Here is a 57,671-nt window from a genome sequence, read left to right on the forward strand (position 1 = left end):
CAGTTCGAGCGGGTCGACGAAGCGATCGCGATGTCGGCCATGTACATGGCGAATCACACCAAGATGAAGGGCATTGCCGCGCTGACCGAATCCGGCGCGACGACCTTGTGGATGTCCCGGATCAGTTCCGGCATTCCCATTTTCGCCTTGAGCAGCCAGGAAAAAACTCTGGGTAAAGTGACTTTGTACCGCGGTGTTTTCCCGATCTATTTCGAAATTCAACAGAATTACGATCATTTCGAAGTCAACCGCGACGTCGTCAAGGAGCTCAGAAAATGGTACAAAGCCAAAGACGGCGACAAATTCATCATCACCAAAGGCGATCTCAACGGCGTTGAAGGCGGCACCAACGCATTGAAAGTGATCATTGTCGGACAAGGCATGACGCCTTAACGAAAACAATCCATTCAACACAAGCGGACATCCATCAAGCCCGCTTAAAACCTTGTCTTTCATTCGTACGGATTGGGACCGGCGGTTTATGCCGCCCAACCCGTGCGAATCCTTCCGTCTACGCCGGCCGGCAGAGCCTGCGAACCGAAACGGTCCTAGCGGCCAATGGCGTAATAATCGAGACCGAAACGCCTGACCAGGGCCGGCTCGTACATGTTTCGGCCGTCAAAAATCACCCTGTCTTTCAGTTGTTGAGCCAGCTCGTTAAAGTCGGGGCTGCGGAACTGTTTCCACTCGGTCACGATGACCAGGGCGTCGGCCTGATGCAACGCTGCTTCCGGCGATTCGCAGTAAATCAGGCCGGTCTTGTCTCCGTAAATCCGCCGGGCTTCGGCCAGCGCTTCGGGATCGTAAACCCGAACCGCAGCGCCGGCGGCACACAGGCTTTCCAGGACAACCCGGCTCGGCGCTTCCCGCATGTCGTCGGTGTTGGGTTTGAATGCCAGGCCCCACAAGGCGAAGGTTTTCCCGGCCAAATTGCCCTGGTAATAGGCGCTCATTTTTTCGAACAGCCGGTTTTTTTGCCGGGTATTGACGCTTTCGACCGCATTCAGCAATTCGGCGCGAAAGCCCTGCTCCGCCGCCGTTCTTGCCAATGCCTTGACGTCTTTGGGAAAGCAGGAGCCGCCGTAGCCGCAGCCCGGATAAATGAAGCTGTAACCGATGCGGCGGTCGGAACCGATGCCCTGCCTGACCTGTTCGATGTCCGCTTCCAGAAACTCGGCCAGATTCGCCATTTCGTTCATGAAGCTGATCTTGGTGGCCAGCATCGCATTGGCGGCATACTTGGTCAATTCCGCCGAACGGACATCCATGACGAGAATGCGGTCATGGTTGCGATTAAAAGGCGCATACAAGGCTTTCAGCAATTCCGCCGTGCGCGGATTGTCGGTGCCGACGATGATGCGGTCCGGCTTCATGAAATCGTTGATCGCCGCGCCCTCCTTCAAAAATTCGGGGTTGGAGACGACGTCGAATTCCATGGGTTTGCCGCGGTCTTTCAATATCATTTCGATGTGGGCCTTGACCTTGTCGGCCGTTCCCACCGGAACGGTCGATTTATTGACCACAATCCGATAGTCCTCCATGTGTTCGCCGATGCTGCGGGCTGCCGCCAATACGTACTGCAAATCGGCCGAGCCGTCTTCATCCGGCGGCGTGCCGACCGCGATGAATTGAAACAAGCCGTGGCTCACGGCTTGTTTGACGTCGGTGGTGAATTTCAAGCGCCCTGCCGCCTGGTTCTCCTTGATCATCGCTTCCAGCCCGGGCTCGAAGATCGGAACCATGCCCTGCTGCAAACGCGCAATTCTGGCTTCGTCGATGTCCATGCAGACGACGTGATTGCCGACTTCGGCCAGACAGGCTCCGGTCACCAGACCGACATAACCGCTGCCATACACTGAAATTTTCATAATAAAACGATCCTCTTGATTTTGGTATGCCAAATGCTCGACGTTATCTGGGGGCGAGCTTAATTATAGTTGAGGTGTTTTCGGCTTGAACACAATGGGATGCCCTGGGTATACCGATATAAGCTGCGTTTACCGGACGCAGAAAGCCTGCCCGGGAGAAGGCCGGATTCTTCGCCTCGGCGAGCAAGACCGGGCGCGCCTGCGTGTTCTATTTTACCGTGCCGGTGTTACCGTTCTTGCATCGAGGCCGGCGTTACATCAGTTCCTTCATCCGGTAGAGAAGCTCCAGGGCGTCTCTCGGACTGAGCTCGTCGGGCCTGACGTCTTCCAGCAGGCGGACGGCCGGATGAGGTTCATTGAACGAGAACAAATCCAGTTGGTTGGCTCCCGATTCGGCTTGCTGTTCGATATAGGCCTTGGTTTCCAGGCTTTGCAGTTTGGCCTTGGCCTTTTCGATCACCGAACGCGGAACGCCCGCCAGGGACGCCACCTGCAGGCCGTAGCTCTGATTGGCCGGACCGTCCTTGACGGCATGCAGAAAAATGATTTTATCCCCGTGCTCCATGGCGTCGAGGTGGACGTTGTGGATGGTTTTTTGCTCGTCGGCCAGCGTGGTCAGTTCGAAATAATGGGTGGCGAACAGCGTAAACGCTTTGGTGACTTTCGCCAGGTGATCGGCGCAGGCCCAGGCCAGCGAAAGTCCGTCGAAGGTGCTGGTGCCGCGCCCGATTTCGTCCATCAGGATCAGGCTTTGCGAAGTGGCGTTATGAAGGATGTTGGCCGTTTCCGACATCTCGACCATGAACGTGGACCGCCCCGAGGCCAGGTCGTCCGAAGCGCCGATGCGGGTGAAAATCTTGTCGATCGGGCCGATGACCGCCGATTGGGCCGGCACATAGCAGCCGATATGGGCGATCAGGACGATCAGCGCATTCTGGCGCATGAAGGTCGATTTCCCGCCCATGTTGGGACCGGTGATGACCAGCATCCGGCGCCGGCTGGAGAGGGATAAGTCGTTGGCGACGAAGGGAATGTCCGACACCTGTTCGACGACCGGATGGCGCCCGCCTTCGATCGTGAGGCCGGGACTGGCGGACAATACCGGCTTCGATAGATTCAGCGTATCCGAGCGTTCGGCAAAATTGACCAGCACGTCCAGTTCAGCCAGCGCGCCGGCGCACTGCTGAAGGATCGCCAGGGATTGGCCGATAAGGCCCAAGAGTTCGTCGTACAGCGCTTTCTCAAAAGCCAGCGATTTTTCGCGGGCGCTCAGCACCTTGTCTTCGAAAGCTTTCAACTCGGGCGTGATGTAGCGCTCCGCGCCTTTTAACGTTTGCTTCCGCAGATAATGGGCCGGGACCTTTTCCGCGTGCGAGTGGGAGATTTCGATGTAATAGCCGTGCACCCGGTTGTAGTTCACCTTGAGATTGCCGATGCCCGTCGCCGAGCGTTCGCGGTTTTCCAGATCGAGCAGGAACTGATCGGCGTTCTGGCTCAAATTGCGCAGCTCGTCGAGCTCCGGATGATAGCCCGGCGCAATGACCCCGCCGTCCCGGATCAGGACCGGCGGATTGTCGACAACGGCGGTTTGCAGAAGATGCAGGACTTCCGGATGCTCGCCGATGTTTCGGCTTAATTCGGCGAGTTGCAGGTTTTCGCTCGCAGCCAGCAGCGATTGCAGCTCGGGCAAGGCGGCGAGGGTATCGCGCAACACCACCAGATCCCGGGGCCGCGCCGACTTCAGCGCAATGCGGGTGCTGATCCGTTCGACGTCGCCGACTTTGCGCAGGTGCTCGTGGAGATCCTGATACAAGCGGTTTTCGAGTAGAGCTTCGATGCAGGAATAGCGCCGATTGAGGACGGTTTGATCGCGCAGGGGCCGGTTGATCCAGCGCCGGAGGCAGCGGCTGCCCATCGCGGTGGCGGTCCTGTCCAGTACGCCGAACAGGGTGAATTTCATCTGTCCCGACGGATGCGTGTCCAGTTCCAGATTGCGCCGGCTCGAGGCATCCAGCAGAATGGTGTCGTCGCTGGACTCGGTCCGGATGCCTTGAATGTGAGGCAAAACGTGCAACTGCGTATCTCTGACGTACTGCAGCAACGCTCCGGCGGCGGCGATCGCGGCCGGCAGGTCGTCGCAGCCGTAGCCTTTCAGATCGTGACTATTGAATTGTTTCAGCACCGCCAGCCGTGCGCTTTCCGGTTCGAAATGCCAGGGCGGCCTTCGGCACAAGCCGCTGCGCTGTTTCAATGCGGCGGGCAGCTCCCAGCTTTCGCTGAACAGCAGTTCGGCCGGATTGAGCCGGCTGATCTCGCTGACGAGCCGGTCTTCGGATTCCACCTGCTGCAGCACGAATCGCCCGCTCGTGATGTCCAGGCTGGCGATACCGTACAGATGATCAATACGGCCTGCCGAAACCAGAAGATTGTCTTTCCGGTCTTCCAGCAAGGCCTCGTCGGTGACGGTGCCGGGCGTCATGATCCGCACCACCTTGCGTTCGACCGGCCCTTTCGAGGCCTGAGGATCGCCGATCTGTTCGCAAATGGCCACCGATTCGCCGAGCCGCAGCAACCTGGCGATATAGCCTTCCGCGGCATGATAGGGGATGCCCGCCATCGCGATCGGCAGGCCGGCCGACTGTCCGCGGCTGGTCAGCGTGATGTCGAGCAGTTCCGAGGCTTTTCTGGCGTCGTCGAAAAACAGCTCGTAAAAATCGCCCATGCGGTAAAACAGGAGAACATCGGGGTGCTCCGATTTGATGCGCAGGTATTGCTGCATCATCGGAGTGTGCGTCGCGTTTTCGGTTTTGGAGAACTGCGTCGAATCGCTAGTCTGGTGAAGTGCTTTGGTCATCGGTTCGGAAATGGTGTTTTTACAACGGCCGTATTATAAACCGCGGAAAGCCTCAAGGGTCCGTCTTGGCGGCGAGATGGGGTTATTGAGGATTTTCTGCTCACGGATCGGCGGATTATAAGCCTGGCCGTGCCTTTACCGCTGAGTTTTTTGTATCCGCGCGGCCATGTCATCCAGAAGCTTGATGAAATTCCGTTTGGGTTTGTAGCGAAGGCGCAGTTCGGCCAGATAATCGCTCAATTCATGTGATCGTTTCTGCGCGGTCATTATCCCCGCCATTCTCCGAACCAGCTCGATGGCTTCGGCGTAGGCCCTGTTGCTGGTTTGTTCGACGATGGGCGGTACAACCCGCTTGTAGAGGGCGAGCGCATCGTCCGCCCGCGCCGCTTCCAGTTTGCCGGCCAATTGGATCAGCAAATTCATATCGCATTTTCCCGCTTGCGCCGCCTGCCAGGCTTCTTCGAGATGATTTTCCCATAAAGCGATTTTAAGCCGTAACGAATAATCCGGCCCGGCCAGTTTCGACTGCCATGAAGCTGCGGCAGCGGCAGAACGGGCAATTTCGTCGGCAACCCGCACCAAAGCGCGCTCGCGCTGGGCCGGCCAGATACCGAGTTGTTCGGCAACGGCGTGGAGTTTTTGATAATGCTCCAGGGTTGGGCGCTCCTCGAACTGGATCCAGGTCAATTGCAAGGCTTCTTCGCCACGTTGGCGTTCCAGATAAGCTGAGACTAAAAAATCCCGCAGCCGGTTGTCGGTATTCGCGGGAAAGGCCTGCAAGCCCCGCTCGGCCCAGTTCAGGGCTTTGTCGTCTTCTCCGGCCTCGGTCCAGATCTCGGCAATCGTTAGATACCGGTAGGCCGAGGACAAATCGCGCACTTTGATCGCGACCAGTTCTTCCACATTGCCGCTCGCACTGGCCAGCGATTCCATGATGTTGGTGATGCGGAATCGGTGGGAATCGAAACGGTCCTCTTTCTGCTTGGGTTCGATTTTCCGCCATTCTGCTTCGGCCAGTTCGCGGTAGCGCCGAAGTCCCACTTCGCCCAGGATATGAGCATAGGTTGAGGCAGAGAAGCTGCAAATACCGAAGGGCAACGTCGTTTCCAGACGGAAGAGCCGATCCGCCAGCGCGGCGGGTTCCAGCCGCGCCAATGCGCACGCTTGGAAGTGCAAATTGCCAAGCGTGTCCACGATGCCGCCGACTTCCCCGTTGGAATCGTCGATGTTCTGCATGGCGTCTTCCGCGCGTTCGATCGCGTATTCGGCCAACTCGGCCAATAAAGCGGCGCTGTCCGGTGTTAACAGTTCCTCCAGGGATTCGACAATGGATTCCAGATTCCCGGCAAAACCGCCGGCCTCGCGCCAGTCGACAAAATCACGGACACGCGTCGCCTTGTCGATGGCCTTGCGGAAAGTCGGCAGTAAATCCCCGCCCGCATGCAAGCGCTCGGCTTTTAACAACAGCGATTGATAAACACGCTCGTCGCGCTCCGCCGCATCCAGCACCAGGTCGATCAACGCTTCCGGCTTTTGTAAAGACAAATAGTTCCGGATCGCCAGCCAAGGGTCGGTGCGTTCTTTCTTCTGGCTTGCCGGACCGGTCTTCTTGTTTTGGCGGTCCTCAAGCCAGGCGAGGCCAACCGCCGCACAATGCTTGCAGAAATAACCGTCCGCCGCGCGCGGGCAGGTGCAGTCGTAAGCTAGTTCGCCCTTCTCGTCCCATAATTTGACCCGGTAGCTCTCGCTGCCTTCGACCCGGGCGCTGATGGTATCACCGGCATCTCGCACATCGCCGACTAGACCGCTCGTGTAATAGTCTTCACCGCGTGCAAAAGCGGTGGCGCCAGCCAGATTTTTTAGGGTGCTGCGGGTGATCAGTCGGTCGAGCATGATTATTTTTCGAGAGGTTGTTATTTGTGTGAATATTAAAAATGAATTCCCACGTAAGTCGTCAAATCAACGGAATAATTAACATTAACGCTCTTTGATAAAAACTTGTGTCGGAAAATTTTTATGATTCTTTACTTTCATATGATTGACTAAAGACATCATATTTTCAGCTTGCTCCAATGCTGAAGCAAAATTGTCGAAATCTGCCATTCTGGAATCGCATCCCCAATAACCCACGCCCTGATCGAAGCGCAACGTGGTAACCTTGCCCGAATGCCAGTCCAATTGCATAAAACGACCATGCGGTGTATCGGCCGAGATTACTGCGGTACAGTTTTCATTCATCGCGGCAAAATAGCCTTGCATGACTGCCAAGCGTCTGTCATCATCCTGCCAATCGGCGAACAAACCGCGCTTCTGATAGCCGTCTTGTTTGGCTTTAGGCGCAGAAGTGATTCGAATCGATGGATTTACCCATGTTTTATGCAACACATGTTTGAGCCCGCGGATGAGCTCGGCGAGCAACATCACCGTCCAGGGGGAAAATAAATAACGGTCCATATAACCAATACTCGCCAGTTGATCCCCATTGTCGAGATGTTGCCGTAATAGGGCATGTTTTTCCCTCATCAATCGCCAAAATTTTTGCGCAAACTCGGTCAATTCTCCATTGCATTCCGTCAGAATTTCCACTTCCACATCGCCGGGGCCGCTGTGCGGCTTGAGTTGTGCAGCCTCCAGGTAGCGCCCGATTGGGAGTGCCGGATAATCGTTTGCATGAATCAGAATGTTCTCTTTATCGTTAAGCCAGGCTTCGTTAGGTACTGCGGCAAGTGGGCGGCTGCATGCGAACGTGCTCCATTTATCCGAAAAAAACGCTTGCGCTATCACGGCTTCTGCCTGCTTAGGTAAACCTTTATTAGCGCCGATTACGGCCGTTTTGATGCCCAGCCGCTGCAGCACCCATAAATCTTCTTTCACGATATCCGGTACTTGTTGAAACTGCTTTTCGTTGATCAGCAGCACGACTTGAGAGTACTGAGTTTGCCAACGCGAAAGGGATTCCCGCAATGTTCCGAGAATCTCCCAATCCAGAGGCGCGCCGTGTAAAAAAAGGTGCAATTCGGTTGCGCCCTGGGCGGCGGCTTGGCGGATTTCGGTGAACAGCGTTTCCGGAGTGTAACGGGAACCTTCGCCGAGAATTTTTAAGTCGTCCGGCAGCGCTAATGCGTGGATAAAATCATCCGATAAAAAATCAAAGGCCAATTGCCGGTCCAAGCGCTCAACATGAAAGCGGGTATCGAAACCCAGCAGACAGTTTTGACAAACTCTTTGGCAAGAGCAGTCAAGATAATGTCGGGCTTTGTTGAACAAGTCGGCAAAATCTCGATGAGCTGATGAGGCAAAGCCCCCGCCGCCGCTGCATTTATCGTACAATGTGATGGTCGCGACCGGATCAGTACAATCGGCCAGTTTGGTTGGCTTGACCGTATAACCCAGCTCTTCGGCATTGATGCCTAACCGGTCCGCGAGAGCCTGCCTTAACGCCACGGCCAGCGTCCAGGCAATTTTATTATCGTTTTCGGAGCGATCACTTAGAAACCGTTGTTCGTTGTGGTGTTTCAAATAGAGTTCCAACACGTCGGTATGATAGACGTAGCCCAAATACAATTTGTCTTTAATCGCAGTCTGACCGTCATTGCCGCTGCACCACGCATCGGCTTCGCCTCCCGCTTTTCCGCGCAGCCTTTTATGTGGTCTGGAAAATATTTCGGGCCGTTTGTCGTCCGCCGTCATCGAATCGGCGCGGCCGCAATGCCAACACAAGGCATAGCCGTGTCCGTGTTCGCCGGCGCTGTAATAAAAAATGTCTCCTTGACAGCCGGAGCGAAACGATCCCAATTGCGGATTGGGTAACGGCCACAGACGGTCTTTTGCAGTAACCCAGGGTTCTTTGAACGGCACAAAGTGTTGCCGGGATATATCGGTACTCGGCGATTCGTAAAAATCCACCGCAAATCCCGCCGGTTCGATGAATACGTGCTTATGCTCAAGATTCAAAGACCATCCGCATTCACGGCAGATGGTTGGGGAATGGCTGTTCAAGGCATGATCGATCGCGCCGCAATGATCGCAGCGCCATGCCGTCATCAACTTTTGGGTTTCGTTGCCGCCGCTTTCCGGTTGATGCCAGCTTAGCGCCAAGCCCGCCGACCGATACACCAAACCGTTCAAAACAACATCGTTTCCCGGCGCGTATTCGCGGATCGCGATCGATAAGTCGCGGGTCGGTTTGTCGCGAATACGGCGCAGGTTGTCTTCGCGCTCTTCTTTTTGTGACTGATTTTTGCGCTGATAGTCTTGAACGCTATAAGGGTCAAAATAAGCAATACCCGTTGGAAAGCCGTAGCCGGGCAGAAAGCCGCGAGTGGCAAGTTCGGAGAGCAAATATTCTTTCGTTAGCCGCTGCAAATCCCGTTCTATTCTTTTGCGATAGGGATTGTTTTCGGAAACGTTCGCATTCAATGCCTTCAATTCGATTTGCAACGGCTCGTATTCGTCTAGCCATTGCTTGCGTATGTCGTTAATCGAAGAGGCCGATTGTTGCAGAAGATTGGCGGATTGAGCTCCCGCAAGCGCGGTGCCGTTGGTAACGGCAATTAAGCCTTGTTGTAAAGATGCCGGCATGTTGAATTCGCATCCGGCTAGCCAATGACAAAAGTGCTCTGCCTGTGAACTCCCGTCATCGCTCCGACAAAAAAACCAGCCGCATTCGAGTTTGGTATTTTGCTGTTGGCTGACCGCGACGACTTGCTTCAGGAAATAACCCAAAATCAACGAATTGGCATGGCGTTGGACGATTTTTGGGCTGCTGAGCGTGATGTACGGCGATTTGATCTGCGTCGTAAAAGGCCATAACGTGTCGTTGAACACTTGACGTTCATGCGGATTATCCTTACACAAGGTGAATGCCAGCGCCCGGCTTTCCTGACGGCGACCGGCGCGGCCGGCCCGTTGCAAATAATTGGCCGGATGCGGCGGCACGTTGTTCATCGCCACCGCCGAAATGCCGCCGATGTCGACGCCCATTTCCATCGTCGTCGAGCAGCTCAGCACGTTCAGCTTTTGTTCCTTGAACAGTTTTTCAAAATGCTGCAAGCGGCTGGCGGGTTGCTGTGCGGAATGCTCGGCCGCACGAAAGAACGCGCCGCCTTCCAAAATGCCGTCGCTTAAGCTTGTCAGAATATTCTACTGGAGTTTGTGACCTATGATTGACATCATAAATATTCCATGATAATTTATGAAACGTTTCATAAACATTAACAAGGGGAAATGATGACCAACCAAGACATTAGCGCTATTGAAATAGGCCATTTTCTTAGCCAAATTCGGGAGAAAGCGGGCATAAAGCAAGCGGAGCTAGCTAAAAAAATCACATGGAGTCCGGCGATGCTTTCACGCATTGAAGTCGGCGAGCGATTTTTATCAGATGATGAGTTGCAAACCGTTGTGGAAGGCATAAATACGCCAGAAGCACTTCATTTATTAGAACTTTTGAAGCGTCAGTGGGCGATATTACCGAGACCGCCCTTAAATCACTTTGATCAGGACATTCTTTGGAATGCGGAGCAAATTGCACAAAAGCTATTCGATATGTCTCAACACCCTGAAATCAAGCAATCATTTCAGCGACGCTTGGAAGCATACTTAACAGAAATTAGAAAATTATCTGAACAACTATTAAAACGAGAACATCAAATAGCATTTATTGGCAGCATCGGCATCGGTAAATCAACCGCTATTTGCCAACTTGCCAATCTAACAATGCAAAATCCTAGTGGTAATTTTGATGCTGCTCTTGAGGTAGGGGCAGGAGGCATCACAGTCTGTGAAGTGCATTTATTAGCAGGAGCAGAGTATGAAATTAGGATCGAGCCATGCTCAGATGAAGAAATTCGTGCCCATGTTCGTGATTTTGCTTTTTATCTCTTAGGAAAAACCGTTGACGATGACAACGACTCTCAAGGTATTTCTAAAGAGATAGAGCGGGCTTTACGAAATATGTCTGGTTTAACTATAAGCCGAAAAAAGGAAGAGGATGGTAAAACGACACGAACAGACAAAGCTAAAGAGCTATCACAACAATTTACCGAAGAGAGAGATTTGTCGATCGAGATAATGGCGCGCATGGAGTTGCATAAAAGGGATTGCAGGAGCGCCCTGTATCATAGTAGCACAGGAAAACAACCTTTAAAGTGGTTAAAAGATATTTTTGAGCAAATTAATAATGGCCGTCATTCTGATTTTACCTTGCCTAAGCGAATCGAAGTCGTAGTAAAAAATCAATTATTAGAGCACAACGAATGTTCAGTTCGTATTATTGATACCAAAGGCATCGATAATAAAGAAACAGCAGCTAGACCAGATCTAGAGTCTCATCTAAAAGATACACACACAATTACTGTACTTTGTTCTGGTTTCAATGATGCGCCCGCCAGAAACCCCTATCAATTACTTGAACGGGCAAAGGCTATTGACATTCCCGCATTAGAGTTAATTTCATCTTTACTTGTACTGCCAAGAACAGGGGAAGCTCTTGCAGTAAAAGATGAATCCGGTTTGCGCGTGGAATCAGCCGAAGAGGGATATGAGTTAAAAGGCGAGCAAATTGAAGTTGCTTTAGGTCCTTTAGGACTTAGGCAATTGCCCGTTCACTTTTTTAATGCTTTTGAAGATGACGTTGCTCGACTAAGGAATTTCATAAATAAACGTATAACTGCTGTGCGAAATTCATTTCGAGAAAAACTCATAGAAACCACTGGCGATATAGAAATACTCTTAGCAAACTATGAACAAGAACAGGTTCAAGAAGTAATCCGTAATGCAGGAAGTAGAATTAGCTCATGGCTAAACCAACATGAAAAGTTACCCAATCCTAGGATACATATTGAAGATGATCTTCTAAAATCAATGAACCAGGCTTACGCTGCTACCGTTAGGGCAACTATTTCACGCAAAGGGCGATGGACTAATCTCGATTACTATCATCATTTAAGTTATGGTTCACGTTTGTTTGCTTACAAATTATTAGAGGAGAATATAAAAAAATTTAAAGATTATTGTGAGACGTTCAGAGGGGATCCAGAATATGGGGATGCTCAAGATTTCATTAGGCAGGCCGAAAATACCCTTACTTCAGCCTTTGCTGAGTTGTTAAGTAAAGTTGAATTAACTGGAGAAAATTATTTTGGTGATGAGCTGGCTTCAGAACATGCGTCGCCTTTATGGGCTAAATGCGAGTCGGAATTTGGAAGAGGCTATAGAAGCCGTGTTGTTCAATATAACCAGGATTGGTTTAACGAGGATCGCCCCAAGAACTTGGAACAAGACCTTTATAATTTTATTGAAAAAGAGTGGAGGCTAGCTCTTCATAAAGTCAAAGCGTTGATTGAAATTGATTGATTGATTGAAACGCTTTCAGTAAGTAATTTGCTTAATCGGTGGCACTTTGTGACCACCGATCACAGTCACACTTTCCGGCTCGATGCCGGCCAAATCAGCCAAGTAGCGCTGCAACGGTTCGTCGCCCTTGTTGCCAATCGTCGCGGAGGTGGCGACAAAGCGCACGTCGTCGGCCTTGACGCCGAAAGCGTGCATCACGCGCCGCAACAATAACGAGAGTTCCGCCGCTTGCGAGCCGATGTAAGTGTGCGCCTCGTCGAGCACGATCCAACGTAACGTGCCTTGGGATCTTTGCAGGATAGGCGCATCGTTTTGCCGCACCAGCATGTATTCGAGCATGGTGGCGTTGGTGACCAATAACGGCGGCGGTTCTGAACGCAGTAGAGTTCTAGTCAAAATTTCGTTAGGTGTTTTGGCTTGATCTGGATGCTTGGATTCATTTGTATTGCCATTGTAGAGGCAGAAACGTAACGCGTTGCCGAACTCGTGCGTCCAGGCGCGCAAACGGTCGCGTTGGCTGTTGATTAGCGCATTCAACGGGTAAATGAACAAAGCCCTTACGCCGACCAGTGGCTGTTGCGACCGTTGATATTCACGCACCAGGTCGTTCAAAACCGGCACCATGAAGCACTCGGTTTTGCCCGAACCGGTGCCGCTGGTAATCACGATCGACTGCGGATTGCTTTCGGCCAGTTTCAACCATGCGCGATATTGATGTTCGTAAGGCTTCCACGTTTTGCGGAACGCATAGTCTTTCAAGTCGGAGGGAGGATTGTCCATCGCCTCTATCAGATCCCGTTCAAGTACCGAGGCTGCCAGCCGGTCCATCGTAAAATGGCTTTTTTCCCAGCCGAAAATCGCCTCGAAAACCGGGTCGGCAAGAAAATTGTTGCTGTCCTTGCCGATCGGTTGATTGAATTGCGTCGATAAAAATTGCCTGAGGGCCGGATCGCTGATGCCCAATATACTCAAGGTGGCTTCGGCGGCGCGTTGCGAAAGTTGTCCGATCAGGGGTTGGAAATAGGGTGTCATGTCTGTCCTTGAAGGGGCTTATTCGAGATTCATTCGCCTTGGTAATATAACGTTTCCGGCGCAATGTCTATATCGCCGGGCCAAGTCACGGTGCCATAATTGACTTTGGCAAGCTTGAAAAAACCGGGATTTTGCAATTTGCGAAACACCGGGTAATGCAAATAAGGCGACATGTCGAAGCGTTTTTGTTCGCCGTTGGTGAAGGTTAGTTGTAGAACGTGATTAGGCAACGCTTGGACTGTGGAAACTTCGGGCAGCATGGAATCACCGTAAAGGGTCGATAGGGAAAACCGGTTCGCCGTTGACGGCCAGCGACCAGTCCGCCATCAGTTCTTCTTCGTGCAAGTCGATCCATACCTGGACTTGGCGGACTTTCTTGGGCGGCAGTTGGCCTTCCAGCAATTCGCCGGTCGGGATTACGAAAACGGCTTTCATGCCTTGATATTCAACGTGAATATGCGGCAAATGGTGTTGTTGGGTGTCCATATACATCATGCGCACGATGATGCCGTAGAACATGCTGATGGTAGGCATGATGGCTCTCCAGTAAGTATTTACAGAGGTGAAAGATAAGCCAGCGACCATTGATAAATCGCATTAAACCATTCTTCGTCGAAAGTTTTCAGACGGTTTAGTTTAAAAATGGAAGCGGCGCTGTTCGTCCAGTGTTCGGGAGCGCCGCCATTGGCCCCAAATACTGCCAGAATGACCGGCAAGATGACCACGGAATAATGGTGGTCCGAAATGTTTTTTAGATTTAATCCAAAGTGTTGGGCCTGATCGAGTTTTTGCCAACAGCCGATAAGTTCGGATTTCAAGACTGTTGGCCAGTCGCTGTCGGCTTGCCGTCTGTCCAATTCTTGTCTTTGCTCATGAACCATTTCCGCCAATCGTTCTATGGGTAAACGTTTTATTTGAAGGTCTTGTTCCATGATGCCGCAAAGCGATTGCCTGAGAATTTTCGCGACCACATCCAAAGCTTGTGATGCTGTACTTATTTTATTGATACGGTTAACCAGTATTGCATTCACATCGGCCTCATCGACCGCTGATTGCAACAAATAATTTTTATAGGCCGAATAAACAGTCAGCCAATCTTTCAACGGCACCAGTTCCCAAAATACCGGCAGTTCTTCGTTAAGTTTTTCGGTAAACGCTTCATCCAATTGTAAAACCAAAGCAACAAGTACCCGAATATCTGTGACCGCAATCGACCATACGTCAAAACTGCTCAACGGCAAATGCGAGCAGTGACGCCATAAATGCCGCAAATAATCCCAACCGCTGTGTCCAAAGTCGGTACTCATTCGCTCCAAAATTCGTTTGATGGCGTCTTGTCTGGGTTGCGTACAGCCGATTTTGGTTGCACTGTGCAGGGTCGATACAGCTCCGGTATCAACGAATTCGCTGTTTTCAGGATCATAGCCCACAACCCATAAGATAGAGCGCAGAGTCACCGATGACGTTTCCCCTGAATAAATTAACCACGGTTCGGCAACCTTTTTTTCGGGATGAAAAAACCAACTGCCTGTTATTGTCTGTTCCGATACGCGCGGTTCCAGTTTGATATGTTCTTGTTCGGGTTGAGACAGGCGCATTGCCATCAATTCGATACTGCCCAACACGTCATAGGGTAAGCCGGCATGGTCGATTGTATTCAACTCGACCAAGCCCTGTTCTGCATTTCTTTTCAGAGAAAACTGGTAACGGCTTATTTTCGCCCGCATTAGCTCGGAGCCGTTTTCATACATCGCCAGCCGCACATGGCTATCGAGTTTTCTGCTTACGGCGAATAAATCGTTAATCCATTGCAGATAATCGATAAGCGCAAGCTCGATCATGCTGCCGTTGCGCTTAATTTCATGACGGAAATAGACGTCTTTGATGTCATCTTGTTCGTAATCTTGCAGCGTGAATTCAATCTGTAGTTGTCGTTCGAACCGTTCACTGAAAAGACGCAAACGGACGCCGTGCAGCCGGTCTGCAAATAACGCCTGTTTTGTGGACAGTTTGCTGCCATCCGCACCGATGATTTGACCGCCTCTCGCAGGAAATGGCAGAGTCAGTGTCAACATTTCCGCCATTGCTGGCCAATGCAGCAGCACATTTACCTGGGTAGGCGGCGACTGGTCGGAAAATAAATCGATACGGTAGCCATCATTTTCCGAAGTTATGGTGTGTTTCAGCGTAGACTGGCAAACGACGTTTGCGGGGTTGGTATGGTCTAAAAACAGAGTTGCATCCCATGAGTTAGCGCAGGGTTTGAAGCGAACGGCAAATTTTTCGGACAATAAAGCACATTTTTTTCGGAATACAATATTACCTTGATCCATTAGGCGAATTTCATGAACGCCTTGGAGCTCCGGCGTCAAACGTTGCCAAAGGGATTTGGAATTAATCGGTCTCGCCACTAACTCTTTTGCCGGAATTGTTGTGATGGCGTCGGATTCTGGGTCGCTTCGCCAAAGGGTCGGCAATCCTAAAAACAATTCCTTAGGGACGCTGGCAAATTCAAGCTGTTTTCCATGTAAACAGTAATGATTCGATGAACGGTCTTGAGCGGTTCTGATGACGAATACATTCGCATCATTATCCGTGAAGCGAATGCAGCCGTCCGTTTCGAGCAATCTTTTACCATTGCAGACGGTCTCCAATTGTAAAACTTCCGCGTCTCCCTGATAGCTGAAATGTTCGGGATAAAGAATTCTGATCCGTTTCGCGCGGGTCCGAATACCGGCAATGCCTTCCAATATCCACTCCTGACCATGCTGTGCAAATACCCAGGGAACTTCATTATCCAGATCTTCGCCGCCGGTTAGCGGCTTTTCTTGCAGAACTTCCGACAAATGCTTAAAGCGAATCGAATAGCCTTGTAATGCTTTGTCGCCATTGATCGTGTCGGGCATTCTCGGCATTTTTAAGCCATGCCGCTGCTGATGAACCGTTTTTAGCGCGACACCCAGATTCCGACTTGAACCTTGATTGCAAACTAACTCCACATCCAGCCTCGAAGGGATTCTTTCCGGCATGTCGAGTTTTTCCAATGCGATAAAGCCGGAAAACTCGATTTTTAATTGTAAATTGCCGTCGCCGCGCAATTGACGAATGGCCTGTAACGGCGCAACCATTGGCTCGTCGGCTTTTGCCGCCGTCGAAACCATGTCGGAAAGCAGTTTTCGACCGATTTCAGTTTCTATGGGCAACGGAAAGCGTTCGCGCCATGAAGGGCAATGTCGATCCAAATAGTCGACCGGATTATTCCGTTCGTATAATTGATATTCGCGTTTAAGATCCACGACGGTTTTTACCATGTCGCCCAAAATCAAATGAATTTCTTTGTTTTCACAATAGGTTTTTGGAATGAACTCGCACTCGGTAATGAGCTGATTGACTTGTATATCGGAATTTTGCAGTCGCGAATATTTGGGAATCACTTGTTTGAATACTCTACCCAGCCAGCCGCTTGAGTTGTTTAGTTGATTCAGAGGCAAGCCTCCTTCACAGGCTATGCTGCCCAAATAGTAGTTGCGGCCATCAATTGTGCGTATGCTACGTCGCCAGAATTGCAGTCCTGTTTCGATTAATATATTACGGTATCCGGTGCTTAAATTCCGGCTGCTGGCATTAATCGACTGAAACACTTTATCCCAAGAGGGTTTGGTGCCATCATACTCGCGTCGCCACCATTCAGCGGCATACATAACAAAAGCGGCATTCCAACGGGGAACATTTTTTGATGCTATGTCTAATCCAAAATGAATACTCAGCTTTATCGCACTTTTAAGCAATTCAAATTCGATGTCTTCGATGCGGTATTGATAAAGCGGCCTTTGGTCTGGAAAACGAATGTTGCGGCGTTCAAGAATTTTTGTAATCCACTCTTTTATTTGCATATTTTCTTCTTGTTAACAATGCATAAGTAATGTGCATATTTACAAAACTGACAAAGTGCAATTTTTTCAGTGTTGGAGTTGTCATCGCAAGGCCAAAAATGGCCAAAGCTCCCGCCTCGGGCTTCTGTTGGCGCCTCTTAGCCCGCCTCTTAGCCGGTTGCCGGTGGGAAACTTGACTGTCTTCAGTTTTCTACCGAAACCGCCCGGAATCTAATCGATCAGGCGTTCCCCTGCCCAAAGCTGCTCGATGCTTTCTCTTGCCCTGATCAAGTACGATTGGTCTTTATCGACCAGGACTTCCGCTGCGCGGGGCCTGGAATTGTAGTTCGAGCTCATGCTGAAACCGTACGCTCCGGCCGACCGTACCGCCAGCAAATCGCCCTGCGCGAGGGCCAAGCTCCGGCTTTTACCCAGAAAATCGCCGGTTTCGCAGACGGGACCGACGATGTCCCAGCTTTGCTCGGCCGCGCCGGCAGTCGTCTTGACGCCGCGTTGGACGGGAACGATTTCCTGCCAGGCGCCATACAGGGACGGACGCAACAAGTCGTTCATGGCCGCATCGACGATGGCAAAATTCCTGTTGGCAGTCTGTTTCAGATATTCGACCTGAGTGACCAGGATGCCGGCGTTGCCGATGACGGCGCGCCCGGGTTCGAGCATGATTTCGTATTTCGTTTCTCCGAGGCGAGCCAATACTGCGCGAATGTATTCGGCCGGCTCCGGAGGCGCCTCGTCCTTGTAGCGGATGCCGAGCCCACCCCCGAGGTCCAGATGATGCAGTACGATCCCTTCTTGTTCGAGCGCCGCCACCAACTCGAGCACTCTTTCCAACGCATCCAGGAACGGGCTGGTTTCGGTCAACTGCGAGCCGATGTGGCAGTCGATGCCGATCACGTTGACGTGAGGCATCGCCGCCGCCCGCCGGTATTCGGACAAGGCCTGCTGCCGGTCTATGCCGAATTTGTTTTCCTTCAGGCCGGTTGAAATATAAGGATGCGTTTTGGCGTCGACGTCGGGATTGACCCGAAACGACACCGGCGCAACGAGACCCAATTGGCCGGCCAGCCGATTGATCCGGTCCAGCTCGCCGCCGACTTCGATGTTGAAGCAGCGGATGCCGGCTTTCAGCGCCGCCAGAATCTCGTCTTCGCGCTTGCCGACGCCGGAGAAAACGATGTTGTTCGGATCGCCGCCCGCAGCAAGCACTCGCTGCAGTTCGCCCACCGACACGATGTCGAAACCGGAACCCAGACGGGCCAGCAGGTTGAGCAGGGCGATGTTGGAATTGGCCTTGACGGCATAGCAAATCAAATGGCGATGATCGCCGAATGCGCGGTCAAACGCATGCCAATGCCGCTCCAGCGTGGCCCGCGAATAAATATAACAAGGGCTGCCGTATTTATAGACGAGGTCCTGGACTGGAATCTCTTCGGCATAAAGTTCATCGTTCCGATAATTAAAATAATCCATAATCAAGGGGTAGGTTCCGTGTAGGTTTCAGATTCGGGCTCGGTGGGTTCGGGCGGCGCCTGCAAATCGCCGGATGATGGCGGGTTTTCGGCAGCCGGCTGGGGCTTTGCCGGCGGTTCTTCCTTGGGAAGATAAAGCGGGCCGGGCTGGCCGCACGCGGCCAGCAATAAAGTCACCGAAGCAAATAAAGTAAGACGATAGCGTTTCATAGGACGGCCTGCATGCCGTGAAAAAAGATTTATGATAAGCCGAATCGGATGCATTAGAAAGCGGTAAGTCAACTTTACCCGACCGCCCATCCGCTCCGGAAAATCGGCCTTCAACAGGGACTCATCCGCTGAGCCGCCAGCAACAGCTCTTCAATGAAATGCTGACTGTAGAGCGGCAGATAATTCTGTTTGAGATAGGCGATCTTGGTGATGGAGCCTGGAATAATATGGGACAAATCCCGCGCGACCAAGTCCTGGTCGGCAACGGCGTCATAAGCCATGCCGGCAATCAGGCCGACGCCCAAACCCAGCCGCACATAGGTTTTAATCACGTCGGTATCGGCCGCAGCCAGAATGATGTCCAGCTCCACCCCTTGATTTTTAAAGGCGTTTTCGATGTTGGAACGGCCGGTAAAGCCGAAGCTGTAAGTAAGAATGGGAAAGGAGGCCAATCGCTCGCGGGTCAATTCGCCCTCGCATAACGGATGATTCTTCGGCATGACCACGGCATGATGCCATTCGTAGCAATGCCGCGTCACCAGTTCGGCGTCTTCGGCGACTTTCTCGGTACAGATGGCTATGTCCGCTTTATGGGAATGCAGTTGATCGATGAGTTGCTCCGGCGCCGCCTGAACCATATAGATCCGAACGCCCGGATATTTTTCCCTGAACCGCTGGATGGGCGCCGGTAAAAAATACTTGGCCTGGGTATGGGTGGTGGCGATATGGATGGTTCCTTGGTTGCTGTCGAGAAAGTCCGCAGCGATCGCCTGAATATTCTGCTTCGCCAGATGAATCACCGCCACTTCCTGCATCACGCGTTTGCCCAGCGGCGTCAATGCGGTTAATTTCTTGCCGTTCCGTTCAAACAAAGGCGAGCCCAGCTCTTCTTCGAAAAGCTGGAGCTGTCGGCTGACCGCCGATTGAACCACATGCATTTTATCGGCCGCTTTGGAAAGATTGAACCGGGTTTCCTGAAGGATGCGAAGCAATTCGATTTGGCTTAAATTCATACGGTTTATGAATTCTTTTACGATCAAGTAATGGAAAATTGAAAAAGCGGCCGGGCAGCCTCTGTAAGAGCCGAAAGCGCAAGGCTTGCCGAACGGATCACTCGAAAAGTTTTATTTTTATTGAATTTTATTAACTTAATTTACTCAAATTAAGGGTTTAGTTTTACATCAAAAATAAATGAAAGTTCGTTATATTATCCTATTTTTAGATAATTTAACCAGAAATCATCAATTTTTTATAAAAAACTATCTCAAGAATTAAAAGCCGTTGGAGAAGCCGGCTTTACGGTCCGCCCGTTTTGCCCGAGGTTTTTTCCTCCTCTCTCAACGCCTGTAAATAAAGAGGGATAGAGCCTGCCCAGAAACACGTTACTGAGTGACCCGCATCTGCAGAAACCGATGAAATGATAATTTGTCCCGTTGGTGAGGGCGTGATTAAGCAAACCGGATCGGCGCTATCGTTCAAACTCTTGATTAGTCCCAACAGGAGATATAAGAAATGAGCCAGACTGTTATAACGATTTTAAATGAGAAAATGCAGGATGCGCTTCTTCATGACTTTGACGAATACCTTTTCGAGGAAAAATCAGGCCAGCATGCAGGCCATTACCGTGGTTTTCTTCTTAACAGCGTGTTTCAGCCGATCTTTGCCGATGAATTGAAAACCGTGATCGGCTATGAAGCCCTGCTGAGAACTTCCATCGGAAGATCCCTGCCGGTCGAGGCGAAATTTGTTTTTCGCTATATCGACGACACCGGCGGGCTGATTCTGTTCGACCGTATCTGCCGCACCCTTCATCTGCTTAATTTCCTTCTGATCAGCAATGAACGGGATTTGCTTTTTCTCAACGTCCATGCCGGCCTTCTGACGCGCGTCGATAGCCACGGAATGATCTTCGAACGCATTTTGCATTCGCTGTCCGTACCGGTCAACCGGGTCGTCATCGAATTCGAAGAAAGCTGCCTCGAAGATACTTCGATTCTGAAGCGGGCGGTAAGAAACTTTCGTGACCGCGGCTTTAAAATTGCGCTTTCGGATTTCGGCAAAGACCGCACCAGCATGCAATGCTTGTGGGAAATAAACCCCGACTTTGTCAAATTGGACAGCGCCATTTTATACGGCGCGATGAATAATGAAAAAATCAGGCGCATACTGCCCAAAGTCGTCGGCCTGATTCAGGAAGCGGGCAGCGAGGCGGTCATCCAAGGCGTCGAGACCTTGCAACAACTGGATCTGGCCCGGCAGTGCGGAGCCAGGTTTCTGCAAGGATATGCCTTGTCCAGGCCGGACTTCTCCGTTCCGGGATTCATGCAAAAAAACACCATGGAATTAAGCCGGTGCGCATGAGCATGACTGAGACAAGGAAAGAGCCAATCGCTGCCGGGATCCGCTGCTCCTTTTGGCGCCCGAAACGCTTCGGGGCGGGCGTTCCGTTGGTTTGCAAATCATCCCGCAAAACCTTGCGTTAGCCGAAACGCCGGAAAATAACGGTTTTTCGTTTCTCATGTTGGTTATTTGGAGCAAAATAGCCAACATGAGAAGATTCGTAGCTTCCGGAAACTCCGGATAACGATTATCCTGCCTTGAATTTCGAGACCAGCCGGACGAGTTGGCGCAAATTTTCCTGCGCCGGTTCCCTGCCGTAGCGCAATTCGATGAACAACGAGGTGATCCGCTCGATTTCCGCCGAGCGCTCCGGCAATTGAGCCTTGGCCCTTTCGGCAAACGTTTTGGCGCCCTCGCCGGTCTCTCTTGTCAGTCCTTTTCTTGCCAGCTTTTTACAATATTTCGCATAGAATCGAAGCGCCGTATCGGAAGGCCCGCTCGAGCGGAAAAACAGGCTTGCGCCATACAATGACGTGATCGCGGCGACGATTGCCGCCATCGATAAAACCATGGACTGGACGCCGTCGATGCCGAACGACGATAAAAAGCTGGATTGCTTGCCGCTGTTGTAGTTGACGACCCAACGCTGCCAATTGTATTCGGCGCTGCTCCACAGCAAACCGCTCTGCTTCAGCCAGCCGCTTAACCAGCCGGCGCTGGATCCGTCTGCGATAAAGCGGATCTCCTCGCCCAATTCCTGTTCGGTATTCAGATTCTGTTCCAGTCTTTCCGGCGCGATGGCGGCCGTGGGATCGAAGCGGGTCCATCCTTTGCCGGCAAGCCATACTTCGGCCCAGGCATGAGCGTCTTTCTGCCTGATTTCCAAAAAATGGCCCACGTCGTTCATCGTGCCGCCCAGATAGCCGGTCACGACTCGCGCCGGAATGTGCGCCACCCGCATCAAATAGACAAAAGCGGAAGCATAATGGCTGCAAAATCCCGAACGGGTCTTGAACAGAAAAGTCTCGACCGGATCCTGATCAAGCAGTGGCGGAGTCAATGTGTAGCGAAAGTTTGACTTTCTAAAATAATCGAGCACCTGACGGATAAACGCCTCGGGCGGCGCTTCGAGGCCTTGCAACTGTCCGACCAGCGATTTAATCCGCGGCGAGGGCTCGGCCGGCAACTGGATCGATTCCTGATAATCGGCCGGAGAAAGGCCGCCGGTAATGTATTCGGGGTAAGACGTGATGTTATATTCGGCCCGCTTTTCCGGATTATCCGACGTGAGCAATTGATAATAGCCGTTTCGCTGCAAAGGCGGGGCATAGCCGATCGGCATGTCCAGCGCAAAAACCCAATTTTTAACCTGAGGCTCCAGCAACAGCGTATAACGGTAAGGGGTGCCGATACCGGTAGGCGCTTCGGTTGCTTTGTCTGGATTCGAGTTTTTTGTCTGAGTCCAGCGCTTGCCGTCGGTATAAGGCATCACCGGACCTCGCCAATAACGAAAAGCTGGCAGAGGCACCCGGCCGGAAAACTTGACTCTGAAGACAAGATCGTCGGATGTCCCCAAATTGCTGATCGAGCCGGGCTCCAGATAATCGCTCAAACCCGATTTGGCGTAATTCTTGTCGTTGAACAACAGCCATTTCGGCGCTTCCACTCTGGGAAACAAAATAAAAACGACCAGGGCGATCGGGATGGATTGAATGCTTATCTTCAAAACAGTCTTTAAAGCCTGACGGACCGGCACCTGCCGGCCGGCGACACGAACCAGAATCACCAGCAGCAAACCGACGGCCGACAACACGTACGCCGTCATGCCGATGCCTTGTTCGTACAATAATTGGGCGGCGGCGACGATGAAGGTCAAATAAATGATCAGATAAATATCCCTTTCTTTTTTGATCTCCATGCATTTCAGCGCCAGCGCCGTCATAAACAGATGGGTGCCGGCATCGCGTCCGACAATCCCTTGATGCAGGTTGTAAAGCAGAGCGATTCCGGACAATGTCAGCATCAACAGCAGGGGGACTCCGGGCAAGCCGTTCGGCCTCCAAATCGCCCAAAAGCGCCAAGCCAATATCGAATAAAAAAAGATCATGACCGGCTTGGGGGTATGGCCCAGATGCGGCAGAGCAATCAGAGCAATGGAAGCCAGCAAAAAAATCAGGACATTTTTTTGCGATTCGGGAAACATGGAGAAAAGCCTCTAACCAAAACAATGATCTCGGACGAGCCGAACTTCCTGTTCGACAGCCTGGATCGACTAATTATAGTAGTGGCCGGGCATTATCCCAGTCCGGAGCGTCAGCTTTGGCCGATTGACGGAACGAGATGGGATGGATGGTTGAAGCTTGAAAGAAAGCCAGGCCGTCTCTCCTGCATTTCTCTGGAGCGATGCCATTGCCGGACGGCATTCGGTTCGGCAGTGCGGGAAAAAGAAACTGACGGCAACCGCTTCCGTCAGCATCGAGGATAGAAATCAGATCGGGCGAGAGCCATCCGTCAAAGCATGACCCTCGATCCGATGAACAATTATTTCAACGACAAGGTTTCGGCGCGGCCGACCATTTCAATCGCCAGCTTGTCTTCCTTAAGCAGCCAGCCGATGGCGCGTTGAATGTCGTTTTTGTTGAGTCCGGTTTCATTGGTAACTTTCGAGACGCTGGACGGGCCGTTTTTATCCAGATATGTCCAGACTTTACCAGCGGCTTCACCGATATTATGAGACATAAGAGTTTCCTTTAGTTTGTGGTTTAAAAATTAAGACGTCTTTGTATGATGATCGGGCAACACGATGTTAAGCTCCAGTGTTTCCTGATTATCATCCTGTTCGAAGTTAAACGAAATCGAATCCTGATCCACATTGACGTATTTCCGTATGACTTCCAGCAATTCCTTTTGCAATTGTGGCAGCCAGGAAGGCTGATTTCGGGAAGATCGCTCATGCGCAACCAGAATTTGCAGCCGTTCCTTTGCGACCGACGCCGAACTTGCTTTCGAAATTCTAAAGTAGTCCAGTAAGCTCATTATTTGCCCCCGAAAAGCTTCCCGAAAAGGCCTTTCTTCTCCTCAATAAACCGATGAGGCTTGTTTTCTCCCAGATAGCGGGCGACGATGTCGGCATAGGCCTGTCCCGCATCGCTTTTCTCGTCCAGTATGACCGGAACGCCCGAGTTGGAAGCATTCAAAACCGACTTCGATTCCGGAATCACGCCCAGCAGATGCAGCGACAGAATTTCCTGCACGTCGTCCACGCTCAGCATTTCTCCCAACTTGACGCGGTCCGGCGAATAGCGCGTCAACAGCAGATATTCTTTGATGGGCTCCATATTTTGCTCGGCCCTGCGGGATTTGCTCGACAACAGTCCCAGCATCCGGTCGGAGTCTCTGACCGAAGAGACTTCGGGATTGGTGACGACAAAAGCATCATCGGCAAAATACATGGCCAGATGCGCGCCTTTTTCAATGCCGGCCGGCGAATCGCAGACGATGTATTTAAAGTCTTTGGACAACTCTTCCAGTATTCTGCCGACGCCTTCCTGGTTCAAGGAATCCTTGTCGCGCGTTTGCGATGCCGCGAGAATGTAAAGTTGATTGCAGTGCTTGTCGCGGATCAAGGCCTGATTCAAAGTCGCCTCGCCGTTGATAACGTTGATCAAGTCATAAACCACCCGGCGTTCGCAACCCATGATCAAATCCAAATTCCGCAAACCCACGTCAAAATCGATGACTGCGGTTTTATGGCCCCTTTTTGCGAGGCCCATTGCTATGGCGGCGCTTGTCGTGGTTTTGCCGACCCCGCCCTTGCCGGATGTGACGACTATAATTCTTGCCAATGGCTTTTCCTCCAAAAATAATGGAACGTATTAAATGTCTTTAATGATCAACGAATTGTCTTTTAGATAGATCTGCACGGGTTTGTTGCGGACACTGTCGTTCAAATCTTCGCTGATTTTATAGATACCCGCAATCGAGATCAGCTCTGCTTGTAAGTCGGAACAGAAAATGCGTGCTTTGGTGTCGCCCTGGACGCCGGCCAATGCCCTTCCTCTCAACGTGGCATAGACGTGGATGTTTCCCTCGGCCATGATTTCGGTGCCGGAACTGACCTGGGCCAGAACGATCAGATCGCCTTGCGAATACACCCGCTGGCCCGAACGTATCGGCTGAGTGATCACGGTCGTGCTCGGAGCATCCGCTTTATGATCGGTAGGTTCGGGCGTCGGAACGATCGTCTTCGCTTTTTGCAGGTCCGCCGTCTGGGCCGTATGAATGGAATGCACGGGGATGCCCTGGGCGATCGCTTCCTGATTTTGCTGTGCAGTGCCGCCGCGTATGCCGATCGGAAGCAAACCCAATGTCCGGATCGTTTTTATGAATTCCGGAACATCGATGTCGAGCGCTTGCTTGTTCAACTCCTGAACATCGAACACTAACGGAGAATTCTTGAAAAACTCAGGCGCCAGATTTATTTTTTCCTGAAGTTGCTGCTCAATGACGACCAGATCATTGCTGGAGAGTACTAAAACGGGAACCGAAAAGGTGCTGCTCTTAAATACCAGGGCGGGCGGGTGATAAGGCGCTCTGTTAGTGTCTGTTGTCATCCGTTGTTTCTGCTTGATCGGTAATATACTAAATTCTATCATTGATCAAAAAAAAAATCATATTTCAAGAACTCATTCACACTTTTTTTGTCACGGGCTTGAAGGGTCTGCGCTTTCCTCCAAAACTGAATCCGGTCAAATCCGCCAAATGCCGGTCCGCCCAAGCGTCAAATCACCGCCCACGTTCCGGCGTGCCTTGTGTAGCGGGCAAGACCCGGCAGAACACAATCCTGTCTTCAAGGGACCTCGATCGGCTGGCCGACAAAGGCCGGAAACCGTTGCAAGAATTCATTCTCCCCGCCGTCTGATTCAACCGGGCGGCGATGCGCACCGATCGAACAATTGCCGGCATTTGTCCGGCCGCCATTCCGGCAATTCCCCGCAGAGGTCGGGAGCGAACGGAACACGGAGAGTTTGACAGGGCACGCAATCCTGTCGGGTCTACCCTCCAGCTTGCAATTTGGCTTAATTTCCTATAATTTAGATCAACATCCGAAAGGCTAGGGGTGCTTCTTGTCCATCAAGTAGCTGAGAGAAACCCTTTGAACCTGATCCGGCTAATACCGGCGTAGGAAAGCCCAAACTTCCCCGCGCCTTGTTTGTTTGTTGTTGGAGAAAAGCAATGAGCGCTGTTCTTAAAGAGTTGACCGCCGACGCCGTCAGTAGCGTAAAAATCGATCCTTATCCGTCCTCCGAGAAAATTTATGTGCAAGGCAGCCGACCCGACATCCAGGTTCCCATGCGCAAGATCCATCTGTCGGATACGCCCGCCCATTTCGGCGCCGAGAAAAATCCGCCCATTTATGTTTACGATACTTCCGGCGTATACACCGACCCGGCTGTCACCGTCGATCTGAAAAAAGGGCTGCGCGCGATCCGTTCCGCCTGGATAGAAGAAAGGAACGATACCGAGGAACTGGCCGGCCCGAGTTCCGAATACGGCTATCAGCGTCTGCACGATCCGGCAACGGCGCACCTGCGTTTCGAGCACATCCGCAAACCGCGCCGGGCCAAGGCGGGCGCCAACGTCACGCAGATGCATTATGCGCGGAAAGGCATCGTCACTCCGGAAATGGAGTTTATCGCGATTCGCGAAAATCAGAAAATGGAAGAAATGCGCGATCTATGGAAAGATCAGCATCCCGGCGAATCCTTCGGCGCCTCGATTCCGGCGATCATTACACCCGAATTTGTCCGCAGCGAAGTGGCCAGAGGCCGCGCCATCATTCCGGCCAACATCAATCATCCCGAGCTCGAACCGATGATCATCGGCCGCAACTTCCTGGTCAAAATCAACGGCAATCTCGGCAATTCGGCGGTCACCTCGACGATCGAGGAAGAAGTCGAAAAAATGCTGTGGGGCATCCGCTGGGGCGGCGACACCATCATGGACTTGTCGACCGGCAAGAACATCCATGAAACCCGCGAGTGGATCCTGCGCAACTCTCCGGTTCCGATCGGCACCGTGCCGATCTATCAGGCTCTGGAAAAAGTGGGCGGCAAAGCCGAAGAACTGACCTGGGAAATCTACCGCGACACGCTGATCGAACAGGCCGAGCAGGGCGTCGATTATTTCACGATTCATGCCGGCGTCCGCCTCCATCACGTGCCTTTGACCGCCAAACGCATGACCGGCATCGTCTCGCGCGGCGGCTCCATCATGGCCAAATGGTGTCTGGCGCATCATACCGAAAGCTTTTTATATACGCATTTCGAAGAAATCTGCGAGATCATGAAAGCCTACGACGTTTCGTTCTCCCTGGGCGACGGCTTGCGCCCCGGCTCGATTTACGACGCGAACGACGCCGCGCAGTTCGGCGAACTGGAAACCTTGGGCGAACTGACCCAAATCGCCTGGAAACACGACGTGCAGACGATGATCGAAGGCCCGGGCCACGTGCCTTTGCACATGATCAAGGTCAACATGGACAAACAGTTGGAAGAATGCGGAGAAGCGCCTTTTTATACTCTGGGCCCTTTGACCACCGACATCGCACCGGGTTACGACCATATCACCTCGGCGATCGGAGCCGCCACGATCGGCTGGTACGGCTGCGCGATGCTCTGCTATGTCACGCAAAAAGAGCACCTGGGACTGCCCAACAAACAGGACGTCCGCGAAGGCATCGTGACTTATAAAATCGCCGCCCATGCCGCCGATCTGGCCAAAGGCCACCCCGGCGCCCAGGCCCGCGACAACGCAATGTCCAAGGCCCGTTTCGAATTCCGCTGGGAAGACCAGTTCAATATCGGCCTGGATCCGGAAAAGGCGCGCGATTTCCATGACGAAACGTTGCCGAAGGAATCGGCCAAAGTGGCCCACTTTTGTTCGATGTGCGGGCCTCATTTCTGCTCGATGAAAATCAGCCAGGACGTTCGGGATTACGCCGCGGAAAAAGGCATTAACGAAGAAGAAGCGCTGATCAAAGGCATGGATGAAAAATCGAAGCAGTTTCTGGAAGAGGGCGCCGACATTTATCACCGGATCTGATGCCTGATCTAATCGGAAAATCCGGCTGTCTTACCGAGCGGCAGCCGGATTTCCGAAAGCGATGGCCAATGCTGACCGGCTTACTTTTCCCGGTCCCATTTTCTTACCTCTTTATTGAAACATCATCGATACCTCAGGCATTATGCCCGTCAAATTCGGAGAACTGCCCTGAAAAAGTGGCTTTTCGATAAGAGACCGCCCACGATCCAGCCATGTTCTTTAAAGTCAAATCGATTCGTTTCTTCAGTTTTTTAAGCATAATCTTACTTAACTGTTATAAGATAGCGAAAATTCCTTCAATAGGGACCATTTATGCGCCGCCTTATCCTTCTTAGCCTGCTCGCTTTTCCGGTCTACGCCTACGCCGTCGATGAAAAACCACCGCACGTGGAGGAAGTTCCGGACGTGCCCGAGCCGCCCTTGCCGGTCGAGAGCGGGGAAACGCTGGAACCGGACATCACCATTATCCGCAAAGGCAAGGATACGATTCAGGAATATCGCCGAGGCGGCAAACTCTATATGATCAAGGTTATTCCCGACATCGGGCCGCCCTATTATTTCATCGACACCGACGGCGACGGCAATATGGATGTTCGTGGCAACGACCTGGACCGGGGACGCCATATCAACATGTGGAAAATCCTCGAATGGGATTAAACGAATCAGTAATCCCGGATTGTTTTCCGACAAAAACAATCCGTTTATTTTCTTATCATTTGTATATTTAAAAGATGTTTTTATATAAATTGCTCGCAATCCGGCATCAGCCGGCTTCTTTCTTTGTGAGGCTCGTCTGATGCCCACTTTAGCCGCACTGGAAAAAATAGTCCGCGAAGCGGGCTTGATTGCGTTAAATTATTTTAATAACCTGAAAGACGTGGAAGTGAGCAAAAAGAGTGCTCGCGATTTTGTCACCGAAGCCGACGTGGCCGTGGAAGCCTTTTTAAAACAGGCGCTTACCCAACAGTATCCACAATACGGATTTTGGGGCGAAGAAAGCGGTCAGTCCGAAAACCAGTCCAGCCGCTGGATCGTGGATCCCATCGACGGCACTCATTCCTTTTCCAAAGGACAATATTACTGGGCGCTCAGCGTCGCTCTGGAAATCGAGCAGGAACTCGTCATGGGCGCCGTATACGCACCGGCGCTGGATGATTACTACACCGCGGAAAAAGGCGGAGGCGCCTGGAAAAACGGGCACCCCATCAAAGTATCGCCGGAAACCCGGCTGGCGGATGCAATGGTGTGCACCGGCTTTGCCTGTCTTCGAAATTACCTCACCGAGAACAACCTGGAACGATTTGCCAGAATCGCGCAGAATACCACCGGCCAGCGGCGCTTCGGTTCCGCCGCGCTGGATTTATGCCTGGTGGCGGACGGTCAGGTCGATGCCTTTTGGGAACAGGAACTGAATTTGTACGATATCGCCGCGGGCGCTCTCATTGCCAGGGAAGCGGGCGCCAGCGTCACCGATTTTAAAGGCAATGAAGGCGTTTTCCCCAAACAGATTCTGGTGACCAACGGTCGGTTGCTGGATCAGCTGTTGCCGCTCATGTAAATTTCGGCAATACTGCGATTCGTCCGGCTCGTTTATAAGTTTCGCTGCGGGAAATCATCCAGGATGAATACCGATGAAAAATGGTTTATAATTCCCGCCCTTACGCTGCCTATCGGCAGGGGCGTCTTATAACCTTTTCCTTGACTCGGCTGTGCAACGGCCTTGGGCAAACGATTTTTCATGCAAGAAATAAATCCGATTAAATACAAGATTTCAGACTTGAAAGACCGCGGCAACGCGCTTAGGGGGTATCTTTGACTTTGAAGGCAAAAGCGAGCGCCTGGTCGAAGTCTTAAGAGAACTGGAAAATCCCAAAATATGGGATAATCCCGAGCAGGCTCAAGCCCTGGGCAAAGAGCGCGGGCAACTCGAAAACGTGGTCGACACGATTCGCAGCCTGGATCAAGGCCTTTCCGAAGCCGAAGAACTGTTACTGATGGCCGTCGAGGAAGGCGACGAAGAAACCGTCAATACGGTCGCGGACGATCTCGAACAACTCGAAAAAAAGGTTGCCGACCTCGAGTTCAGGCGCATGTTCTCGGGCGAAATGGACGCCAACAACGCCTTTCTGGACATTCAATCGGGCTCCGGCGGCACCGAAGCCCAGGACTGGGCTTCGATGATCGAACGCATGTATTTGCGCTGGGGCGAAAGCAAGGGCTTTAAAACCGAATTGATCGAAGAATCGCCCGGCGACGTCGCCGGCATTAAAAGCGCTACGATTCGGTTCGAAGGCGACTACGCTTTCGGCTGGCTGCGCACCGAAACCGGCGTGCACCGTCTGGTCAGAAAGTCCCCGTTCGATTCCGGCAATCGGCGCCATACGTCGTTCGCTTCGGTGTTCGTTTCGCCCGAGATCGATGACGACATCGAAATCGACATCAATCCCGCCGATTTGCGCGTCGACGTCTACCGGGCCAGCGGCGCCGGCGGCCAGCACGTCAACCGGACCGAATCGGCCGTTCGCATTACCCACAACCCGACCGGCATCGTCGTGCAATGTCAGAGCGACCGCTCCCAGCATAAAAACAGGGACACGGCAATGAAACAACTGAAAGCCAAGCTGTACGAGCTGGAAATGCTGAAACGCAGCGAGTCCCAACAGGCGCTGGAAGACAGCAAATCCGACATCGGCTGGGGCAGCCAGATCCGGTCCTATGTCCTGGATCAATCGCGGATAAAGGATTTGCGGACGGGAGTGGAGACTGGCAACACACAGGCCGTACTCGACGGCGCCCTGGACCAGTTTATCGAGGCCAGCTTGAAGAGCGGGCTGTAGCCAGTCAAGACGAAATCATCCGCTCGTTCTCACCGAATTTAATGTTAGAGTTGAAGTAACCATGTCCGAAATCGAACACGACGAACAAGAACTCATTAAACAGCGCCGCGCCAAATTAAAAATGCTGCGCGAAAACGGCATCGCCTTTCCGACCGATTTCCGCCGCAACGTCATTGCCGGCGAAGTTTTGGCCGAATATGGAGAAAAAACCAAAGAAGAGCTGGAAGCGGAACCGGTCCGCGTCAAGGTGGCTGGACGCATCATGACCCGGCGGGTCATGGGCAAAGCCAGTTTCTGCCATATTCAGGACATGTCCGGACAGATTCAGTTGTACATCACCCGCGACGCCCTGCCGGAAGGATTCTATAACGATCATTTCAAGAAATGGGACATCGGCGACATTGTCGGCGCCGAAGGGGCTATTTTTAAAACCAATATGGGCGAGCTCAGCATCAAGGTGGACGAAATTCGCCTGCTGACCAAGTCCCTCAGGCCGTTGCCCGAAAAATATCACGGCATCGCCGACCAGGAAATCAAGTATCGGCAGCGCTATCTCGACTTGATCATGAGCGAATCCTCGCGCAAAACCTTTTTGCTGCGTTCACGGATTGTCGCCTACATTCGCCAGTTTCTGATCGACCGTCAATTTCTCGAAGTGGAAACGCCGATGATGCAGGCGATTCCCGGAGGCGCTACCGCACGGCCGTTTACCACCCATCACAACGCGCTGGACATGCAGTTGTTTTTGCGGATTGCTCCCGAGCTGTATTTGAAACGCCTGGTCGTCGGCGGCTTTGAGCGCGTTTTCGAAATCAACCGCAATTTCCGGAACGAAGGCTTGTCGACGCGACATAATCCCGAATTCACGATGCTGGAATTTTATCAGGCCTACGCCGAATACCACGATCTGATGGATCTGACCGAAGACATGATTCGCGGCCTGGCTCAGGAAGTGGTCGGGCAAACGACGATTACCTATCAAGGTGAACAATACGATTTCGGCAAGTCGTTCGAGCGCATGACGGTCTTCGCGTCGATTCTTCACTTCAACCCCGAACTGACCGCTGGCGACATCGACAATCGGGAAAGCGCCGCCAAAGTCGCGCAAAAACTCGGCTTACCGGTTAAGGACAGCTACGGGCTCGGCAAGATACAAATCGAGATTTTCGAGAAGACGGTCGAAAGCCGCTTGATGAATCCCACCTTCATTACCGCCTACCCGGTGGAAGTATCGCCTCTGGCCCGGCGCAACGATCACGATCCGCACATTACCGACCGCTTCGAGTTTTTTGTCGGGGGCAGGGAGATTGCGAACGGGTTCACCGAATTGAACGACGCCGAAGACCAGGCGGAGCGTTTTCAGAAACAGGTGGAAGAAAAAGAGGCGGGCGACGATGAAGCCATGCATTACGATTCGGATTATATCGTCGCTCTGGAGCACGGCATGCCGCCGACCGCAGGGGAAGGCATCGGCATCGACCGGCTGGTGATGCTGTTCGCCGATGCGCCTTCCATTCGCGACGTACTGCTGTTTCCTCATATGAGAGCGAAAAACTGACCGGACTCTTTCGAAGAAAGCCTCGAGAAGACAGGTCTATCGGTTGTATCGGCGCCGATTCGTCGGCACAAAAAAAGGAGCTTATAGCTCCTTTTTTATGCCGATTCACGTTATCCGGTTCAGGATTCGGACGCGGCTTTCTTTATTTCTCCGTCATACACCAGCAAAGGCTCGGATTCGCCAAGAATGACGCTTTCGTTGATCACGACCTTGCTGATATTGTCGGCCGAAGGCAGTTCGTACATGGTATTGAGCAGGACGTTTTCCACGATCGTCCTGAGCCCCCGGGCGCCGGTCTTTCTTTCCATCGACTTGCGGGCGATCGCGTGCAGGGAGTCGCCACTGAATTCCAGTTCGGCCCCTTCCATTTCGAACAGATGCTGATATTGCTTGATCAACGCGTTCTTGGGTTCGGTCAGAATCTGCACCAGGGCATTTTCATCCAGCTCGTCCAGAGTGGCCACTACGGGAAGGCGTCCGACAAACTCCGGAATCAGGCCGTATTTGATCAAATCTTCAGCTTCGACCTCGGCAAAAAGTGCGCCGACGTTCTTAACGTCTTCCTTGCTTTTGACTTCGGCGGCAAAACCGATGCCGCCTTTTTCCGAGCGAGCTTTGATCACCCGGTCCAAACCGGCAAAAGCGCCGCCGACGATGAACAGGATGTTGGCCGTATTTACCTGGAGGAACTCCTGCTGCGGATGTTTCCGTCCGCCTTGCGGCGGCACCGAAGCGATCGTTCCTTCTATCAATTTCAATAAAGCCTGCTGAACCCCTTCTCCCGACACGTCGCGGGTAATCGAAGGGTTGTCCGATTTTTTGGAAATCTTGTCGATTTCATCGATATAAACAATGCCGGTTTCCGCTTTCTCGACGTCGTAATCGCATTTTTGCAGGATTTTCTGGATGATGTTTTCCACGTCCTCGCCGACGTAGCCGGCTTCCGTCAAGGTAGTGGCATCGGCAATGGTAAAAGGCACATCCAATAGTCGGGCAAGGGTTTCGGCCAGCAGCGTCTTGCCCGAGCCGGTCGGTCCGATCAACAAAATATTGCTTTTCGACAACTCAACGCCATCTTTTTTGGTCTTGCTGCGCAGGCGTTTGTAATGATTGTATACGGCCACCGCCAGGATTTTTTTGGCGCGTTCCTGTCCGATCACATAATCATCGAGCTCCGCCTTGATCTCTTTGGGCTTGGGCAGTCTGCCGCCTCCGAAAGAAGTCGACTCATCCTGCAACTCATCTTTAATGATGTCGTTGCAGAGCTCCACGCATTCATCGCACACATAGACGGCTGGACCCGCGATAAGCTTCCGGACTTCATGCTGACTTTTTCCGCAAAATGAACAATAAAGAAGCTTGTCCTCGTCTTTGTTTTTACTCATAGTAGATTCCCGCTAAATAACCAGAGCTGATGTTTTCATCTTTACTGGGGGAAAGGATATAACGAAACTCAAGAAAATACCAACTGATCTTTATCCGGACTCAGGAACGGCTCGTCAACACTTTATCGATCAGACCATAGTTCACGGCGTCGTTCGCATTCAGAAAGTTGTCCCTGTCCGTGTCCACTTGAATTTTCTCGATCGGCTGGCCGGTATGATGCGCCAGAATATGGTTCAAACGGTCTCTGATCGCCAGAATTTCCCGCGCATGAATGTCGATATCGGACGCCTGGCCCTGAAATCCGCCCAGCGGCTGGTGAATCATCATCCGGGAATGAGGCAAACAGAAACGCTTGCCCTTGGCTCCGCCGGTCAACAACAACGCTCCCATGCTGGCCGCCTGGCCGATGCACATGGTGCTGACGTCGGGTTTGATGAACTGCATGGTGTCGTAAATGGACATGCCGGCAGTGACCGATCCTCCCGGGGAATTGATGTATAAATGGATGTCCTTGTCGGGATTTTCGGACTCCAGAAAAAGCAGTTGGGCAACCACCAGGTTGGCCATGTAATCCTCAACCTGGCCGACCAGAAAGATGACCCTTTCTTTTAATAATCTGGAATAGATGTCGAAAGATCGCTCGCCCCGAGCCGTCTGTTCGATGACGATCGGCACCAAGCCGCCGGCTGCCTGCGGCTCCATTGTCTGATTCATTATAGGCTGTTTATACATTCCGTAAACCTTAGCGTTAGCGCTGCTGATTTTGCATGACGTCGTTAAAACTCATCGGACGATTCGTTACTTTTGCCTGCGAAGTCAGCCATTCCACCGCCTGGTCTTCCAGAACCATTTGCTGTACGTCGCTCAAGCGATTTTCATCGCGGTAATACCAGTCAATGACGTCCTGAGGGCGTTCATAATTGCGCGACATGTCCTCAATCACGGAACGCACCTTGTCGTTGTCTACCTTGATTCCGTTTTGCTTGATCACTTCGCCCAGGATGAGGCCCAAAGCCACCCGGCGCCTGGCTTGCTCTTCGAACATGTCCCGCGGCAATTGCAGATCTTCCAGCTTTACTTTTCTCTTCCGGGCGTTTTCCTTGTACGGCTTCATCAAACTTTCGACTTCCTCGTCGATCAATGCGTTCGGAACGGTCACCTGAATTTTTTCATACAGAACGTCCATGACGGCATTTTTTAAATTGCCCCGCAGCGCCTGTTCCAGTTCTCTTTCCATGGTGTTTCTGACGTCTTCGCGAAAAGCTTCCACGGTGCCTTCCTGAATGCCGTAAGCTTTGATAAAGGTCTCGTCCACTTCCGGGAGCACGGGCTCTTCGACTTTAACGACGTCGACCTCGAAGTCGGCGGGCTTGCCGGCCAATTGGGCATTGCCGTAGTCATCAGGGAACGTGACGGTGAAGGTTTTATTGGCTCCGACGGCAAGGCCGGTCAAATTGTCTTCAAACCCCGGAATCATCTGCTTGGAGCCGATTTCAACGGAATAATCTTCTACTTTGCCGTTGGTAAAATTCTCGCCTTCGGCACTGCCCGAAAACGTGATCGTTATCCGGTCGCCGGTCTCCGACGCCCGCTCCACCGCATTCCAGCTTTTGCGCTGTACCCGGAGTTTTTCGACCATGGCATCGACGTCGGTCTCTTCGACCGTGGCCACAGGCCGCTCTATTTCGAGTTGATCGATGCCCTGCAAGGAAACTTCCGGGTACACTTCGAAGACGGCCGTATATTGAAATCCATTCGTTTCGTCGGAAGGATGGATATGAGGATAACCCGCCGGCTTCAAGTCCTGATCCTGCAGGGCCTGATAAAAGGTCGACTGAATCAGATCGCCGGTGACCTCGCTGCGAATCCGGTCGCCGTACATCTTCTTGACTACATGCGGAGGCACTTTGCCTGGGCGAAAACCATCCATTTTAATTTCGCGCACGAGCGATTTTAACCGTTCCGCCATTTTTTCCTGAACGACGTCTTCAGACACGCTCACAGTCATTTTTCTGCTTAATTCTGATGTCTTTTCGACAGAAACCTGCATTTCTTTACCTCAAATAAATTAGGATTGGTTTTTCTCGACTTCGGTGACGGCTCGAATGAAATGGATAGCCGGTTATGGAACAACAACTTTTGTCGTGACTCAATGGTGCGAATGGAGAGACTCGAACTCTCACAGGCTGCCCTACTGGAACCTAAATCCAGCGCGTCTACCAGTTCCGCCACATTCGCATATTAATTGAACACGATATTATAATGAATATTCAGCTTCAAGCCAAACGAATAGTTTGCTTACTTTAGGATTCACGATGAACGAAAATACCGGCACAGAGCGGACAGATTCTATGCCCTTCGCTTCCGTGTCGATCCGCGGCTTGCTCTGAAGCGGGGAACCCTCCCTTTGGAGAGCCGAGTCAAGGATTCACCGAAACCTCAAACCCCAACGACCTCATCTTCGCCGCCGCGTCGAACAAAACCTCTGACGGCAATGCACCGAGCCTGGAACTCTCCGGCTGCATGGAAGGCCTGGCGATCGTGTACAGCATGACCTGCCGTACCGGCGACCGGCTCCCGATTTCCTGCAAGGCCGCCAGCAGTGCTTTCAGCTCATGCCCCGGATACCCTTGCCCGTCGACGTTGATCAGGCAGATTTGCAATCGGGTCGGGCACAGGGTGGCCGCCAGAGCCAGATTATCCAGACTGCGGCGCAAGCTTTGACCGGTCCCGTTAACAAATTGCCTGCCCGCCGCCGTCGCACTGTCGAGCTTGAACCAAATCTCGCCGCCGTACCGGTTTAGTTTCAGCAAGCCTTCCCGCACTTTGGCCTGATGAATCAGGCTGCCGTTGGTAATCAGAACAAAGCGGCTAGCGGTCAATATTCCGGACTGCTCTCCTATCTTTCCTATCAGATCGACGGCTTCGGCAAAATTCGGCAAACTGGTCGGTTCGCCGTTTCCGGAGATGGCGATGTCCTTGATTACCCGCAAAGGCTCGGCCACGCGGAAGCGCTCGTAAAACTCGCCGGTCGCGACCTCGTGAAGAAAACCGCCCAGTTCCGTCCCGAGAAGTTCCAGATCCATTTCCGGAGCGGCGCCTTTTTTCAAATTCGGCACCTGGCAGTAAATACAACGCCAGTTGCAGGCATTGTTCGTATTGAAATTGATGCCGATCGACAATCCGCCGGAGCGTCTGGACAATACCGGATAGACATACTTCAACCCGGCCGAGTCCCGGCTATGATCGGTAGTTTTCAATATCGACGTCATCATTTATCTTTAAAAATTTATTCGTCATACAACCCGAGCACCAGGTCCTTGAACCAGCGCGGACGAAAAATGACGATATAAATGCCGATGACGCTGGTGAGCGGCAACGGCCCCAATCCGAGAATCGTCAGCAAAATCAACACGAATAGAGTCTTGGCTCTGATACCCATACGATCGGCTCCGGTCTTTGATTGCCTGCAAATAAACTCAGCGTTTAATTTTGCTTTATCCACGGCCGTATTGACTCGGATTTATGGATTTAATTCACTATTGCAAGGGAATCGCCGCAACTTTCGCCTTTCGGATGCGATCATTTTGCCGAAAGACTTGTTTCAGGCCAATGCGGAGCGGTCAACAGACAGTCTGAAACAATGAGAGGTGTTGATATTGGCCGAACGGATGAGCCTCGGCAAGCGCGCCTTGCGCCTGCCGGATTCCAAAATCCGGAGAAAAATAGAGATGCGGCTGAATTCGAAGACGGGTCGAGTCGGCATGCTGACGCCCGCAAACGGACTTCAAGTGGAAAATGCGGCTCGTCCGGGCGGTTTCGGGCCTTCCCGCAACAGACGGAAGACTTCGCCTGTTGCGTTGAAAACAAGACCGGTAGGGGATTTCCTGAGGCCCTTTGCTAATTTTATTGGCTAGTTTCTAGTCTTGTCGACAATCTGATTGGCCTTGATCCACGGCATCATGCTCCGCAGTTTCGCGCCGACCACTTCAATCGGATGCTCCGCCATCAGCCGGCGCCGTGCAGTCATTTCGGGATAATTGGTCACGCCCTCCAGAATGAATTTTTTGGCGTATTCGCCGGTCCGGATATTGTGCAAAGCCTCTTTCATGGCGCGGCGGCTTTCTTCGTTGATCACCTTGGGGCCAGTCACGTATTCGCCATACTCCGCATTATTGGAGATCGAATAGTTCATATTGGCGATGCCGCCTTCGTACATCAGGTCGACGATCAGTTTCAGCTCGTGCAGACATTCGAAATAAGCCATTTCCGGCGCATAACCGGCTTCCACCAGCGTTTCGAAGCCGGCTTTGACCAGCTCGACCGCGCCGCCGCACAGGACCGCCTGCTCGCCGAACAAGTCGGTTTCGGCTTCGTCGCGGAAAGTGGTTTCGATAATTCCCGAGCGGCCGCCGCCGATGGCCGAAGCGTAAGACAGGCAAATCGCCTTGGCCGAACCCGAGGCATCCTTATGAACGGCGATCAGATCGGGAATGCCGCCGCCCCGGACGAATTCGGAACGCACCGTATGGCCCGGCGCTTTCGGGGCGATCATGATGACGTCGAGATCGGCCCTGGGCACGATCTGGTTGTACAGAATGGAAAAGCCGTGGGCAAACGCCAGGGCCGCGCCCTGTTTGATGTTGGGCTCGATTTCTTCTTTATACAAACGCGATTGAAACTCGTCCGGAGTCAGGATCATCACCACATCCGCACCGGTCACCGCGGCCGGTACGTCCTTCACGACCAGGCCGCAAGCCTGCGCTTTGGCGACGGAAGGCGAGCCCGGACGCAATCCCACGACCACGTCGACGCCGGAGTCTTTTAAGTTGTTGGCATGAGCGTGCCCTTGCGAGCCGTAACCTATGATAGCCACTTTTTTGGCTTTAATGATCGAAAGGTCGGCGTCTTTGTCGTAATACACTTGCATGAGTTTTCCTGTATTTCTGTTTTAAATTGGATAACGGTACCGAACCCCCCGATCTTGAGAGAGGGGGTTAAACGCCCGACAGCCGTCGGGATTTATAGATGCAATCCCTTTTCGCCGCGCAAAATACCGGTGGGTCCCGAACGAACCACTTCAATGATGGCGTCCGGATCGATCCCGGCAATAAAGGCGTCCAGTTTTTCCGAAGGCCCGGTCATTTCGACGACATACGAACTCGAGGTGACGTCGATGATCTTGCCGCGAAAGATGTCCGACATACTTCTTATCTCGGCCCGAGTCTGCTCGGTCGTTCTCACCTTGACCAGCATGAGCTCCCGCTCGATGTGGGCAGACTCGGCCAGATCGATCAGCTTGACGACGTCGATCAATTTGTTCAATTGCTTGGTGATTTGTTCGATGATTTCGTCGCTGCCGCGCGTGACGATGGTCATTCTCGACAGCGTCGGATCTTCCGTGGGCGCCACGGTCAAGGATTCTATATTGTATCCCCGTGCGGAAAACAGCCCGGCGACCCGCGATAGGGCGCCGGATTCGTTTTCCATTAAAATTGAAATGATATGTCGCATTAGGCCAATTCCCTGTCCGCCGAAGAGCCAAAAGCATTTCTGAGCTTCATGTCGTTATGCGCCTTGCCCGCCTCAATCATCGGGTAGACGTTTTCGGTTCTGTCGGTCATGATGTCTATAAATACGGTGCGGTCTTTTAAGGCAAAAGCCTGTTCCAGCGCCCCTCTGACGTCCTCCGGCTTGTCTATGCGCATGCCGACGTGCCCGTAAGCTTCCGCCAGCTTGACAAAGTCCGGGATCGTATCCATGTACGAATGGGAGTAACGGCTCTCGTAGGAAAATTCCTGCCATTGGCGAACCATGCCCATGTACCGATTGTTCAGGTTGACGATCTTGACGGCGGTGTTGTATTGCAGCGCGGTGGACAGCTCCTGAATGCACATCTGGATGCTGGCCTCTCCGGTCACGCAGGCCACGTCGGCTTCCGGAAACGCCAGTTTGACTCCGATGGCCGCCGGCAAGCCGAACCCCATCGTGCCGAGGCCGCCGGAATTGATCCAGTGCCGCGGCTTGTCGAATCGATAATACTGGGCCGCCCACATCTGGTGCTGGCCCACGTCGGACGTGACGTAAGCCTCGCCTTTGGTCACATCATACAATTGCTCGATGACGTACTGCGGCTTGATCAGACGGCTTTCCCGGTCATAATCGAGGCAATTAACCGATTTCCACTGATTGATCCGGCTCCACCAGGCTTCCAGAGCTTTTTTATTGGGCTTCTTTTTGCTTTCCCTGATGAGCTCTATCATCTGCTCCAGCACCGGTTTGACTTCGCCGACAATCGGAATGTCGACCTTCACGGTTTTCGAAATGGAAGCCGGATCCACGTCGATATGGATGATTCTGGCGTACGGGCAGAACTTGTCCAGTTTGCCGGTCACGCGGTCGTCGAAACGGGCGCCGACGGCAATGATCAAATCGCTTTCGTGCATCGCCATGTTGGCTTCATAGGTCCCGTGCATGCCCAGCATGCCGACAAACTGCCGGTCGGTGCCGGGATAGCCGCCCAGACCCATTAAAGTATTGGTGACCGGATACTCCAGCAAGCGGCCGAATTCGGTCAGCTCCCGGCTGGCTTCGCCGAGAATGACTCCTCCACCTGAATAGATAATGGGTCTTTCTGCGCTCAACAACAGATCCACGGCTTTTTTAATTTGCCCTTTATGGCCGAGCACGACCGGATTGTAAGAGCGCAACGAGATTTTTTTTGGATATTTATACGGAACCTTAATGTTGGGATCGGTAATGTCTTTGGGCACGTCGACCACGACAGGCCCGGGACGGCCGGAGGTAGCGACATAGAATGCCTTTTTGATGGTCTCCGCCAGCTTGGTCACATCCTTGACCAGAAAATTATGCTTTACGCAGGGACGGCTGATGCCGATCATGTCGACTTCCTGGAACGCATCGCTGCCGATGACCGGCAGCGACACCTGGCCGGAAATGACGACCAACGGAATGGAGTCCATGTAGGCCGTGGCGATTCCGGTGATGGCATTGGTGGCGCCGGGACCCGACGTCACCAAAACGACGCCGGGTTTGCCGGTGGCGCGCGCATAGCCGTCGGCCGCATGGGTGGCGCCTTGTTCGTGCCGGACCAGAATGTGTTTGATGGCCTCCTGCTGGAACAGGGCATCGTACAAATGCAGCACTGCGCCGCCGGGATAACCGAAAATATACTCCACGCCTTCGTCTTTAAGACTCTGCACCAAAATCTGTGCGCCGCTTAGCTCCACGCCGTTACCTCTATCATAATCATTTCTCTAATCCGGTTCGACTGCGTCGGTAAACACCGACGGATTGACTCGGTTTCATTTTAAAAAACGCCCGGATAAACTACAACTCAAGACTTTTATTGAAAACATAACCGGATATTGTACAAGGTTCCGGATAAAATTGTAACGATACATCGACGTTTCATCGACATTTAATATCGGGTATTTCCAGGAGATTTTTTCGGGCACGGCTTCCGGCGCCTCCCGATACCGGCAAATCATGTCTCATGTTAAACTGAAAACCGGATTCAACAGCACTCGTTTCGGCAAATTCGGCTTTCGGAATGGAAAGCCGAACCCCGGACGAATGACGGCCCATCTCATCGGGAGCAATCATGAACCTTCCTTTTCCCCTCTCTCCTCCGTCCGCGCAGTTCTGCATTTATTTTGCCTTAATCGCCGCCGCCAGCGCCATTTTATACGGCCTGCTGGCAATCCGCTGGATTAAAAAACAGCCTGCGGGCAGCCCGTCGATGCAGTTCATCGCCGGAGCCATTCAAGAGGGCGCGGAAGCCTATCTGGCGAGGCAATACAAAATCATCACGCTGGTCGGCATGCTCCTTCTTCTGATCATCGGATATTTTATAGACGTTGAAACCGCCGGCGGCTTTGTGCTCGGGGCGATTTTTTCATCGCTGGCAGGCTTCCTGGGCATGCACATCTCGGTGCGTGCCAATGTCCGCACCGCCCAGGCCGCCCAGGCCGGAGCCGGGCAAGCCTTTCTGATCGCCATCCGGGGCGGCTCCATCACCGGCATGCTGGTCGTGGGCCTGGGTCTGCTCGCTGCCGGCGGCTATTACAGCTTGTTGAAATGGCTGGGGACGCCGAATCCGTTGCACGCCATGCTCGGCATTGCCTTCGGCGCCTCGCTGATTGCGATTTTTGCCCGCCTGGGGGGCGGCATTTTCACCAAAGGGGCCGACGTCGGCGCCGACATCGTCGGCAAGGTGGAAGCGGGCATTCCCGAAGACGACCCCCGGAATCCCGCGGTCATCGCCGACAACGTCGGCGATAACGTCGGCGACTGCGCCGGCATGGCCGCCGATTTGTTCGAATCCTACACCGTTTCCCTGATCGCCACGATGTTGCTGGCCGGCCTGCTGACGGCGGATGCCGACGAAAGAGTCGTTCTTTACCCGCTGACGCTGGCCGGCATCTCGATCCTGACCTCCATCGCCGGCATTTTCTGCATCCGAATCCGCCCCGGCGGAAGCATCATGTCCGCCTTGTACCGGGGAGTCGGGATCGCCGCGGTTCTGGCGATAGGGCTGTATTATCCGGCCACGCACTGGCTGCTTGAAGACCGAGTGATCATCAGCGGCAGGCTCGTTCCTTCGGATCATCTGTTTTATTCGGCCATTCTCGGCCTGGGTCTGATGGCCGCCTTGATGATAACGACCGATTATTACACGTCGAGCGACTACGCGCCGGTCCAGAGAATCGCCAAAGCCGCGACGACGGGCGACGGCACCAACGTCATCGCCGGTCTCAGCGTTTCGATGAAAGCCACCGCCGTGCCGGTGATTCTGATCTGCGCCAGCATGTGGGCTTCCTTCCAGTTGGGCGGACTGTTCGGCATTGCGATCGCCTCGACCGGCATGCTCTCGCTGACCGGTCTGATCGTCGGCATGGACGCTTACGGCCCGATCACCGACAATGCCGGCGGCATCGCCGAAATGGCCGGCATGCCGGAGGAAATCCGCGGCATCACCGATCCTCTCGACGCCGTCGGCAACACCACGAAAGCCGTCACCAAAGGTTTCGCCATGGGTTCGGCGGGCCTCGCCGCGCTCGTGCTGTTCTCCGACTACACCAGCAAACTGGAAGGACAGGTGTGCGATTTGGCGGACATCCGGGTGATCATCGGGTTGTTTCTGGGCGGACTCGTTCCCTATCTGTTCGCAGCGCTTGCCATGGAAGCCGTAGGCCGAGCCGCCGGAGACGTAGTCGATGAAGTTCGCCGGCAGTTCCGGGAAATTCCGGGCATCATGGACGGCACCGCCCAGCCGGATTATTCCAGGGCAGTGGACATCCTGACCACTTCCGCCATCAGAAAAATGCTGATCCCGTCGCTGTTGCCGGTCTCGGTGCCGGTCCTCGTCGGTTTTACTCTCGGTAAAACCGCTCTGGGCGGCGTGTTGATCGGCGCCATTCTCTCCGGGCTTTACACCGCCATTGCCATGACCGTCGGCGGCGGCGCATTCGATAATGCCAAAAAATACATAGAAGCGGGCCACCACGGCGGCAAGGGCTCTCCGGCGCACAAAGCCTCGATCACCGGCGATACCGTAGGCGATCCTTACAAGGATACGGCAGGCCCCGCGGTCAATATCATCATCAAGCTGGTCAACACCGTCGCCCTGCTGATTACGCCGTTGCTGTAAAGAGAAAAGCCGGGGAAAACTTCGCCGCCGGTTCCCGGCCCGGCGTTTCCGATCGATCGAACCACTTGCCCGCCTGGATTCCCGGAAGGACGAAATTCGATAGCCGTCTGTCGGTAGAAAAAATGGCCGGCCATCAAGGATAATGACTGCATTTTCCTTATAAGTTTTGGGCTTTTTGCCTCAGTTAAACCCATTTTAGACTCCGTTTAAGCTGAATGTTTCGTGCAAACAGAGTAAAATAGACAGGATTGATTCATAAACTTTATCCAGGTAACCATGATTATGCCGAATAAACGCTTTACCAAGAGCCAACCCAAATCTTCCATAACCACATTGCCCAAATTAGGGATGGATAAAATCCATCTGGAAGAAGATTTCAAACGCTATTACGGCCACAGGCTCGGCAGAGACGAGCATTGCTGTTCCCTGAATTATGCTTATGAAGCTCTGTCTCTGGCGATCAGCGACCGGTTGGTGGAGCGCTGGAAAAAAACGTATAACGCTTATAAAGAGACGGATTGCAAAAGAGCCTACTACCTATCGATGGAATTTCTGATGGGGCGGACTTTGAGCAATGCCATGCTCAATCTGGGCATCAACAACCTCGTCGAAAAAGCGATGTACGATCTCGGCCTGGACCTTGAAGAACTTATCGAAAGCGAACCGGACGCGGGTCTCGGCAACGGCGGTCTGGGCCGCCTGGCCGCCTGCTTTATCGACAGTTGCGCCACGCTGCAACTGCCGGTGACGGGTTACGGCCTGCGCTATGAATACGGCATGTTCTCCCAGATCATCATCAACGGCGAACAGGTCGAAAAACCGGATCACTGGCTGCGCAACGGCAACATTTGGGAAATCGAGCGCCTCGAATACAAACAGCGCATCAAATTCGGCGGCCGTACCGAGTCGCACATCGACGAACACGGCAACAAGCGAGTCTGCTGGGTCGATACGCACGACGTGCTCGCCGTTCCGTTCGACACGCCGGTCCCCGGCTACCGGAACGGAACGGTCAATACCCTGCGCCTGTGGAAAGCCACCGCCACCGAAGAATTCGACCTGGACGACTTCAACGCCGGCGATTACGCGGAGGCCGTCGCCGCCAAGAACACCGCCGAAAACATCACCATGGTTCTGTATCCGAACGATGCCAATGAAAACGGCAAGGCGCTGCGCCTCAAGCAGCAGTACGTGCTGGCCTCGGCCAGTCTGCAGGACGTCATCGAGACCTGGGTTGGTCGTCACGGCAACGATTTTTCGGAATTTGCCGAGAAAAACTGCTTCCAACTCAACGACACGCACCCCAGCATTGCCGTGGCCGAACTGATGCGCCTGTTGATGGACATTCACGGCCTGACCTGGGACGAAGCCTGGTCCATTACCAGCAAAACCATGGCTTATACCAATCACACACTGTTGCCCGAAGCCCTGGAAAAATGGTCGGTCAATCTGTTCCGGCAAATGCTGCCGAGGCTCCTGGAAATTATTTTCGACATCAACGCCCATTTTCTTGCGGAGGTTTCCTCGCGTTGGCCCGGCGACCTGGATCGCCTGAGACGCATGTCCTTAATCGAAGAAGGCCATGAACAACAGGTCCGAATGGCCTATCTGGCCATCGTCGGCAGCTTCTCGGTCAACGGCGTGGCCGAACTGCATTCCAAGTTATTGCAGCAAGGCCTGTTTCGCGATTTTTACGAATTATGGCCGGAAAAATTCAACAACAAAACCAACGGCGTGACCCCCAGACGGTGGCTGGCCTCGTGCAATCCGGAACTGTCCGAACTGATCACGCAAACGATCGGCGACGGCTGGCTGACCGATTTGACCTTATTGAAAAAGCTCGAATCCCATGCCGACGACAAGGCGTTCCGGAAACGCTGGTTCGAGGTTAAACAAAAAGCCAAACAGCGGCTGATCAATTATAAAAAGCTGGAACACGACATCGACATCAACGCGAACGCATTATTCGACGTCCAGGTGAAACGCATTCACGAATACAAACGCCAGTTGTTAAACGTTCTGCACGTCGTCCATCTTTACGACCGGATCAAACGCGGCGATACCGCCCAGTGGACCAATCGCTGCGTCCTGATCGGCGGCAAGGCCGCGCCCGGTTATTACATGGCGAAAAAAATCATCAAGTTGATCAACAACGTCGCCAACGTCATCAATAACGATCCCGACATAGGCGATAAACTGAAACTGATTTTCCTGCCCAATTACCGCGTCTCGGCGATGGAAATCATATGCCCCGGCGCGGATCTTTCCGAACAGATCTCGACCGCGGGAAAAGAAGCGTCGGGAACGGGCAACATGAAGTTCATGATGAACGGCGCCTTGACCATCGGCACCCTGGACGGAGCCAATATCGAAATTCGTGAAGAGGTCGGCGACGAAAATTTCTTTCTGTTCGGCCTGACCGAAGAACAGGTGGAAGCAATGCGGCATCATTACGATCCGGCAAGCATCGTCAACGGCGATGAAGACTTGCGCCGTACCATGCTTTTGCTGGAGTGCGGACACTTCAACCAGTTCGAACCCGGCATTTTCGATCCGATCCTGGCTTCCCTGAAAAGCCCGCACGATCCATGGATGACCATCGCCGATTTCCGCAGCTATGTCGAGGCTCAAAACAGGGCGGAAGCCGCTTATCAGGACAAGGAACGCTGGACGCGAATGAGCATCGTCAATTGCGCCAACAGCGGGAAATTTTCCACGGACAGAACCATTGCCGAATACAACGACGAAATCTGGAGGCTGACGCCGATAGACCCAGAGAAGCAGGGTTAACCGTTAAAATCGATGTTTCACGTCGTTTTGTACGAGCCGGAGATTCCGTCGAATACGGGCAACATCATCCGGCTCTGCGCGAATACCGGCGCCAGGCTGCATTTGATCCAGCCGCTGGGCTTTCAACTGGAAGACAAAAAGCTGCGCCGCGCCGGCCTGGATTATCACGAATGGGCGGAGGTCAGGGAATACCCTTCTCTGCCCGCCTTTCTTGAGTCGATCAAGCCGAAACGCCTGTTCGCCCTGAGCACCAAGGCGCAAAAGAGCATCGTCGAATTCGCTTTTCAGCCGGGGGATGCCTTTTTGTTCGGCCCCGAATCCAGAGGATTGCCTCCGGCCGTTCTGGCCGAACTGGGTCCTGACCGAACCCTGTATCTGCCGATGCGGCCGGAAAGCCGCAGTTTGAACCTGTCCAACAGCGCCGCTGTCGTGTTATATGAAGCGTGGCGGCAGCAATCGTTCGCGGGCGCGCGGATCAAATGCTCCATCGCCGAGAAAGGCTTTTCATCGTTTGATGATAAGCGCAACGTTTGATTCCGGAGTAGCTCCGATAGCCTGGAAATTCCTCCACGTGTAAAATGATTGCCATCCTTTCCTCAAGGTCATCCTCATGAACGTTCTCATTACCGGCGGCACCGGATTCATCGGCAGCGCGTTAACCAAAAGTCTGGTTCAACAAGGCCATCAGGTCACCGTATTGAGCCGAAATCCCCATACGATCGCCCGGCGCTGCGGCCCCGGCGTCAAGGAGCTGGACAGCCTGAAGCGGATTCAGCCCGATGACCGTTATCAGGTTGTCGTCAATCTGGCCGGCGCCCCGATATTCGACGCTTTATGGACGGAGAAGCGCAAAAAACTGATCCGCGATAGCCGCATCGCCCTCACCGAACAATTAATTGACAGCATGTCCCGCCTGACGGTCAAGCCCGAACTCTTCATCAACGGTTCGGCCGTCGGCTATTACGGCGATCAGGGCGATACCGTATTGACCGAGGACTCGCCGGCATTGACCGATTTTTCGCATCGGCTTTGCGCCGACTGGGAAGCGGCCGCCAAAAAGGCGGAAAGCTTCGGCGTCCGGGTATGTCTGATTCGGACGGGACTGGTCATCGCCGCAGGCGGAGGGCTTCTACAGAGAATGCTGTTGCCGTTTCGTCTGGGACTCGGCGGGCGGTTAGGAAGCGGCAAGCAATGGATGTCCTGGATCCACCGCCAGGACTGGATAGATATCGTTCATTTCATGATCGCCAACGGGGCCATGGCCGGGCCCTACAATGCCACGGCTCCGAATCCGGTGACCAATGACGAATTTACCCGGACGCTGGCCCGGTGCCTGAACCGGCCGGCCTTGCTTCCGGTGCCGGCCTTGCTGCTGAACAGGCTGCCCGGCGGCATGTCGCAACTGTTGCTGGGCAGTCAGCGAGTGATGCCCGAACGCCTGCTGGCCGAAGGCTACCGGTTTCAATACCCGGATCTCACTTCGGCCTTGAACGAGGCACTTTCTCGATAAACGAAAGGCAATGCCGATTCCGGATGGAAAGCGTCAGGATACACTGATCGGCAACCGGATTGACTCGCTCCCCAAGGCTCCCGGCCAACGGAAACCCGGCCCGGTAATTGTAAAACGCCGGCAGGCGACTAACTGCTTGTCCGCAGCCGGAGCCAGACCTGATGCATCAAAGGCATCAGCGAAAGCGCTATGATGCTTAAAATGACCAGTTCGAAATTGTTTTTCACAATTTCCAGATTGCCGAACTGATAACCCAGAGTGGTCAACCCGCCCACCCACAGCAGTGCGCCGGCGATACAGAAGAAAATATAGCGGCGGTAATGCATGTTGCCCGCCCCGGCCACGAACGGCGCCATCGTTCGTATGATGGGAATGAAGCGGGCGATGATCACGGTGCGTCCTCCGTATTTATGATAATAAGCTTCCGTCCGCTCGATGTATTCGCGCTTGATGAACCCCAGTTTTTCCCTGGATTTTATTCGGGACCCGAAATAACGCCCCACCGCATAGTTCAGGTTATCGCCCATTAACGCCGCCCCGATCAAAAGAGGAATCAACAGGATGATGTCCAATTCGCCGGTGCTGGCCGTCAGGGCGCCGGCGGCGAACAGCAGGGAATCTCCGGGCAGCCAGGGCATTACGACCAGACCCGTTTCACAAAAAATGATGACGAACAGGATGGTATAGACGAACGAGCCGTACTGGGCGAAAAGGGAAGTAAGGTGTGTATTGATGTGTAAAATGAAATCGAAAAGATGCGTCAGAATATCCATAAAATAGCTGTAATATGAAAAACCATTTCACTATTGTAGCATTAACTGCCTCGAAAGCGGGCGCTTGCCATTCCGTCAGCGGCGCGTTCGAAGTCGCCGAATGAGCCGCGGAGGCCGGAGCGGATTTCTTATTGATTAAAAAGCTTGCTTGTTGAAAAGGACCGGTTTCGGAGCTTTTTTTCAATCAATCCAGGTATAATTGGCTTTTAGCCTGTTTTTTCATTACCCGATTCGCGCGAGTTTAAAACCATGTTGAAAGAAATCAGAAACTCTCCTTAATTGGCTCAATTCAAGGAACGCCATCCGACCGGCAATGCCATCGTCATCATCTTCGCCATCATCATGCTGTGGCGCGGCGCCTGGGGCCTGCTGGATACGTATCTTTTTCCGGGATCGCCCACGTTGAGCTATATCGCTTCGATCGCCATCGGCGTTTTGATACTGTACCTGGATAACTTCAGCATTCAGAATTTGAAAAGATAAGGCCGGGCGATCCGTAATTTTTCTTCCGGGGACGAGATTCTAGAACGGTGCGGGTCTAGCGCACGGTCTGAAGATTCAATAAGGGGTTACGGTTATTCCAGGAGATTTTTTAACGGACGCTCAATTCGTTTTCATCAATCCGTCCAGCGTCAGGCCGCAACTGGGCACGAAAGCCTGCATGAAAAACACGACCTCCGGCTGTTGGCAAGCGGCCAGGGCCGAGGCCAGTTGCTCTGCCGCCAGTTCGAACTCGGCGTTGCCCGCCTTTAACTCGGCCTGACATTTCAGGTAGGCTGAAATTTTGTCGGCCGCCTTGATGATTTGCACATGCTCTTCCGGCATCAGATCATGATGAATGAGCGCCTGAAAATCGGCCCGCAACGCTTCCGGCAACAAGTTCAGAAGCTCCAGTTCCGCCTGTTTTTCGATTTGCTTGTAAGCGCTGGTGATGGCTTCCGAATGATATTTGATCGGCGTCGGCAAATCGCCGGTGATCACTTCGGTGATGTCGTGGTAAAGAGCCGCCGCCGCAATCGCATTGGCGTCGAGACAACTGCCGTAATAACGGTTTTTGATCAAGGCCAGGGTATGCGCAATGACCGACACTTCCCAGCTATGCTCCATCACGTTTTCTTCATGGGCATTGCGCTTCAATCCCCAGCGTTTTATCCATCTCAGCCGGGACAAATAGGCATAAAAACTGCTGCTTTCCACTATCTCCGCCATGATCTTGCTTCGAATCGATTTCATCAATAAAACTAACGCGGCCGCCGACCGTCCAAAGCGTTTGCCGGACGACTCATCTTCGCTTCGCCGGACCGTTGATGTTTAAATATATCATTTTGCCTACAACATAACATCATGTCTATCCAGTGGTATCCCGGCCATATGCACAAGGCCGGCAAAGAGATTCAATCGCTCCTCCCGGAAATCGATCTGATCATCGAAGTTCTGGATGCGCGCATTCCGTTCAGCAGCAGCAATCCTTTGCTGGCCGGCTTCCGCGGCGTCAAGCCCTGCATCAAGGTGCTCAATAAAAGCGATCTGGCCGACCCCGGCATCACCCGGCAATGGCAGTCCCATTTCGAGCGGGACCAGGACGTCAAAGCGTTGGCGTTAACCATCCGTCAACCGGAAAAATTCAGTCAGATTCGGGATTTATGCCGGCAAATGCTGCCTGCCAAAAGCGACGCCCGCAAATCCATCCATGCGTTGATCATGGGCATACCGAACGTGGGCAAATCGACGCTGATCAACAAGCTGGCGGGCCGGATCATCGCCAAAACCGGCAACGAGCCGGCCATTACCCAGCGCCAGCAGCGGATCGATATCGGCGACCGCATCATTTTATTCGACACGCCCGGCATGCTTTGGCCCAACATCGAAAACAGAAACAGCGGTTATCGCCTGGCCGTCACCGGCGCAGTCAAGGATACCGCCATTGAGCACGAACTGATCGCCTTGTTCGCGGCCGGCTTTTTGTTACATCATTACCCCGATTATTTGAGAGCCCGTTTTCAGATCGAACCGCTTCCCGAAAATGACCAGGGTCTCCTCGAGGCAATCGGCAGAAAACGCGGGTGTCTTCGCGCCGGCGGACTCGTCGATATGGACAAAGCCGCCAAAATTTTATTGTCGGAAGTGCGAACGGGTGCGCTGGGACCGATCAGCCTGGAAACGCCTTCGGTCATGGCGCAGGAACTCGTCGAGCTGTCGCTTCTTCGAGAGCGGAAGGAAGCTCAAAAAAAAGCCAGAAAACAACAATGGAAGAACGGCAGGAGCTCCTGACTCGTTCAGGAACTGCACGACAGCATTGAACATCCGGCCCGGGTTCGGGCCCAATCCGGACGCCTGGCCGCAAACAATTCCCGGCCGGGCTGTTCGTCGTAAGGGCGCCGCAGCAACTCCAGCAACTCGTTCACCATGTCAAAATCGCCTTGTTCTGCTTTGTCGATGGCGAGCTGGGCCAGATAGTTGCGCAGCACATACTTGGGATTAACAGCATTCATTCGGCTGCGCCTCGTTTCGTCCGCGACGCCGTCCTGTTGCAGGCGCCGGACGTAGCGCTCAAGCCAGAGCGACAGGCGTCTCCGGTAGTCGGGAGTCAACTGTTCCGGCACGTAATACGCCTCGCCGAAAAAGCCCGCGCCGGACTGTGCCGTCAGCGCATTCAGGAAGTCGTCAGTGGTCTCCATCCGGGCGAGTCTTCTGAAGAAAAGAGTCATGTCCGTTTCGGCCGCCTGCAACAGCGCCAGCAGTTCGTCGATCAACTCCTCGTCCACATCCGGACGGTAGGACACGAGACCCAGCTTGCCCGCCATCATGGCTTGCCAGCCTCGTTCGAAGGTTTCCGCGTATTGATTCATCGCCTGCTGCAAGGGTTCCACCTCTTCGATTAAAGGATAAACGGCATTGGCGAGCTGTCCCAGATTCCAGAACGCGATGTGCGGCTGGTGTCCGAACCGGTATCGCCGTTCGGCCGCATCCGTCGTGTTCGGCGTCCAGTCGGGATCGTAATTCTCCAGCCAGCCGTAAGGGCCGTAATCGATGGTCAGGCCCAGAATCGACATGTTGTCGGTGTTCATGACGCCGTGCACGAAGCCTACCCGTTGCCAGTGCACGATCATTTCCGCCGTTCTGCGGCAGACTTCGGTGAACCATTCGACGTACACCTTGGGGGACGGCTCTCCCAAATGGGGAAAATCGGTGTGGATCGTATAGTCGGTAAACTGCTTCAGCAAAGCCAGATCGTTGCGCGCGGCAAAAATCTGGAAATTGCCGAAGCGGGTAAACGACGGCGCCACCCGGCAGACGATCGCCCCGGGCTCGGCTTTCGGATTGCCGTTGTAAAACATGTCGCGAATCACCTCGTCGCCGGTGGCAATGACGCTCAAGGCCCGGGTCGTCGGCACGCCGAGATGAAACATGGCTTCGCTGCACAAAAATTCCCGTATCGACGAGCGCAGCACCGCCAGCCCGTCGGCATTGCGGGAATAGGGTGTCGGCCCTGCGCCTTTGAGCTGCAATGCCCACCGTTCGCCGCGCCGGTTAACGACTTCGCCCAGATTGATCGCGCGGCCGTCGCCCAATTGCCCGGCCCAGTAACCGAACTGGTGCCCGCCGTAGCAGATCGCATAAGGCGCCATGCCGGCGGTCAACCGGTTGCCGGCAAAGACCTGGACAAACTCATCCGATTCGCACAATTCGGCGGACAAGTCGAGCAGATCGGCCACTTCCCGTGAATAAGCCACCCGTTGGGGCCGGGAAACGGGGGCAGGCGAGACCAGAGAATAACAGGCGCCGCCGACCTGACGACGATAATTGGCGGTTTCCGGATCCGCCGGAAGCTCCCGAACAAAGCGGTTGTCGAAAACGAGATCATCAAGACGATTTATGGGTGCGCGGGAATTCATAACGAGGACGCCGGTTAACATAAGGATAAGGCCGATTCTGCGGGCAGGGCAGGAACCTGTCAAGCGCCGGCGGAAACACAGGACTGGGCGCCTGAAGAGGCGTCATTTATATCGAAAGCCATTCCCGGAGCTTAAAGACGGCCCGTGGATGAAGAGGATCGATCCGAACGCGCGGCGAGCCGTTTGATTGATTTGCCGTTTCGGCTTCAGCCAAACCGCCCGGTAAAAACCGGGCTTCCGGTATCAGAACGTTTTCATACGCGTGCAGGAACGGATTTATTCACCCGGGTTCCGTACGCCGGAACCGAAAATGTTCTAGCGCGAGGAACGACCGAAGCCTTGAACGAACTTTTGCGGCCGCAAGGTATCATTTGTCTTCGAGTTCCGAGGCAGCACAATCGTCGGTACCATCGGTATTGCCGTTGTCCAGGCAGTCATCTTTGCCCTTGCCGCCCTCAATGTCGTCGTTGCCGTTGCCGCCGTTGAGGTTATCCTTGCCGTTGCCGCCGCTCAGGGTGTCGTCGCCGTCGTCGCCGTTGAGGGTGTCCTTGCCGTTGCCTCCGCTCAGAGAGTCGTTGCCGTCGTCGCCGTGCAGATCGTCCTTGCCGTTGCCGCCCGCCAGCGTGTCATGGCCGGGACCTCCGGTCATTACGTCGTTGCCGTTCTCGCCTTGCAGAACGTCGTCGTCGGCATCGTCCGGCAGATCGGGGTCGTCGGTGGCATCATCGTCAAAGCCGTAGACGACGTCCTTGCCGTTGCCGCCGAAGATCTCGTCGTTGCCGTAACCGCCGTACAACACGTCCTTGCCGTTGTTGCCGTAGACGACGTCGTCGCCTTCTCCGGCATCGACCACGTCGTTGCCGTTCCCGGCGCAGATCGTATCGGGGCCGCGGGTGCCGTAGATGACATTCTTGCCGCTGCTGCCCTGAATGATCAGACTGTTCACGCCGTCGTTGACGAAAGGCACCGTCTGGCAGTCGCCCGAGCCGTCGCAGACCGTGTACGAGGTGTTCACCTCGTCGGAGTCGAGCGAAAAATCCGGATGTTTTTTGGTCAATACGACATCCGCGATCCCATCGGGACACTGCGACGATTTTTTCGCCAGGGCTACCTCGGCCAATGCCAAGCTCCCCAGGCAGAAACACGCGGCGGCGATCGTTATTTTATTCTTCATTACAGATTCCTGAATTTAAAGTATGAAAAGGAGCAATCCTTATTGCAATGCTCCGAATTTATGACCTTATGGTTTAAAAATATATCGGAACTTCTTGGTTAATCGAGTTTTTAATAAAAATACCAAAAGTCGGTGCTGAATTAAAGTTTTATCTCGGCCCAAGCCGGACAATCGTCCATCCGGCTGATATTGATAAGCGGAGAAATACCTTTTAGCGGACGAACCTGGCCGGAATCAATCGTCATCCTCGGCAATTTTTCCCCGCAACTCTTCCGATAACAGCAATTGACCGCCGACAGTAACGACTTGTTCTCCCGGGAGAATCGTCCCACTGATGAAATAACCGTCGCCCATCGGCGCGGGAGTTTCCAGCAAGCGCCGGCTGAACCGCTTTTCTCCGTTTTTAACATAAACGAATTGCTGGTCCATCGACCAGAGAACGGCCGAGGTTGGCACGGCCACTCCTTCCAAGGCGGTCCGGTCCTCCGGTATCCAGGCGCTGACGCTCATTCCGGGGAGGATCTCCCTGGCTTGGGTCCGGAAAAAATAACTGATTCCTTGTATCGGCGCATCGGTCTGGGGAGCCTGTGAAACGAAGCCGGCTTCCCGAGCCTTGCCCCGATTGCCGGCGGCATCGACAAAAATTGTCCGAATCCCGTCAGCCAGCCTTCGCCCGGAAGGCAGAGTGATTTGCAGCAGAATGTCTTGACCCGACAAAAAAGCGTCCAGATGGCCGGAATCGGCGGTCATCGCCCAGCCGGTCAGCGGTTCGCCCCAGTTCAGACGGGCTTCATTGACAATGGCCTGCAACCGATAGTGGCTGGCATCGACTTGCGACTGATCGACCCGCCATTGGGATTGCTGCTCTTGCAATCTCCGTTTCGGCGCCACGCCGTGCGTCAACAAATCCTGCACCCGTTTCATCCCTTCCCGGGACTGAATCAGTTTTGCCTGCGCGCTGCTGCCGTCGGTTAACGCCTGCAGGTATTGATGTCTTAACGCCAGTAACGGCTGCAGATTGACCGCTTTGCCATAGGCCATAAACTCCGGCCGATGCCTGACCGGCCGCGCTTCCATCGTTTGCAGACCGGCCATGCGCTGTGCTTCCCGGCTCAGTTCGATGACGGGATAACGGTCGGTTGTAGCCGGTTCCGGCGGCTCCGGATAAATTTCGGCAAGAATGGCGGCATGACCGGTAAAAAATAAAATCAGGAGGCGGGCGATAAAAAAAAGAGTTTGGAAAATAACGAACATACTGAAGATGAAACACCCTTATGACATGGCATAAAGTATAATACCTTCAGCCAGGTATATCCTAATCAGGCGGGAACAAGCACACCTCAACGATTGCGTTTAACGACGAAATTTTCCATGCCGAAGGCACGCGCTGTTAACGGGCACTTTGTATTTGCAAAATCAATAAATACCGTGCTGATAAAGTCGGAAAGAACGGTATTTGCACCGGGCGCAACCTAGCACTTTCAAAATGGCTTGTTTACCAGAAAAAATTGGCCTTTGGGCTTTGATTTCCACTTAATTGGAGAAGAACATGAGTAATTTGCCGAAAAACTTGAAATACGCGGCCTCGCACGAATGGGCGCAACTGGAAAACGACAATAAAGTGCGCGTGGGCATCACCGACTTCGCTCAGCAACAATTGGGCGATCTGGTTTTCGTCGAGCTGCCCGAACCCGGCCGCAAAGTCAAGGCGCAAGAGCAGTGCGCCGTCGTCGAGTCGGTGAAAACGGCGTCGGACATATTCAGCCCGGTCAGCGGTGAAATCGTCGAGATTAACGGCGAATTAACGGACGAGCCCGAAATGGTCAATTCGGATCCTTATCAGTCCTGGCTGTTCTGCATCAAAGCGGACGACCTGTCCGGACTCGACCGCCTGATGGATGCGGACCAATACCGGTCCCTGATTGAAGAATGAGAGTTCGATCGAAGGACTCCGCCGGCCTCGGCAACGCTCTTTCCCTAAATTTATTCGGTTTCAGTAATTTACTAACGATCCATTTATCGCAAACAATATGGCTAACCAAAATGCAACCGGTGTGAAACGATTGTTTAACGCCTGCCTGTTTTCGGCGGCGGGATTTAAAGCAACCTGGACTCATGAAGAAGCATTCCGGCAGGAAGTCCTCCTGTTTGTCGTCACCACCCCGCTGGCCATCTGGCTGGGCGAGACCGTGATTGAAAAACTACTGTTGATCGGAAGCGTGGTTTTGGTATTGTTGGTGGAATTATTGAATTCCGCCATCGAAGCCGTCGTCGACCGAGTCGGGCTGGAACGTCATGAATTATCCGGCCGGGCGAAAGATATCGGTTCCGCGGCCGTGATGCTGTCGCTCGTTTGGGCCGGCGTATCGTGGTTGTTAATTTTATTGTAAAGGGGAATTCAATGAGTGCTTTGATTTGTGGCTCCATGGCGTACGATACCATCATGGTATTTCACGACCGTTTTAAAAATCATATCCTGCCGGACAAGGTGCATATTTTGAACGTATCCTTTCTGGTGCCGGTGATGCGGCGCGAATTCGGCGGCTGCGCCGGGAACATCGCGTACAATCTGAAATTGCTGGGCGAAGACCCTTTGATCATGGCGACGGTCGGCCACGATTTCGAGCCCTACATGCAGTGGCTTTGCCAGAACGGCCTGTCCCGGGAATTCATCCGCATCCTGGACAACAATTATACCGGACAAGCGTACATCACCACCGACGAAGACGATAACCAGATTACGGCCTTCCATCCGGGCGCGATGAATTCGTCGCACCTGAATTCGGTTCCGGTCGGACGGGAGGACATAGGCATCGGGATTGTCTCCCCGGACGGCAAGGAAGGCATGCTGCTGCATGCGAAACAATTCAGCGAGCTGGACATTCCTTTTATTTTTGATCCGGGCCAGGGGATTCCCATGTTCACCGGGGAAGAACTGATCCAGTTCCTGGATCAGGCGACCTGGGTGACGATCAACGATTACGAATCCGAGCTGCTTCAGCAAAAAACCGGCCTGACCTTGAAACAGATCGCCGAGCGCGTCGAAGCCTTGATCGTAACGCTCGGCGCGCAAGGCTCCAAAGTGTATACGCACGGGCAATGCATCGACATTCCTACGGCCAAGCCGAAGGCTCTGCTCGACCCGACCGGCTGTGGCGACGCTTACCGGGCCGGAGTATTGTACGGCCTGATGAACGAACTGGACTGGGACATTACCGGCCGCATCGCATCGCTGATGGGCGCCATTAAAATAGAGCACAGCGGTACGCAAAATCACGCGTTCGATCTGGAGACCTTCAAGGAGCGATACCGCGCCAACTTCGGCTCCTCGTTTTGAGAACACCGGACGCAGTTCCATCTTCCTTTTATCGCATTCGACCGGTTACATGTTAAAAAACACCGAACACTTGCTCGAAATCATGGCCCGCCTGCGCCATCCCGAACAAGGATGCGCATGGGACTTAAAACAGGATTTCACCACGCTGATCCCGTACGTCATCGAAGAAGCCTACGAAGTGGTCGATGCGATCGAACGCAACGATCTGGACGACTTGCGTTCCGAATTGGGCGATCTTCTGCTGCAGGTGGTCTTCCATTCGCAATTGGCGGACGAAAAAGGCCTCTTTGATTTCGAACAGGTTGCCGCAAGCATTTGCGACAAGCTGATCCGCAGGCATCCTCACGTCTTTTCCGACACGGTCTTCGCAAGCGACGAAGAACGCCATCAAGCCTGGGAACGGGCCAAAGCGGAAGAGCGCAAAGAAAAACATCGATCCGCCGCGCCCGCCAGCGTGCTTTCCGGCGTCGCCGCCAGCCTTCCGGCCCTGCTGGAATGCGAAAAGATACAGGACCGGGCGGCGCATCACGGTTTCGATTGGCCGGACACCTTGCCGGTTTTCGACAAGGTCATGGAGGAGCTGGAAGAAGTCAGGGAAGCCTGGAAATCCG

Annotated in this window: 47 protein-coding genes, 1 tRNA gene and 1 riboswitch (2 of these 49 running past the window's edge); of the genes, 18 read left to right on the forward strand and 30 right to left on the reverse strand. The window is 53.3% G+C overall.

From position 1 onward, the window contains the following. A protein-coding gene (pyk, locus tag A3OW_RS0117115; RefSeq protein ID WP_020564673.1) for a pyruvate kinase crosses the window boundary here: on the forward strand, positions 1-393 show its 3' end. It extends 1,053 nt beyond the left edge of the window; the window shows 393 of its 1,446 coding nt (coding positions 1,054-1,446); its start codon lies beyond the left edge, outside the window; it ends in the stop codon at positions 391-393. A 155-nt stretch (positions 394-548) separates the two neighbouring features. On the opposite strand, the gene A3OW_RS0117120 is transcribed toward pyk, so the two are convergent. From A3OW_RS0117120 to A3OW_RS0117135, 4 genes are all read right to left on the reverse strand, one after another. Next, complete coding sequence (locus tag A3OW_RS0117120; RefSeq protein ID WP_020564674.1) at positions 549-1,868, reverse strand: UDP-glucose dehydrogenase family protein; 1,320 nt, start codon at positions 1,866-1,868, stop codon at positions 549-551. A 253-nt stretch (positions 1,869-2,121) separates the two neighbouring features. Further along, positions 2,122-4,647 carry a DNA mismatch repair protein MutS gene (gene mutS, locus A3OW_RS0117125; protein ID WP_026223684.1) on the reverse strand — a complete coding sequence of 842 codons (2,526 nt, stop codon included), beginning with the start codon at positions 4,645-4,647 and terminating at the stop codon, positions 2,122-2,124. Between the two features lie 210 nt (positions 4,648-4,857). Next, on the reverse strand, positions 4,858-6,615 hold the full coding sequence (locus A3OW_RS0117130; RefSeq protein ID WP_020564676.1) for an SWIM zinc finger family protein: 1,758 nt from the start codon (positions 6,613-6,615) through the stop codon (positions 4,858-4,860). A gap of 84 nt (positions 6,616-6,699) precedes the next feature. Beyond that, positions 6,700-9,834 (reverse strand): DUF1998 domain-containing protein, encoded by a 3,135-nt coding sequence (locus A3OW_RS0117135; RefSeq protein ID WP_026223685.1) that lies wholly within the window; start codon positions 9,832-9,834, stop codon positions 6,700-6,702. Positions 9,835-9,948: 114 nt separating this feature from the next. On the opposite strand from A3OW_RS0117135, the gene A3OW_RS0117140 reads away from it, so the two are divergent. Next, positions 9,949-12,078, forward strand: a complete 2,130-nt coding sequence (locus A3OW_RS0117140) for a helix-turn-helix domain-containing protein (protein WP_020564677.1) — start codon at positions 9,949-9,951, stop codon at positions 12,076-12,078. A gap of 15 nt (positions 12,079-12,093) precedes the next feature. On the opposite strand, the gene A3OW_RS25375 is transcribed toward A3OW_RS0117140, so the two are convergent. The 7 genes from A3OW_RS25375 to A3OW_RS0117175 form a co-directional block, all read right to left on the reverse strand. Then, positions 12,094-13,110 carry a DEAD/DEAH box helicase gene (locus A3OW_RS25375; protein ID WP_051091832.1) on the reverse strand — a complete coding sequence of 339 codons (1,017 nt, stop codon included), beginning with the start codon at positions 13,108-13,110 and terminating at the stop codon, positions 12,094-12,096. A gap of 29 nt (positions 13,111-13,139) precedes the next feature. Continuing rightward, complete coding sequence (locus A3OW_RS0117150; protein ID WP_020564678.1) at positions 13,140-13,370, reverse strand: DUF2442 domain-containing protein; 231 nt, start codon at positions 13,368-13,370, stop codon at positions 13,140-13,142. 4 nt (positions 13,371-13,374) lie between these two features. Further along, on the reverse strand, positions 13,375-13,644 hold the full coding sequence (locus A3OW_RS0117155; protein WP_020564679.1) for a DUF4160 domain-containing protein: 270 nt from the start codon (positions 13,642-13,644) through the stop codon (positions 13,375-13,377). 20 nt (positions 13,645-13,664) lie between these two features. Beyond that, entirely contained in the window at positions 13,665-17,003 is a 3,339-nt protein-coding gene (locus A3OW_RS0117160; protein WP_020564680.1) for an STY4851/ECs_5259 family protein, read from the reverse strand. A 210-nt stretch (positions 17,004-17,213) separates the two neighbouring features. Continuing rightward, entirely contained in the window at positions 17,214-18,473 is a 1,260-nt protein-coding gene (gene lysA, locus A3OW_RS0117165; protein WP_020564681.1) for a diaminopimelate decarboxylase, read from the reverse strand. Between the two features lie 2 nt (positions 18,474-18,475). After that, the gene (gene lptM, locus A3OW_RS28000) at positions 18,476-18,682 is read right to left on the reverse strand and encodes an LPS translocon maturation chaperone LptM (protein WP_026223687.1); all 207 of its coding nucleotides are present in this window, start codon (positions 18,680-18,682) and stop codon (positions 18,476-18,478) included. 110 nt (positions 18,683-18,792) lie between these two features. Then, positions 18,793-19,695: a LysR substrate-binding domain-containing protein gene (locus A3OW_RS0117175; protein ID WP_020564683.1), complete on the reverse strand. Its 903-nt coding sequence runs from the start codon at positions 19,693-19,695 to the stop codon at positions 18,793-18,795. Between the two features lie 499 nt (positions 19,696-20,194). Here A3OW_RS0117175 and A3OW_RS25385 point away from each other — a divergent pair, with 499 nt between their 5' ends. Beyond that, a complete protein-coding gene (locus A3OW_RS25385) occupies positions 20,195-21,043 on the forward strand; it encodes an EAL domain-containing protein (protein ID WP_020564684.1) in 849 nt (282 codons plus the stop codon). A 226-nt stretch (positions 21,044-21,269) separates the two neighbouring features. On the opposite strand, the gene A3OW_RS0117190 is transcribed toward A3OW_RS25385, so the two are convergent. The 5 genes from A3OW_RS0117190 to minC form a co-directional block, all read right to left on the reverse strand. After that, positions 21,270-23,225, reverse strand: a complete 1,956-nt coding sequence (locus A3OW_RS0117190; RefSeq protein ID WP_020564686.1) for a transglutaminase TgpA family protein — start codon at positions 23,223-23,225, stop codon at positions 21,270-21,272. A gap of 338 nt (positions 23,226-23,563) precedes the next feature. Further along, positions 23,564-23,761 (reverse strand): winged helix-turn-helix domain-containing protein, encoded by a 198-nt coding sequence (locus A3OW_RS0117200; protein ID WP_020564688.1) that lies wholly within the window; start codon positions 23,759-23,761, stop codon positions 23,564-23,566. A 30-nt stretch (positions 23,762-23,791) separates the two neighbouring features. Further along, on the reverse strand, positions 23,792-24,058 hold the full coding sequence (minE, locus tag A3OW_RS0117205; RefSeq protein ID WP_020564689.1) for a cell division topological specificity factor MinE: 267 nt from the start codon (positions 24,056-24,058) through the stop codon (positions 23,792-23,794). Continuing rightward, positions 24,058-24,867 carry a septum site-determining protein MinD gene (gene minD, locus A3OW_RS0117210; protein WP_026223688.1) on the reverse strand — a complete coding sequence of 270 codons (810 nt, stop codon included), beginning with the start codon at positions 24,865-24,867 and terminating at the stop codon, positions 24,058-24,060. Before minD ends, minE begins: the two co-directional genes overlap by 1 nt. A gap of 30 nt (positions 24,868-24,897) precedes the next feature. Further along, positions 24,898-25,635 (reverse strand): septum site-determining protein MinC, encoded by a 738-nt coding sequence (gene minC / locus A3OW_RS0117215; protein WP_020564691.1) that lies wholly within the window; start codon positions 25,633-25,635, stop codon positions 24,898-24,900. A 492-nt stretch (positions 25,636-26,127) separates the two neighbouring features. Continuing rightward, a riboswitch (TPP riboswitch) is annotated at positions 26,128-26,227 on the forward strand. A gap of 30 nt (positions 26,228-26,257) precedes the next feature. Here minC and thiC point away from each other — a divergent pair. From thiC to lysS, 5 genes are all read left to right on the forward strand, one after another. Next, the gene (thiC, locus tag A3OW_RS0117225; RefSeq protein WP_020564693.1) at positions 26,258-28,126 is read left to right on the forward strand and encodes a phosphomethylpyrimidine synthase ThiC; all 1,869 of its coding nucleotides are present in this window, start codon (positions 26,258-26,260) and stop codon (positions 28,124-28,126) included. Positions 28,127-28,438: 312 nt separating this feature from the next. Then, complete coding sequence (locus A3OW_RS0117230) at positions 28,439-28,783, forward strand: DUF2782 domain-containing protein (RefSeq protein WP_020564694.1); 345 nt, start codon at positions 28,439-28,441, stop codon at positions 28,781-28,783. Positions 28,784-28,922: 139 nt separating this feature from the next. Then, positions 28,923-29,684, forward strand: a complete 762-nt coding sequence (locus tag A3OW_RS0117235; protein ID WP_020564695.1) for an inositol monophosphatase family protein — start codon at positions 28,923-28,925, stop codon at positions 29,682-29,684. A 180-nt stretch (positions 29,685-29,864) separates the two neighbouring features. Beyond that, positions 29,865-30,963 (forward strand): peptide chain release factor 2 gene (prfB, locus tag A3OW_RS0117240; RefSeq protein WP_157385935.1). Its coding sequence is split into 2 segments (ribosomal slippage): positions 29,865-29,939 and positions 29,941-30,963, totalling 1,098 coding nucleotides; the frame shifts between segments, so codons are not numbered across the junction. 61 nt (positions 30,964-31,024) lie between these two features. Continuing rightward, positions 31,025-32,521: a lysine--tRNA ligase gene (gene lysS, locus A3OW_RS0117245; protein WP_020564697.1), complete on the forward strand. Its 1,497-nt coding sequence runs from the start codon at positions 31,025-31,027 to the stop codon at positions 32,519-32,521. 119 nt (positions 32,522-32,640) lie between these two features. Here the strand turns inward: lysS and clpX are convergent, their stop codons facing one another. From clpX to A3OW_RS0117295, 9 genes are all read right to left on the reverse strand, one after another. Continuing rightward, the gene (clpX, locus tag A3OW_RS0117250) at positions 32,641-33,906 is read right to left on the reverse strand and encodes an ATP-dependent Clp protease ATP-binding subunit ClpX (protein WP_020564698.1); all 1,266 of its coding nucleotides are present in this window, start codon (positions 33,904-33,906) and stop codon (positions 32,641-32,643) included. Between the two features lie 100 nt (positions 33,907-34,006). Next, complete coding sequence (clpP, locus tag A3OW_RS0117255; protein ID WP_408605657.1) at positions 34,007-34,621, reverse strand: ATP-dependent Clp endopeptidase proteolytic subunit ClpP; 615 nt, start codon at positions 34,619-34,621, stop codon at positions 34,007-34,009. A gap of 34 nt (positions 34,622-34,655) precedes the next feature. Beyond that, positions 34,656-35,957 carry a trigger factor gene (tig, locus tag A3OW_RS0117260; protein ID WP_026223690.1) on the reverse strand — a complete coding sequence of 434 codons (1,302 nt, stop codon included), beginning with the start codon at positions 35,955-35,957 and terminating at the stop codon, positions 34,656-34,658. A 103-nt stretch (positions 35,958-36,060) separates the two neighbouring features. Further along, positions 36,061-36,145: transfer RNA gene (locus A3OW_RS0117265), tRNA-Leu, on the reverse strand. Positions 36,146-36,327: 182 nt separating this feature from the next. Then, complete coding sequence (locus A3OW_RS0117270; RefSeq protein WP_020564701.1) at positions 36,328-37,182, reverse strand: radical SAM protein; 855 nt, start codon at positions 37,180-37,182, stop codon at positions 36,328-36,330. Between the two features lie 14 nt (positions 37,183-37,196). Further along, positions 37,197-37,349, reverse strand: coding sequence for a hypothetical protein (locus tag A3OW_RS28340; protein WP_020564702.1), 153 nt, complete (start codon positions 37,347-37,349; stop codon positions 37,197-37,199). A gap of 471 nt (positions 37,350-37,820) precedes the next feature. Further along, positions 37,821-38,837, reverse strand: coding sequence for a ketol-acid reductoisomerase (gene ilvC / locus A3OW_RS0117285; RefSeq protein ID WP_020564704.1), 1,017 nt, complete (start codon positions 38,835-38,837; stop codon positions 37,821-37,823). 92 nt (positions 38,838-38,929) lie between these two features. Continuing rightward, positions 38,930-39,421 carry an acetolactate synthase small subunit gene (gene ilvN, locus A3OW_RS0117290; protein ID WP_020564705.1) on the reverse strand — a complete coding sequence of 164 codons (492 nt, stop codon included), beginning with the start codon at positions 39,419-39,421 and terminating at the stop codon, positions 38,930-38,932. Further along, the gene (locus A3OW_RS0117295; RefSeq protein ID WP_020564706.1) at positions 39,421-41,157 is read right to left on the reverse strand and encodes an acetolactate synthase 3 large subunit; all 1,737 of its coding nucleotides are present in this window, start codon (positions 41,155-41,157) and stop codon (positions 39,421-39,423) included. The genes ilvN and A3OW_RS0117295 overlap by 1 nt, the downstream gene beginning before the upstream one ends. Before the next feature lie 374 nt (positions 41,158-41,531). Here A3OW_RS0117295 and A3OW_RS0117305 point away from each other — a divergent pair, with 374 nt between their 5' ends. The 4 genes from A3OW_RS0117305 (at position 41,532) to A3OW_RS0117320 (ending at position 47,880) form a co-directional block, all read left to right on the forward strand. Next, entirely contained in the window at positions 41,532-43,580 is a 2,049-nt protein-coding gene (locus tag A3OW_RS0117305) for a sodium-translocating pyrophosphatase (protein ID WP_020564708.1), read from the forward strand. 282 nt (positions 43,581-43,862) lie between these two features. Next, on the forward strand, positions 43,863-46,370 hold the full coding sequence (locus tag A3OW_RS0117310) for a glycogen/starch/alpha-glucan phosphorylase (RefSeq protein WP_033412796.1): 2,508 nt from the start codon (positions 43,863-43,865) through the stop codon (positions 46,368-46,370). 12 nt (positions 46,371-46,382) lie between these two features. Next, on the forward strand, positions 46,383-46,904 hold the full coding sequence (trmL, locus tag A3OW_RS0117315; RefSeq protein WP_020564710.1) for a tRNA (uridine(34)/cytosine(34)/5-carboxymethylaminomethyluridine(34)-2'-O)-methyltransferase TrmL: 522 nt from the start codon (positions 46,383-46,385) through the stop codon (positions 46,902-46,904). 76 nt (positions 46,905-46,980) lie between these two features. Continuing rightward, positions 46,981-47,880, forward strand: a complete 900-nt coding sequence (locus A3OW_RS0117320; RefSeq protein WP_020564711.1) for a TIGR01777 family oxidoreductase — start codon at positions 46,981-46,983, stop codon at positions 47,878-47,880. Positions 47,881-48,008: 128 nt separating this feature from the next. Here the strand turns inward: A3OW_RS0117320 and A3OW_RS0117325 are convergent, their stop codons facing one another. After that, positions 48,009-48,653, reverse strand: a complete 645-nt coding sequence (locus A3OW_RS0117325; protein WP_020564712.1) for a DedA family protein — start codon at positions 48,651-48,653, stop codon at positions 48,009-48,011. Positions 48,654-48,932: 279 nt separating this feature from the next. Here A3OW_RS0117325 and A3OW_RS0117330 point away from each other — a divergent pair, with 279 nt between their 5' ends. Beyond that, positions 48,933-49,136, forward strand: coding sequence for a hypothetical protein (locus tag A3OW_RS0117330; RefSeq protein WP_020564713.1), 204 nt, complete (start codon positions 48,933-48,935; stop codon positions 49,134-49,136). A gap of 120 nt (positions 49,137-49,256) precedes the next feature. Here A3OW_RS0117330 and yfbR read toward each other — a convergent pair whose 3' ends face one another. Next, positions 49,257-49,886, reverse strand: coding sequence for a 5'-deoxynucleotidase (gene yfbR, locus A3OW_RS0117335; protein ID WP_020564714.1), 630 nt, complete (start codon positions 49,884-49,886; stop codon positions 49,257-49,259). Between the two features lie 111 nt (positions 49,887-49,997). Between yfbR and ylqF the strand changes: the two genes are divergently transcribed. After that, positions 49,998-50,924 carry a ribosome biogenesis GTPase YlqF gene (gene ylqF / locus A3OW_RS0117340; protein ID WP_033411780.1) on the forward strand — a complete coding sequence of 309 codons (927 nt, stop codon included), beginning with the start codon at positions 49,998-50,000 and terminating at the stop codon, positions 50,922-50,924. Positions 50,925-50,929: 5 nt separating this feature from the next. Here the strand turns inward: ylqF and A3OW_RS0117345 are convergent, their stop codons facing one another. The 3 genes from A3OW_RS0117345 to A3OW_RS0117355 form a co-directional block, all read right to left on the reverse strand. After that, positions 50,930-52,549 carry a protein adenylyltransferase SelO gene (locus A3OW_RS0117345; protein WP_020564716.1) on the reverse strand — a complete coding sequence of 540 codons (1,620 nt, stop codon included), beginning with the start codon at positions 52,547-52,549 and terminating at the stop codon, positions 50,930-50,932. Between the two features lie 367 nt (positions 52,550-52,916). Continuing rightward, the gene (locus A3OW_RS25390) at positions 52,917-53,723 is read right to left on the reverse strand and encodes a calcium-binding protein (protein ID WP_020564717.1); all 807 of its coding nucleotides are present in this window, start codon (positions 53,721-53,723) and stop codon (positions 52,917-52,919) included. A 234-nt stretch (positions 53,724-53,957) separates the two neighbouring features. Beyond that, entirely contained in the window at positions 53,958-54,977 is a 1,020-nt protein-coding gene (locus A3OW_RS0117355) for an efflux RND transporter periplasmic adaptor subunit (protein ID WP_020564718.1), read from the reverse strand. A 295-nt stretch (positions 54,978-55,272) separates the two neighbouring features. Here A3OW_RS0117355 and gcvH point away from each other — a divergent pair, with 295 nt between their 5' ends. The 4 genes from gcvH to mazG all read left to right on the forward strand — a co-directional run. Then, positions 55,273-55,656, forward strand: a complete 384-nt coding sequence (gcvH, locus tag A3OW_RS0117360) for a glycine cleavage system protein GcvH (protein WP_020564719.1) — start codon at positions 55,273-55,275, stop codon at positions 55,654-55,656. A gap of 97 nt (positions 55,657-55,753) precedes the next feature. Next, a complete protein-coding gene (locus tag A3OW_RS0117365) occupies positions 55,754-56,113 on the forward strand; it encodes a diacylglycerol kinase (protein ID WP_026223695.1) in 360 nt (119 codons plus the stop codon). 11 nt (positions 56,114-56,124) lie between these two features. Then, entirely contained in the window at positions 56,125-57,060 is a 936-nt protein-coding gene (locus A3OW_RS0117370; RefSeq protein WP_026223696.1) for a carbohydrate kinase family protein, read from the forward strand. A 49-nt stretch (positions 57,061-57,109) separates the two neighbouring features. Further along, positions 57,110-57,671, forward strand: the 5' portion of a protein-coding gene (gene mazG / locus A3OW_RS0117375; RefSeq protein ID WP_020564722.1) for a nucleoside triphosphate pyrophosphohydrolase. It continues 239 nt past the right edge of the window; 562 of the gene's 801 nt are visible here — the first part of the coding sequence; it begins with the start codon at positions 57,110-57,112; its stop codon lies beyond the right edge, outside the window.

The organism is Methylosarcina fibrata AML-C10 (genome assembly GCF_000372865.1).
Classification (GTDB): domain Bacteria; phylum Pseudomonadota; class Gammaproteobacteria; order Methylococcales; family Methylomonadaceae; genus Methylosarcina; species Methylosarcina fibrata.

Bases quoted from the DNA above. Each gene is read 5' to 3' on its own strand.
- A3OW_RS0117310 (WP_033412796.1), top strand. From the start codon at position 43,863: ATGCCGAATAAACGCTTTACCAAGAGCCAACCCAAATCTTCCATAACC.
- lptM (WP_026223687.1), bottom strand. From the start codon at position 18,682: ATGAAACGCTATCGTCTTACTTTATTTGCTTCGGTGACTTTATTGCTG.
- A3OW_RS0117370 (WP_026223696.1), top strand. From the start codon at position 56,125: ATGAGTGCTTTGATTTGTGGCTCCATGGCGTACGATACCATCATGGTA.
- A3OW_RS0117305 (WP_020564708.1), top strand. From the start codon at position 41,532: ATGAACCTTCCTTTTCCCCTCTCTCCTCCGTCCGCGCAGTTCTGCATT.
- A3OW_RS0117120 (WP_020564674.1), bottom strand. From the start codon at position 1,868: ATGAAAATTTCAGTGTATGGCAGCGGTTATGTCGGTCTGGTGACCGGA.
- A3OW_RS0117150 (WP_020564678.1), bottom strand. From the start codon at position 13,370: ATGCTGCCCGAAGTTTCCACAGTCCAAGCGTTGCCTAATCACGTTCTA.
- A3OW_RS0117155 (WP_020564679.1), bottom strand. From the start codon at position 13,644: ATGCCTACCATCAGCATGTTCTACGGCATCATCGTGCGCATGATGTAT.
- tig (WP_026223690.1), bottom strand. From the start codon at position 35,957: ATGCAGGTTTCTGTCGAAAAGACATCAGAATTAAGCAGAAAAATGACT.
- A3OW_RS0117270 (WP_020564701.1), bottom strand. From the start codon at position 37,182: ATGATGACGTCGATATTGAAAACTACCGATCATAGCCGGGACTCGGCC.
- ilvN (WP_020564705.1), bottom strand. From the start codon at position 39,421: ATGCGACATATCATTTCAATTTTAATGGAAAACGAATCCGGCGCCCTA.
- A3OW_RS0117140 (WP_020564677.1), top strand. From the start codon at position 9,949: ATGATGACCAACCAAGACATTAGCGCTATTGAAATAGGCCATTTTCTT.
- lysA (WP_020564681.1), bottom strand. From the start codon at position 18,473: ATGGATTATTTTAATTATCGGAACGATGAACTTTATGCCGAAGAGATT.
- A3OW_RS0117160 (WP_020564680.1), bottom strand. From the start codon at position 17,003: ATGCAAATAAAAGAGTGGATTACAAAAATTCTTGAACGCCGCAACATT.
- A3OW_RS0117320 (WP_020564711.1), top strand. From the start codon at position 46,981: ATGAACGTTCTCATTACCGGCGGCACCGGATTCATCGGCAGCGCGTTA.
- minE (WP_020564689.1), bottom strand. From the start codon at position 24,058: ATGAGCTTACTGGACTACTTTAGAATTTCGAAAGCAAGTTCGGCGTCG.
- A3OW_RS0117200 (WP_020564688.1), bottom strand. From the start codon at position 23,761: ATGTCTCATAATATCGGTGAAGCCGCTGGTAAAGTCTGGACATATCTG.
- ilvC (WP_020564704.1), bottom strand. From the start codon at position 38,837: ATGCAAGTGTATTACGACAAAGACGCCGACCTTTCGATCATTAAAGCC.
- A3OW_RS0117190 (WP_020564686.1), bottom strand. From the start codon at position 23,225: ATGTTTCCCGAATCGCAAAAAAATGTCCTGATTTTTTTGCTGGCTTCC.
- A3OW_RS25390 (WP_020564717.1), bottom strand. From the start codon at position 53,723: ATGAAGAATAAAATAACGATCGCCGCCGCGTGTTTCTGCCTGGGGAGC.
- A3OW_RS0117130 (WP_020564676.1), bottom strand. From the start codon at position 6,615: ATGCTCGACCGACTGATCACCCGCAGCACCCTAAAAAATCTGGCTGGC.
- A3OW_RS0117325 (WP_020564712.1), bottom strand. From the start codon at position 48,653: ATGGATATTCTGACGCATCTTTTCGATTTCATTTTACACATCAATACA.
- trmL (WP_020564710.1), top strand. From the start codon at position 46,383: ATGTTTCACGTCGTTTTGTACGAGCCGGAGATTCCGTCGAATACGGGC.
- A3OW_RS0117365 (WP_026223695.1), top strand. From the start codon at position 55,754: ATGGCTAACCAAAATGCAACCGGTGTGAAACGATTGTTTAACGCCTGC.
- thiC (WP_020564693.1), top strand. From the start codon at position 26,258: ATGAGCGCTGTTCTTAAAGAGTTGACCGCCGACGCCGTCAGTAGCGTA.
- A3OW_RS25385 (WP_020564684.1), top strand. From the start codon at position 20,195: ATGAGCCAGACTGTTATAACGATTTTAAATGAGAAAATGCAGGATGCG.
- A3OW_RS0117235 (WP_020564695.1), top strand. From the start codon at position 28,923: ATGCCCACTTTAGCCGCACTGGAAAAAATAGTCCGCGAAGCGGGCTTG.
- ylqF (WP_033411780.1), top strand. From the start codon at position 49,998: ATGTCTATCCAGTGGTATCCCGGCCATATGCACAAGGCCGGCAAAGAG.
- gcvH (WP_020564719.1), top strand. From the start codon at position 55,273: ATGAGTAATTTGCCGAAAAACTTGAAATACGCGGCCTCGCACGAATGG.
- A3OW_RS28340 (WP_020564702.1), bottom strand. From the start codon at position 37,349: ATGGGTATCAGAGCCAAGACTCTATTCGTGTTGATTTTGCTGACGATT.
- A3OW_RS0117355 (WP_020564718.1), bottom strand. From the start codon at position 54,977: ATGTTCGTTATTTTCCAAACTCTTTTTTTTATCGCCCGCCTCCTGATT.
- mutS (WP_026223684.1), bottom strand. From the start codon at position 4,647: ATGCAGCAATACCTGCGCATCAAATCGGAGCACCCCGATGTTCTCCTG.
- clpX (WP_020564698.1), bottom strand. From the start codon at position 33,906: ATGAGTAAAAACAAAGACGAGGACAAGCTTCTTTATTGTTCATTTTGC.
- minC (WP_020564691.1), bottom strand. From the start codon at position 25,635: ATGACAACAGACACTAACAGAGCGCCTTATCACCCGCCCGCCCTGGTA.
- A3OW_RS0117345 (WP_020564716.1), bottom strand. From the start codon at position 52,549: ATGAATTCCCGCGCACCCATAAATCGTCTTGATGATCTCGTTTTCGAC.
- A3OW_RS25375 (WP_051091832.1), bottom strand. From the start codon at position 13,110: ATGACACCCTATTTCCAACCCCTGATCGGACAACTTTCGCAACGCGCC.
- A3OW_RS0117230 (WP_020564694.1), top strand. From the start codon at position 28,439: ATGCGCCGCCTTATCCTTCTTAGCCTGCTCGCTTTTCCGGTCTACGCC.
- clpP (WP_408605657.1), bottom strand. From the start codon at position 34,621: ATGAATCAGACAATGGAGCCGCAGGCAGCCGGCGGCTTGGTGCCGATC.
- yfbR (WP_020564714.1), bottom strand. From the start codon at position 49,886: ATGAAATCGATTCGAAGCAAGATCATGGCGGAGATAGTGGAAAGCAGC.
- A3OW_RS0117175 (WP_020564683.1), bottom strand. From the start codon at position 19,695: ATGAATTTAAGCCAAATCGAATTGCTTCGCATCCTTCAGGAAACCCGG.
- lysS (WP_020564697.1), top strand. From the start codon at position 31,025: ATGTCCGAAATCGAACACGACGAACAAGAACTCATTAAACAGCGCCGC.